This is a genomic window from Candidatus Poriferisodalis sp., from assembly GCF_965203655.1.
In the GTDB taxonomy this organism is placed as follows: domain Bacteria; phylum Actinomycetota; class Acidimicrobiia; order Acidimicrobiales; family Poriferisodalaceae; genus Poriferisodalis.
Genome location: NZ_CBDBDD010000007.1, coordinates 1 through 54831, shown reverse-complemented (window position 1 = coordinate 54831; position 54831 = coordinate 1). Strand labels below are relative to the sequence as shown.

Genomic DNA, 54831 nt, shown 5'->3' with positions numbered 1-54831 from the left:
CCAGTGCACGCCAGCCGAGTCCTGCTTCGGACTCGCCGCCGCTGTCGATCGCCTCGTCGGCATCGTCGCCGGGGCTGCCGGCGGGAGCGCCGGCGGGGTCGTCTTCGGGTTCGTCTGCCGGTCTGCCGCCGGACGCATCGCTCACAGGCGCACAGCGTGCCATGTGCCCTGCGGCAGGCACGCGCGACTCGGCCGGGAATGGGGCATATTGGGCTGATGGAGACGGGGCGCTGGGCCTACAAGCCGACAGGGATCTGGCGGCGGCTGGTCGCCGTCGTCGGGCTCGCCGTCTTTGTGGCCATCTGCACGATCACGCTGGTGGCGGTCGTGCTGATCGCTGCTGCACTGGGGGCGCTCCTGCTCGAAGCGCTCGTGGGATGAGCTGAGGCCGCGTGTCGCCACCGCCCGACGCCCCGGGCCCAGCACTTCCTGACCACACCGACGACGCGTATGCGCGACGGCTGGAAGCGGTGGTGGCAGGTCATCGGGGCGATAGCGAGGCGGCAGCGCAGTTCCTGACGGACAGCGATGCCGACGTCCGCGCAGCGGCACTCGGTGCGCTCGCACGCTGCGGCGAACTCAGCGCCGCCCAGGTTCGCTCGGCGCTGAGCGACGACGCGACCGGGGTCCGCAGGCGGGCCGCAGAACTGGCCCCGCCGGAGGTCGACCTCATACCGATGCTGAGCGACGCCGACGCCTCGGTGGTGGAGGCCACGGCTGCTGCACTCGGCGAGCGCGACCGGGACGCCGCGCCGGTGCGCGAGCTGTGCCGCGTCGCCCGCGATCATGACGACCCGTTGTGCCGTGAGAGCGCAGTTGCTGCGCTCGGCGCCATCGCCGCGGGGCTCGACACGATCGCGGCGGGCCCGGATTCGGCAGAGCGCAGCGCGGCTGGCGCCGGTCACGACGATGCCAGGGCGAGATCGCTGGAGGTGCTGCTCGCTGCCATGGAGGACCGGCCACAGATCCGGCGCCGGGCCCTGCTGGGATTGCACCAATTCGACGACGACCGTGCCGTCGACGCCGTGCGCGCCTCGCTCGATGACCGCGACCGCCAGGTGCGCGCCGTCGCCGGCGAGCTGCTCGGCGTGCCGGTCCGCTGATCGGCCCAGCAGCCTCGACGCCGCCTGATCTCGCCGGCGCGCCCAGCGGCGCAGCTACCGGCCGGGAATCGTGTGCGAGGCGTGGAGGGACTCGAAGTTCTCGAGTGCACGCCCGGCGCCCAGCACCACCGTCTCGAGCGGCGACTCGGACCGCAGCACCGGCACACGCGCCTCCGATGCGATGCGCTGGTCGAGTCCCTGCAGCAGCGACCCCCCGCCTACCATGAGCGCGCCGGTGTGAATCAGGTCCTGTGCCAGCTCCGGCGGTGCCTCGCCAAGGCACTCGAGCACGGATTCGACGATCTGCTCGACCGTGTCGGCCAGCGCAGAGCGCACTTCGGTCGGCGTGATGACGAACGTGCGAGGCAATCCCGACGAGAGGTCGCGGCCCTTCACCTCGGCGTCGAACTTGTCGTCGACCGGCCACGCGGACCCGATGCTGATCTTGAGCTCCTCGGCGGTGCGCTCGCCGATGGCAATGCCGTGGACCCGCCGCGAGTAGTTCATCAACGCGGTGTCGAAGTCGAACGAGCCCACACGCACGGCCTTGAGCGAGACCAAGCCGCCGAGCGAGACCATGGCGATCTCGGCAGTGCCGCCGCCGACATCGATGACCAGCGACCCCGCCGGCTCGTGGATCGGCAGCCCGGAGCCGATGGCTGCGGCGATCGGCTGCTCGATCAGCCGCACGTCGGAGGCACCCGCCCGGCGTGCCGCCTCGATCACCGCTCGCCGCTCGACCGGGGTGATCAGCGACGGCACGCACACAGCAACCCGGGTCCGGCCGAACCGGCCGACGCCGACACCTTGGAGGATCAGCCGGATCATCCGCTGGGTGATGTCGAAGTCGGTGATGGCGCCGTTGCGCAGCGGGCGTGCCGCGATGATGTAGCTGGGCGTCCGGCCGATCATCTGCCACGCTTCGCGGCCGACGGACAGCACATCGCCCGAGCGCTCGTTGAGCGCGATGACGGACGGCTCGTTGAACACGATGCCGCGCCCCCGCTCGTACACCAGCGTGTTCGCGGTGCCGAGGTCGATTGCCAGGTCACGAGCCAGAGCGATTCCCCCGGTCATGGCCCGGCGGGCGCGGGCGAGCCCGGCGAGGCACACGGGCATCCAGATCAGCGCTGAGCGGCGGAAGCACCGGCAGCGAATACTCGCGCTCGATCAGACGGATGCTCTTCGCTGTGCGAGAGCGTGGCGCAGGAATGGCGGAGCCTGGCAATTCTGCCGTCGAGAGGTCCCGGCTCGACTGCTTGGGCGCTCGGCGGAACAGGCCCCTCAAGCCTGGAGCGCGCGGCGAATCCTCCGGCCCGCGCGGAGCGATCGCCTTCAGCTTGCGGCGGAAGGGCTCGGTCTCGTCATCGGTCACACGGTTGTTCTGCACCCGAGCGATCGCGCCCAGCACCGCCATCCCCAGCAGCGGCACCACCACCGCAATGGCCAGGAACAGCAGCGGGCTCATGCGCGGGGCACCTCGGCAATCGGCTGCGACTGCAGGCCCCAGTCAGTCCCGCCGTCGTGGTGCTCTTGCTTCCAGATCGGCACTGTGGCCTTCAAGGTATCGATGCCGAAGCGCGCGGCTTCGAATGCTGCATCCCGATGCGGCGCCGACACCGCCACCACCACCGAGCACTCGGTGAGGGCCAGCGTGCCCACCCGGTGCAGCAGCGCCGCCTTGCACACGCTCGGCCACCGCCGGCGCATCTCGGCGGCGATCTCCGACATCCGGGGCGTCACCTCGGACTCGTACGCCTCGTATACGAGCCGGGTCACGCCGGTGCGGTAGTCGGCATGGTCGCGCACCGTGCCCGAGAACAGCACCACCGCACCCGCCGATGGATCAAGCGCCCATTCGTAGACGGCCGCAATGGGCAGCTCGTCGGGCGTCAGCTCGATCCAAGTGGTCATCATCGCAAAGCGTAGGAGCGCCGGAGCCAGGCTGTGGCAGCCCAGCCGCCGACAACCAGCGCAGCCCCCGCGCCCGCCAGCATCGCGTACTGGCGCTGACGTGCATTGAGATCGTCCCACGGCATCCCGGCGTCTGCGATCACGTACGCCTGCGCGCTGCTGTAGCGGGGCTCCCAGCCGGCGGCACGGAGCCGGTCATTGGCCACCACCCAGCTGAAGCGGGTGAAGGGCAGCAGGCCGTCGGGTGCAGCGTGACCCACCCGGCGAGCCACGTAGCGGTCGAGCCGCTCCGGTGCAGGCAGCGGCAGCCTGACCTTGGGCCGAGCCCCCAGCAGCGCCCGCAGCTCGCTGGGTGCCAGCCAGCCGTCGGGCGCCACGTTGAACACACCCGCGAGACGCTGCCGCACCGCCAGCACCACCGCAGACGCCAAGTCGTCGAGGTGCAGGAACTGCACCGGCGGGTCATCGCTGCCGGTGCGGATCGGCGCAGCCGCCAGCATCGCCTCGCCGATCGGGCCGCCGAGACCGCTCGACACCACCGGCGCCGGCCGCAGGATGGCCACCTGCCGCCCGGACTGTCCGGACCGCTCCCCCGCAGCGTCGCGCCACTCCAGCACGGTGCGCTCGGCATCGGCGTGGTGCACGGCAAACGACGACTCCAGGTTCGGCCGCACCGGCATGTCCTCCGAGATCGGCGTCGGATGGTTCGGCCACGCCCCGTACACGCTGGCGCTCGACACCAGCGTCAGGTGCGGCACATCCGCCGCGGCGAGCACCCATCGCAGCCGGTCAGAAGTGATCTCGCGGGTCAGCCGCAGGTGCACCAGCGCGTCGGCGCCCGAGACGGCCTCGCTCACGTGCGCCGCCTGGTCGGCGTCGATCATCTGGTCGATGTCGATCACGTCGAACGACTGCGCCAGCCACTGCAGCACGCGGGCGCCGATCACGCCGCCCGTGCCCGACACCGCGACCCGGCTGGAGCTAGCGCCTGAGTCCACGATCACTGTCCTCAGTCAATCGGGCCGCGGGCCACACGCCCGCACCGCAGCCGTACGATTCGGTTGTGGCTGACGACGCCGGGGCCGACGACCCGGGGGCCGACCCGTTCAAGGGCATCCCCTTCCTCGGCGACATCGCCGGGATGCTCGGCAACGAAGCATCCCTGTGGGAAGGCGCCCGCCAGACGGCCACCCAGCTCGCCACCGGCGGCACGCCTGAGCACAACGTCGACCCGGTCATCCGGCACCGCCTCAGCGAGATCAGCCGTGTCGCCGAGCTGCACACGGCCCACGTGACCCATCTCGACATCGTCCCCGCACGCACCGAGCCTGTCACGCGCTCGGGCTGGGCGGCGGCAGCCCTCGACGCGATCCGCCCGCTCATGGACCGGCTGTCCGAACGTCTCGCCAACGAATCGGTCGACGACCCCTTCGCGGGCCTGCTCCGCATGATGAGCCCGATGACCGTGGCGATGACCGCCGGCATGATGGCGGGCCACCTCGCCACGAAGGCATTCGGCAACTCCGATCTCGGCGTGCCGATGGGACGGATCCTCATCGTGCCCGCCAACATCACCGACTTCGCATCCGAATGGAGCCTCGACGTCGACGACGTCATGCTGTGGGTGGCCATCCGCGAGCACGCCATGCATTCGATGTTGGCCGTGCCCCACGTGCGTGCAGAACTCGACGGGCTGCTGCTGCGCTACGTGGAGGGGTTCCAGCGCAGCGACCGGGCATTCGAGGAGATGCTCGACCTCGACCCCGACATGATGAGCGACCCCTCCCAGCTCACCTCGCAGCTCCAGCGCATCTTCGGCAACCCCGAGCTGCTGCTGGGGGTGTCACGCGACGACAGCCAGAACGACATCGTGCAGCGGCTCGAGACGCTGCTCAGCGTCGTGAACGCCTACATCGACGACGTCGTCGCGCAGGCGGGCTCGCGGCTCATCGGCAGCTTCGGCGCGCTCAGCGAGGCGGTGCGCCGCCGCCAGCTCACACAGGGCGCCGATTTTGCGGATCGCCTGCTCGGCGTGCGGCTGAGCGCCGAGGCCCGTGACCGGGGCGAGGCGTTCATCGTCGGCGTGATCGAACGGGCGGGACGCGACGGGCTGGCGCGCCTGTTCGAGCCGGGCTCACTGCCCACGCCCAACGAAGTCGCGGCGCCGGGCCTGTGGCTGGCCCGCCTCGACCTGCCCTTGGACTAGTCGAGACCCGGGGCCCGGCCGACGCCTCGAGCCGGATCTGACGGCTGACGCTGCCCCCGGATCTGGCTGCGGCGGCGGACTCGGGTCTGGGTGATGCGGGTGCGCACCCGCGTGACGATGATCTCCGAGGGGGGACGCCGGCCCCGGGCCAGCGCCCACAGGCCGCCGGCGTAGAGCACCACCGCCACCGTGGCGGCAATGCCCAGCAGCATCACCCCGGCGCGCAACGGCAGGATGCCGCTCGGCGCAGCCACCGGCACGAGCCCGCCGATCACCCACATCAGCTGGAAGCGGGTCTCGAAGCGGGCGAACGTGCGGCCCTGGTCTGCGGGCACCTCGTCGCGCTGCACGATGGCGTCGAAGCACAGCTTGCCCAGCGCCGACATCAGCCCGATCACCAAGGCCAGCCCCAGCACCGAGCCGCGGTCGGGCGAGGTCACGACGTAGAACGACATGGCGGCGGCCAGCAGCAAGGTGCACGCGAGCAGGATCTCCTCGCGGACACGGCGCCGCAGCCACGGCGCTCCCACCGCGCCGATGAGCTGCCCGATGGCGCTGGCGGTGAACATGAAGCCGAACCACCACGGGGCAGCGTCGTCGGTGCGCAGCCAGAACGCGATCAGGAACAGCGTGAAGCCGGTCATCATCCGCACGACGCCCATGGCCGAGCCGGCCAGCAGCATCGCGCCACGACGCCTGGTGGCCGCGGCGGGTGGGGGCTGCTGGGGGGCGACGTGCGGCGGGCGTGACGGGAGCGGCTGGGGCGGCGGGCTCGGCGGCACACGCCGCGGCCGCACGGCAAAGCGGGGCAGCCGCCGTGCAGGGAACGTCATCAGCACGAAGACCACCGCCGCCAGCACCAGCACCCAGCGCGACGAGGCCAGGCTCAGCAGCACACCGGGACCGGCCGCCAGCGCACCCCCCAGCCCGCTCAGCAGCATCAGCTTGGAGTTGGCTTCCACCAGGTCGCGCTCCTCGCGCACCAGCCCCGGCACCACGGCGCTCTTGGCCACGTGGTACGTCTTGCCCGCCACCAGCGCACCGAACGCCTCGGGGAACAACCACAGCGAGTCGAGGTGCCGCACCATCAGCAGTGCCAGGATCGCCCGGGCGATGCCCGCCCCGATGATCATCCCCCGGCGGCCGCCACGGGCACGGTCCACCAACGGCCCGATCAGCGGCCCCACCACCGCGAACGGCGCCATCGTCACCAGCAGGTACAGCGCCACCCTGGGTCTCGCAGCCGCCGGATCCAGGTTGAAGAACAGCGACCCTGCCAGCGCGATCGCGATCAGCGCATCGCCGGCGGCCGACAGCAGATGCGTGCGGGCAAGCCACGTGAAGGGCTGCATCAGCGGCTACCCCGGTTCAGTTCGTCACGCTCCGCTCGTAGCGGTAGCCCAGGCCCCGGATGGTGGTGATGCGCTGCGGGTCGGACGGATCGTCCTCGATCTTGGCCCGCAACCGCTTCACATGCACGTCGATCGTCTTGGTGTCGCCGACGTAGTTGTAGCCCCACACGTTCTGCATGAGGCTGTCGCGAGTGACCACCCGGCCGGCATTGGAGAGCAGGTAGGCCAGCAGCTCGAACTCCTTCAGCGCGAGGGACACCAGCTCGCCGCGCACACGCAGCTCGTGGCGGTCGATGTCGAGCATCACATCGCCCTCGACCAGACAGGTCGCCTCGGGCTCGGAGGGCTGCGGGGAGGCGCGCCGCAGCACCGCCCGCATGCGTGCCACCAGCTCGCGCATGCGGTACGGCTTGGAGACGTAGTCGTCCGCGCCGACCTCGAGGCCCACCACGGCATCGATCTCCTCGCCGCGGGCGGTCACCATGATCAGCGGCACCCGTGTCGTCTTGCGGATCTCCCGGCACACGTCCAGCCCCGACATGCCCGGCAGCATCACGTCGAGCAGGATCAGGTCCGGTTCGGACTCGCTGATCTCTTCCAGCGCGGCGCGGCCGTCGGCGGCGGTGCGCACCTCGAAGCCCTCACGCCGCAGGCCCACCGAGAGCGCCTCGGTGAAGGACGGCTCGTCGTCAACTACCAGTACCGATGTCATATGTCTGCCTCGTCAAGTGTGCCCGTGTCGTCGGGTGCGGGGAATCTGAGCGTGAAGGTCGTGCCGACGCCCTCACGGGTGTGCAGCATCACCTCGCCGCCGTGGTTCGCCACCACGTGGCGCACGATGCTGAGGCCCAAGCCGGTGCCGCCGGTGGCCCGGGCGCGGGCCTTGTCGACCCGGTAGAAGCGCTCGAAGACCCGCTCGGTCTCGTCCGCGGGAATGCCGATGCCCTCATCGGCAACCACGATGTCCACCCACGCCGGCTCCCCTGCTTCTGACCGCTCAGGGTCGAACAGCTCCGGGCTGCCCGGCGGTGCAGGCACATCCGATGATCCCGACATCTCTGCAGGCCCGATCCGAGCGACGGCCGCGTCCGCCTCTGCGAGCACCTCCGAGGGCGGTCGGTCGTTTCCCGAGCTCGGCAGCACGCTCAGGCGCACCTCCGAGCCGGGGTCGCTGTACTTGATGGCGTTGTCGACCAGGTTCCCCACGGCCCGCAGCAGCTGGCCGCGGTCGGCGTGCAGCACGATCGCCGACCCGTTCGAGGCCTCGGGTCGCACCAGCTCCACGTCGTGGGTGCGTGCGTGCTCGGAATACTGGTGCGCCACCTCGCTCAGCAGCGGCACGACCGGCACCTCCTCCTGCCGCATCGAACCCTCCAGCTCGACCCGGCTCAGCTCCAGCAGGTCGTCGATGATGAGCCGGACCCGCTCGGCCTCAGCGCTGATGCGGCCCACCAGCCGGCCCCGCACCGCCGGGTCGTCCTCGTGCTCCAGCGTCTCGGACAGCAGCGCGATCGCGCCCACCGGCGTGCGCAGCTCATGGCTCAGGTTGGCCACGAAGTCACGCCGTACCTCGTCCACCCGGGCGCCTTCGGTGCGGTCAGCAATCACCGCCACCGCCCCCAGCGCATGGCTGTCGCTGGCCACCGGATGCGCGCTGATCTCGAGCACCCGCGGCGGCGGGCCCGTGAGCTTCACCGTGCGGAAGCGTGCGTGCCCCGCGCCTGCCTGCTCCAGCAACTCCCGCACGCCCGCGCCGACCAGGGCCATGGCATCGCGCGCCGACATCATCTCGTCGGCCAGTGCGTTGGTAGCGCACACGGTGCCGTCCTCGTCCACCAGCACGACACCGATGGCGAGCTCGTCCATGGCGAGCTGCCAGCGGGCGCGGTCCCGCTCGGCCAGGTTGGCCGTCATCGCCGCCGTGGTGGCCACCGACTCCAGGTAGGTGAGCCAGTCGTCGAGCTTGTACCCATCGACCTCGGCCTCGGCAGGCCGCGGCCGCTCGCCATCGTGCGCCACGAACTGGTGCACCACCCTGCCCAGGCGCTCAGCCGCCGAGCGGCGCGCTCGCACAGCCGTCACCACGACGATCACGAGTGCCAGCGCCAGAGCGGACGCGATCGCCACCAGCGCTGCAATCACATCTCGTCCTGCTCCCGCCGGGCCCGGGCCCGGTTAGCACCCAGGTGCTCGGGCAGCTCCCCGGTCACCAAGAACTCGACCCGCTCCGCGACGTTGACCGCGTGGTCGCCGATGCGCTCGTAGAAGCGGCCCACCACTGCGAGCTGCACGGCGTGCTGGATCTCGATCTTGCCGAGCTCGTGCGACGCGAACACCGACACGATGTACTCGTTGTGCAGGTCGTCGAGCACGTCGTCCATGTCGTTGAGCACCGACGCCAGGCCGGCGTCGCGCTCGGCGTAGGCATCCATGGCCATCGCCGTCAGCTTCACCGCCTGCTGGCGCATCCGGTCGATGAGGCCCCGCACCCGCGGCTCGAGCTCGGCGCCGTGCAGCCGCGCCACCGCCTTGGCGATGTTGGTGACCAAGTCGCCGCTGCGCTCGATCTCGGAGATCATCCGCAGGTCGGTCAGGATCGTGCGCAGGTCCACCGCCACCGGCTGCTGCAGCGCCAGCAGCCGGACGCACTTCTCCTCGGTCTCGATGCTGAGCAGGTCAAGCTCGTCGTCTGCGGCGATGATCTGGTCGGCCCCGCCGATGTCGCCCGCGAGCAGTGCGGCTGTCACCGCCGAGATGCCCTCGGCCACCATGCCGCCCATCTGCACGAGATCGGCACGAACCTCGTCCATCAGCTGATGGAACTCGGTCCGTACTTCTTCGGTCATGTCATGCAGTGTGGCGTATCTGCGCTGCCCGGTCGCTGTTCTGCGGCTCAGCCCACCCGCCCGGTGATGTAGGCCTCGGTTCGGGGATCGTCGGGATTGGTGAAGATCAGGCTGGTGGGTGCGTACTCGACCAGCTCGCCGGTGCGCTGGCCCATCTCATTCGCCTGCACCGAGAAGAACGCCGTCATGTCGCTGATGCGGGCGGCCTGCTGCATGTTGTGGGTGACGATGATGATCGTGTACTCGGTCTTCAGCTCGGCGATGAGCTCCTCGATGCGGCCGGTGGCGATCGGGTCGAGCGCCGAGCAGGGCTCATCCATCAGCACCACGTCGGGCTGCACCGCAATGGCCCGGGCGATGCACAGCCGCTGCTGCTGGCCGCCCGACAGGCCGTAGGCCGATGTTTTGAGCCGGTCGCGCACCTCGTCCCACAGCGCCGCCCGTGTCAGCGAGCGCTCCACGATGTCGTCGAGCTCGGACCGCTTGGCGCCCGCCAGCCTCGGGCCGTAGGCGATGTTGTCGTAGATCGACTTGGGGAACGGGTTGGGCTTCTGGAACACCATGCCCACCCGGCGGCGCACCTCGACCGGGTCGACCTCGTCCTGGTACAGCTCGACACCGTGGTAGTTGATCGAGCCCTCCACCCGGGCGCCCTCGATGAGGTCGTTCATGCGGTTGAAGCAGCGCAGGAACGTCGTCTTGCCGCAGCCCGAGGGACCGATGAACGCCGTCACCTCGTGCGCAGCGATGTCGAGCGAGACGTCGCGCAAGGCGAGGAAGTCGGTGTAGTACACGTGCACGTCGTCACAGCGGAACACCGTCTGGGTGTCGGCGCGGGTGTGTCCCATCGCCGCACCGCTCACGTCAATGCGCGGCCCAGGCGATGTCATGCCGTCGACGACCGCGCCCGGCTCGCTCACACCGGGCCCGCTCACACCGGATTGGGCCACGTCGGGCATTGATGCGTCGGACTCTTGGGTCATCACGGCCTCTTCGGGTGTCATGAAGGCGCCACCTGTGTCATCACCACTGCTTCTCGAATCGGTTGCGAAGATAGATAGCCAAGCCGTTCACTGCGAGCACCAGCACCAGGATGATGACGCTCGCCGCGGCGGCGTTCACCCCCCAGTCCGCTCCGGGCTGGCGGGCGAAGTTGAAGATCAGCACCGGCAGCGCCGTGTAGGGCCCGGTGAAGGTCTCGAACACGTTGGCGTCGCCGAAGCTCATGAAGCCGGTCGCAGCCCCCACCAAGATCAGCGGGGCGGCCTCGCCCAGGGCGCGCGCCAGCGCCAGCACCGTGCCGGTGAGAATCGTGGACAGTGCCGCGGGCAGAACCTGGCGTGAGAGCACCTCCCACTTGGTGGCCCCCACACCGTAGGCGGCTTCGCGCAGCGAGTCCGGCACAGCCTTGAGCGCCTCCACCGAGGTGATCACCACGATCGGCAGCACCATCGCCGCCAGCGTCATCCCGCCTGCAATCGCGGTGGTGCCACCGCTGAATCCCCGCAGCGTCTGAGCGAACACCGCCAGGCCCAGCAGCCCGTACACGATCGAGGGCACGCCGGCCAAGTTGCGGATGTTCAGCTCGACGATGCGGGCGAAGCGGTTGCCCTGTGCGTACTCGACGAGGTAGATGGCCGTGGCTACGCCGGTCGGGATCGCGAACACCCCGGTCACCAGCGCCACCTGCAGGCTGCCGAGGATGCCCTGCCACACGCCGGCCTCGCCGGCAGAGCGCTGGGAGAAGCCGTGGGTGAGGAAGTACCACAGGTTGCCCGACAGCACATCCCAGCCGTCCACGATCATCACGGCGAGCAGCACCGCCAGAAAGCCCGTGGCGAACACGGTGGCGCCGATGAGCAGCCACTTGAAGGCCGAGCCGGCCACATCGGCGCCGGGGCGCTTGCGCAGGGCGTCGGCTGCGCCGGTGGCGATGCCTGCAGGTGTCGTGAGAACGGTCATGTCAACGGAGCCATCAGTACTTGTTCTGCAGTCGGCGGACGATGAGATCGCCGAGCATGTTGAGCACCAGCGTGATGGCGAACAGCAGCGCGCCCAGGAAGTAGAGACTCTGGAACGCCAAGTTGTTGCCGGCCACCTGGTCGGTGCCGAGGCCGAGCGCCGCCATCGCGGAGGTGAAGGTGCCGCCGGATTCGGTGAGCGCCAGATTGAACAGCGAGGTGTCGCCGCCGCCCGACGCCATCGTGACCACCATCGTCTCGCCGATGGCGCGGCTGAAGCCGACGATGATGGCCGCCATCAGGCCCGACATCGCGGCGGGCAGCACCACCCGGATCGAGGTGGTGACCTTGCGGGCGCCGAGACCCGAGGAGGCTTCCCGCAGCGCCAAGGGCACTGCCCGCAGGGCGTCCTCGGAGATGGAGGCGATCAGCGGGATCACCAGCAGGCCGACCGCGATGCCCGCCGCCAGCTTGTTGAAGAAGTTGATCTCGTTGAAGAAGTTGGTGAGGATCGACGGGGTGATGAAGCTGATGGCGAACACGCCGAGCACGACGCTGGGCACGCTGGCCAGCAGCTCGAGGGTGGGCTTCATCACCTTGCGCACCTTGGGATGCGCGTATTCGGAGAGGTAGATCGCAGCGCCGAAGCCCGACGGCACTGCCACCAGCATGGCGATGACGGAGATCTGCACCGAGTTGACCAGCAAGGTGCTGAGGTCGAACAGGCCCCGGCGGGGGAACCAGCCGATCTCGGTCAGATTGTCGAAGGGCACCTGGCTGATGAACGTCCACGCCCCCGACGCGACCGTCCAGATGATGAGTGCGCTCACCAGCACGGTGGCGAGGGCCGCGAGCGCGAAGGCCCAGCGTGCCCCGGCCGACCAGGCCCGCCGGCCTGCCGATGTCCGCAAGTCGGCGACGCTCAGGTTGGAGGTGTCCGGTGGCATGGGCGGTGTCATTCTAGAAACCCGCCGATGTCCCCCTCAGGAACTTCGGTGCACCTGAGGGGGACCATCAGCGGGAGGGAGGGGTCCCGGATCTGCGGGCTGGACCTGCGTGCGGCTAGAAGGTCTTGCCGGTGGTCAGGTTGACCCAGTTGCTGCGCGACTGCTCGAGGTCGGCAGGGTCGAGGTTGACGTAGCCGGCGTCGACCACGTAGGTCTGGCCCTCGTCGCTCAGCATGAAGTCGACGAACGCCTTGATGGCGGGGTCGGAGGCCTGCGCAGCGTCGATGTAGGTGTACAGGAAGCGGGCGATCGGGAACTCGGCCGAGGCGATGGTCTGGGGCGTCGGCGCCACGCAGCCGTCGCCGCCGTCGACCTCCACCAGCTTCACTTTGTCGCGGTTCTCGTCGGCGAAGGCGAAGCCCACCCAGCCGAGGCTGGACTGGTTGCCGGCGATGCCGTCGATGATCACGTTGTCATTGGCCGAGGCGTTGTAGTCGGGACGCACGGCGAAGTTCTCGTCAGCATGGCCCTCTTCGACACGGTGCTCCCACACGCCCTCGAGGGCGATCTCGATGAAGCTGTCGAAGGTGCCCGACTCCTCGCCCGGGGCGAAGATCTCCAGAGCGCCGTGCCCGAACGGGCCGGTGCCGCCCAGCTCGGCGTTCAGGCTGTTGGCATCTGCCCACGAGCTGAATCCGGTCGACTCGATGCCGACCAAGCTGTAGAGGTCTTCGAAGCTGAGGCAGTCGACCGAGTCGTTGCTGGCGGCGGTGATCACCGAGATGCCGTCGATGCCGACGCGCAGCTCGATGAACTCGATGCCGGCGGCGCTGATGTCTTCGGCCTCGGAGTCCTTGATCTGGCGGGAGCTGTTCCAGATGGGCACTTCGCCTGCCGCTGCGGCCTTGTGACCGTCGCCCGAGCCGGGGCCTGCGACCGAGAACGCCACGTCTGGGTGCCTCTCGGAGAACGCCTCTGCCAGCAGGTTGGTGACGGGCTCGACCGTCGAGGAGCCGGTGACGTCGATGGAGCCGCTGATCGAGTCGGCCATCTCGTCGCCCGAATCGTCGGCTGCAGGGGCCTGGGTCGCGGCGGGAGCCGCTGCTGTCGTTGCAGCTGCGCTGGCGGCGCCGTCGTCAGACGAGTCGTCGTCGCTGCCGCACGCAGCGGCTACCAGAGCGAACGCAGTGAGCAATGCCACGAGCAGCTTCGTGCCGCGGCGGGATGACTGGGGGGTCTTTCGCATGTCCGCGCACGCTACGAACGGCCGGTGACAGCAGCGCGGGTTCGGGGTGAACGGTCGCCACGGATGCCGTGAACAACCGGTGAACTGCTCGACGGGGCTGCCTGACTGAACTACCCGACTGAACTACTCAGCGTCTTCTTCGTCCTCGGGCATGCCCAGATCCCAGTGCAGCTCGTAGTTCTCTCGCTCGGCGTCGCGCACGACCCGCTCGCGGTTGCGGCGGAACTGCGGATCGTGGGGCGGCAGCAGCTGCAGGCGTGCGTTGGTGCGGCGGCTGAACTCCTCGACGGCGGCCTGGTCGCCGTAGATCCCCTCGATCTCCCAGTGGGGAGCGACGGGTCCCAGGTACACGATGCGGATGCCGACCTCAGGGGGGAGCTGCTCTTCTTCGGTGGCGATGTCGGACACGGAGTTCCTCTTGTGTCGGGGCCGACGGGAAGGGTACTGAGACCGGCCGGTCCGACGGCTTCAACGACGGTCTCAACATGAAAGTTTGATGAAAGTCGGCTCAACGGGGAACCGGACGGGGTCCTGCGGCGTTGGTTCTCATGATGTTGCAGGTCAATCCGATATACCAACCGCAGATATGTCCAGGCCCGGGCTCCGAGAGCGTCGCGGCCGAGTGGGTCACACGACGCAATTGCGCCGACATCGATCCGAACGTCTTCTTCCCCAATGACGGCGCCGGCGTGATCGCTGCTCAGAAGGTGTGCGCCGAGTGCCCGGTGAAGGACCCCTGCCGCGAGTACGCGCTCGCCAACAACATCACCCACGGCGTGTGGGGCGGCACCTCAGAACGGCAGCGCCGCCGGATACTGCGAGACCGTCGTCGTGCGGCCAGGGCCGCCTGACTCAGGCGTCCTTGGACTTGGAGTCGCTCGATGAGCTGCCGCCGGCTTCCTTGTCCTCGTCGTTGACACCTTCGCGGAACTCGCGCTGTGCCTGACCCAGCGAGCGAGCCAGCTTGGGCAGCTTGGCTCCGCCGAAGAGCACCAGCACGATGATGAGAAGGATGAGCAGTTCGGGAGGCCCGAGCGCGATCGCCATCACGCTCGCGAGCGTACCAGTGCTCGCTCAGACGGAGAGCCGGCTGGACTCACCGGCTTGATGCAGCCGAGAGGCGTCAGCCGGCGGCGGCTCGTCTCGTGAGCGCCCGCTGGCGGCGGACCCGACGGCGCTCACGCTCGCTCATGCCGCCCCAGATGCCGAACTTCTCGCTGTTCTGCAGCGCGTACTCGAGGCAGTCGTCGCTCACGATGCAGCCACGGCAGACGGCCTTGGCCTCGCGTGTGCTGGCCCCGCGCTCGGGAAAGAACAGGTCGGGATCGACGCCGAGGCAGTTGGCCTGGTCCCACCAGTTCCCTTCTGATACGTCGACGTCTTCTTCAGTTGCGAATGCCATTGATCCTCCCGGGCAGTTTCTCGACAGGTGTGCAGGTGTCGAGCTTCCTGATCTGTAATTACAGGTGTGTGACTTGCCATTGAACCCCATGGGTGTGACATGCGCAAGCGGCAATTTCGGCGCCGTGCAACGTCGCCGCTGATGGAGCGCAGCGGGTTGTCAGAACGCCGGCAGAACGCTGGCAGAACTCAGCAACAAATCAGCGCTCGATGGGCATCGCGGCCGATTCGGTGAGGCCGACATCGCCGACGAGGGCCCCGACCAGCGGGACCTCGGTCGGGGAGCGGTACTGCACCGTGACGCGTACGAGGTCGCCAGCCACCTCCCGCCCGACGTCGAGGCGCGCCGGGTCGAGCGGCGTCGCCTCCGTCACGGCGCTGCGGATGCCGCTGAGCGACTGATCGACGCTGGCGATGCGCGCACCCACCCGCGCGGCATGTGACACCAGCACGGCGTCGCGGGCGACGAGTGCCGTCTGGATGATGCACATGAGCAGCAGCACCAAGAACGGCATGAGCAGCGCCAGCTCGACGGTGGCCTGGCCCTGCTGCGCCTCGGGTTGCGCCGGCTGCGTCGTGGTCAGGAGATGGCTTTCGTCAGGTAGTTGAAGACGGCGTCGAGCAGGCGGCCGATCTTGCCGGTGCTGGTGGCCCAGGCAGTGACTGCCGCGACCAGCAGGGCGATGGCCCCGGTGAGCAGCGCGTACTCGGCGGTGGTCTGGCCGGATTCGTCGGCATTTTGGGCCGGCGCGAGCCGGTGCGTGCGTCGATGGGATGTGACGGGTGTGAGGGGTGTTGCGGGTGTGACGGTCATGGGAGCTCCTGTGGGATGTGTCATTGGCGGTAGGGGGATGGGGCAATGCGTGATTCACGCGCCGAACGCAGCGACCAGCACGGGCACGATCGCGACCAGCCCGAGCGCCGGCAGCACGCACAGCACCAGGGGGAACAGCAACAGCACCGGCAGGCGGCGCACCCGGTGCTCGAGGCGGCGGCGCATGTCCTCGCGCAGCTCGCGCCCGAGACGGTCCAGCTCGGGCGCGAGCGGGATGCCGGTGCGCAGCGAGCCCGAGACTGCTTCGGCGAACGCCCGGGCACGCGGGCCGCAGGCGCTGCCGAAGTCGTCCAGGGCCTCGTCCAGCGGTCGGTCCGGCGAGGCGGCGAGGCGGTGTCTGGTCTCGTGTGCAGCGTCGCAGTGGGCCAGTGCGAGCTGCAGCGACGCCGTGATCGACAGACCCGATGCCAAGGCCACGCCCATCACCTCGACGACCGCGGACAGCTCGGCAGCCACACGCTCCGGCCGGGGGCCGGAGCGCAGCCGAGTCGGGCGCGGCCGCGGGGCGCCGACACCGCCGGGGCCGCGATCGGCGCTGAGAGCGAGCAGCCGGGTGCGGCGGCGAGCAGGCTCGGGCCGAACGACGAAACCGGCCCAGCCGGCAGCGACTGCGGCGAACGCCCCGACGACCACCGGATTCGTCAGCACGACGCTGGAGAACACGCTCATCTCAGCGCCCGCCCGACCAGGGTGCGCATCCACGCCACGCCTGCCAGCTCTGCCAGCAGCGCCCCGCCGATGCAGAACCAGCCCAGCGGCGTCGAGGTGAGCACCCGTGCGGCGGCGCCCCCTTCGGCCAGCAGCGCCAGCGCGACCGCCCACGGCAGCACCGCGACGACCCAGATGGACGCGCGCGCCTGAGCGGCTTGCACTCGAGCCTCGGCGGTCATGTCGGCCCGCGCGCGGCTGGTTGCCGCCACGCGGTCGAACAGCTGCGGCTGGGCCCCCACCCGGTCCGACGCCAGCGTGACCGCAGTCGACAGCAGCGCCGCTTCGGAGGTTTGCTCGCGCGCGGCCCAGCGCTGCACGGCACGGCTGAGGGTGACCCCGCGCTCGTGCTCTTCGGTGATCCGGCCGAGCGGCCCCGACATCGGACCGTCTGCCGCAGCGTTGCCCAGCGCCTGCAGCAGCGTGTCTCCCCCGCCCAGCCGGCGCGAGACCGCGGCGCAGAAGTCGCCCATGCGCTCCGAGCGCGCCGCGAGGGCAGCCCGCTCGTGCCGTCTGCGGCGCCTCGTCCGGTACAGGCGGCGCGCGGCGGGCGAGGTGAGCATCCCTGCCAGCGCCAGCAGCACGACGATCCGCACCACGCCCAGCCGCCCCCATCAGGAGGCCACGGCCTGCACACCGGTCGCGGTGCGACGCAGCGAGCCATCGGCGTGTACTTCGTAGATCGCCGAGACGGTCCTGCGCCCGTCGGCGCAGCGGCTCATGTGGACCAGACCGTCTAGGACCGACGCGACATGGCTTGACACGTCGCCGACTGCGCCGCCGGCCCGGGCGAGCTGTTCGAGCCGCCACAGCGCATGGGACGGATCGTCGGCGTGCAGGGTGGACACCGAGCCCCGATGCCCGGTCGTGAGCGCCTGCAGCAACGCCGCTGCCTCGGGGCCGCGCACCTCGCCGATGACCAGGCGATCGGGCCGCATCCGCAGTGCCGCAACCACCAGCTCGGCCATGGTCACTGCACCGACCCCGTCGACATTGGGCGGCTGACCCTCGAGCCGCACGGTGCCGTCGCCCAGGCGCGGCAGCTCCGCGGCTTCCTCGACGACCACCAGTCGCTCGGAGGAAGCCACCGCAGCCAGCAGGCTTGCCAGCAGCGAGGTCTTGCCGGTGCTGGTGGGACCGAACACGATCAGGTTGGCACGCTGCGCGACGAGCCCGCGCAGGCACGCTGCTTCGGGCGGCGCGGCCAGCTCGTCGAGCTGGCGCACGTGGGCAGGAAAGCGCCGCAGCGTGATGTACGGGCCGTCCACCGCAACCGGCGGCACGGCGATGTGACAGCGCGTGCGGTCGTCGAGCCGAACATCCACCATGGGCAGGCGACGGTCCACACGCCGCCCCGTCGGCCCCAGCAGGTACTCGACCAGGCGATGCACCTCGGCTGCGCTGATCCGGCCCACCACCGACAGGCCGCCGCGCCGTTCGATCGTGATCGGCCCCGGACCGTTGATCATCACCTCGGTCACCTCGTCGTCGGACCAGATGTCCGCGAGCGGGCCGATGCCGGCCAGGCGGGCCAGCACCTCCGAGACGAGCTCGGCCGCGTCGTTGCGGTCGAGCAGGGGCGCAGCGGTGTCCACCGCCGCGGCCACGTCACGCGGCTCGGGCGCAGGTGCCGGCAGGAATCGCTCGTGGATCTGCTCGACGAACGTCCGGCTCGCGGGGTGAGTGCCCACCGCCCGGCTGCGGCGGCTCACAAGAAGACGTCCAGCGACCGTGCGGGCTTCGCGCCGCGATCCAGCAGCAGTCCTGCGTCGGCCCAGCGTGAGACGGAGCGGTCGACGGCGAGGACTGCGTCGGCGTGACGGCCCAGTGCGGCCTCGATGTCGGCCAGGCCCAATGCCCGCTGCGTGTCGGTGAGCACGATGACGTCATCGACCTGCGGCACCAGTTCACGAGCCCGGTGCAGGGCCTGGTAGCAGCAGGTCATCGTGAGCAGGCGCCTCACCCGCGGACCCGACACCTGCGACAGGGCAGTGCGGCCGCGGCCCGCGTCGATGATGTTGACCCTCGGCTTGCCCGCAAGCAGCGACCACAGCGTGGCGAGCCGGGATGCGTCGATGTCGCCGCTGCCGCGTGGCAGCAGGCTGATGCCCGGCGCGACATCGACCGCCAATGCCGATGCGGACCCCAGCGAGAGCTCCGATGCTGCGGTCCATTCGGCGATGCCGGGCAGGTCGGGCGCTGTGCCGAGCACCACGCCGAAGTCGCCGGTGAGGTCGGCCAGCACGACGTCGCGGCCCGAACGCTTCGCGCTGACTGCAGCCAGCAGGGCTGTCACGGTGTTGCCGACGCCGCCTTTCGCGCCGAGATAAGCATAGATCATTGGTATCCCCGATAATCATTCAGATTGACTGAAACTTCATTACCGGCTCACCCTTGCCGATGCGAGGCAGCGCGATCAAATGGGTTTTCGGGACAGTCCGCCTATCTCGGCGCTCAGGCCCATTTCGAGTGGCGCGACGACCGGCGGTGGGCAAAGATGACCGGCGGAGGTGTCTGAGCGCCTGGTGGGCTCCCCCGCCTTCAAAGCGGGCGGGACGGGTGATCCCCGTCCGGCGGGTTCGATTCCCGTCCACCTCCGCCAATCATCTCGCCGGGCGCGTGCGGAGTTCACGACGTGTCCGCATAACATTCGCTGTGCCGATGCCGTCGGCTCACCCCTCACAGAGGACGAAGCACCATGAAGAAGCTGCTGCTCGCCGTGATCGTCGGCGCCCTGATCGTCATCGTGGTCCGCCGCCTGTCCGAGGCCTAAGCCGGCCGGCGCGGCGTTCAGGCGCTCGCGACCACTGTCGGCCCCGTCGCGTGGCTGGTTTGACCGTCGCGTGGCCCGCTAGACCGACGCGTTGCTGGCCAGACCGACAGGTGGCTCGCTAGACCGACAGCAGGTCGCGTGCGCCGGTATCAGTGCTGGGATGGCGCAGCTTGGACATCGCCCGGGCCTCGATCTGGCGGATGCGCTCGCGGGTGAGCTGGAAGTGCTCGCCCACCTCTTCGAGCGTGCGGGGCTCGCCGCGGTCGAGGCCGTAGCGGAGCTTGAGGATCTCGCGCTCGCGCTCATCCAGCGGTGACAGCAGCCGGGTGATCTCGCTCGGCAGCAGCGTGGTGGCCGCGACCTCGAACGGCGACTCCGCCGCGCGGTCCTCGACGACATCGCCCAGCTCGGCGTCGCTGTCCTCGCGCAGCGGCTCCGACAGCGACAGCGGCTCAGCAGCGAACCGCAGCGCCTCGGTGACCTTCTGCTCGGGCATGTCGACCTCGACCGCCAGCTCGCCGAGCGTGGCAGGGCGACCGTATTTCAGCTCGAGCCGGGAGCGGGCCTTCTGCAGGCGGGCCAGCGTGTCGCCGGCGTGCACGGGCAGCCGGATCGTGCGGCCGGTGTTGGCGATGCCGCGCGTGATCGCCTGGCGGATCCACCATGTCGCATAGGTCGAGAACTTGAAGCCCTTGCGCCAGTCGAACTTCTCGACCGCGTGCATCAGGCCCAAGTTGCCCTCCTGGATGAGATCCAACAGCGGCAGCCCCGACGCCTGGTACTTCTTCGCGATCGACACCACGAGCCGCAGGTTGGACTGCACGAAAGTGCGCTCGGCACGGGCGCCCTGCTGCTGCGCTCGGATGAGACGGCGGCGTTGCGCGCTGGAAATGTCGCGGGCAGATTCGAGCGAATCCTTGGCGGCGATGCCCTTCTCGATCAGCTGCGCGAGCCGGACCTCGTCGTCCTTGTTCAGCAGGGGGTACTGGCCGATGTCGGTCAGGTACAGGCGGACGAGGTCTTCCTCGTCACGTTCGACCCTCTCTTTGGCCACCGCGCCACCTCGCTGGTCGTCCCCCGCTTGCCTTTACGACCGGCGGTTGCTGTTGCTTCCCCCGGTGAGGGCGCAGCGTACCTATGACTTGCTCCGATGCCTCCGCGCGCCTGTGCTTGCGTAGGGTTTTTCTGGTGGCGGTGCTTGTGGGGCTGGCTCAGCTCAATTTGCGGCTTGGTGATTTGGATGGGAACGCTGAGATGGTCTTGGCTGCCTACGACGAGGCTGTGCGCGCGGGGGCGCAGGTGGTGGTGTTCAGTGAGCTGACGGTTAGTGGGTATCCGCCTGAGGATTTGTTGTTGAAGCCTGCTTTTGTGGAGGGGGCTGCGCAGGCGCTGTCGCGGATTGCTTCCCATACGGGGGCGGTGCCTGCGGTGGTGGGGTTTCCTGAGGACACGGGGTGGGGTGGGCCGGTTCGGTTGTGGAATTCGGCTGCTCTTTGCTGGGACGGTGCGGTTCGTGGGGTGTTTCGCAAGCATCTGCTGCCGAATTACGCCGTGTTTGATGAGCAGCGCTACTTCGTGCCTGGCAGCGACGCGGGGCCGTTGCTGACTGTCGACGGGGTGGCGGTGGGTGTTTCGATCTGTGAGGACCTTTGGGGGCCGCCTCGTACTGCTGATGCGACCGCTGATGACGGCGGGCTGCCTTCGGTCGTGGGGGGCGAGGCCGATACGAGTCCGGCGCTGGCGCAGGTTGCGATGGGCGCGCAGGTGCTGGTGAACCTGAACGGGTCGCCTTACCGGCGGGGCAAGCAGGCTGACCGGGAGGCTGTTGCCCGGACGCGGGCCGCGGCGCTGGGGGTTCCTGTTGTCTATGTCAACCAGGTGGGCGGGCAGGACGAGCTGGTCTTTGACGGCAACTCGTTTGTGACCGATGCCTCCGGGCAGGTCATCTGCCGGCTTGATGCTTTCACGCCCCAGGTTGCGGTTTGCGAGGTTCCCTTGGCGGGCGAACCCTCTGCTGGCGGCGGCGTCGTTGCAGCACTGCCCGATCCGCTGGAGGAGGTCTGGCAGGCGCTGGTGGTGGCTACTCGTGACTACGTGCGCAAGAACGGCTTCACTGACGTGGCGGTCGGGCTGTCGGGCGGCATCGACTCCAGTGCGGTTGCCGCCATCGCCGCTGATGCGCTCGGGTCGGCGCATGTGCACGGCGTGTCGATGCCTTCTCGCTACTCCAGCGACGGATCGCGCACCGATGCCGCGCAGCTCGCAAAGAACCTCGGCATCGACTTCCGCACTGTGCCGATTGAGCCCGCGCACGCTGCGCTCGCCGGGATGCTGGACGCACCCGCTGCTCCGGGCGGCTCCGCGGCCGAGGTCGCCGCGGCCGATCTGACCGATCAGAACCTCCAGAGCCGCATCCGTGGCGTGCTGCTCATGGCGCTGTCGAACCGGTTCGGCTGGCTGGTGCTCACCACCGGCAACAAGACCGAGACCTCCGTCGGCTACACGACGCTGTACGGCGACACCGCCGGCGCGTATGCCGTCATCCGGGACGTGCCCAAGCTGCTGGTGTACGAGCTGTGCCGCTGGCGCAACCGCCAGGGCGACGGCGAACGCGTCCCGCAGGCGTGCATCGACAAGCCGCCCTCAGCCGAGCTGCGGCCCGACCAGCGTGACGACCAGAGCCTGCCGCCGTACGAACTGCTGGACCCGCTGGTGGAGGCCTACGTGGAAGGCGACCTCAGCGCCGCCGAGATGCTCGACGTCGCGCAGCAGCTCAGCGCCGACCCCGACGTCGTGCACCGTGTGACACGACTCGTCGACATCGCCGAGTACAAGCGGCGTCAATCGCCGCCCGGCCCTCGCATCACCGCGAAGAGCTTCGGCAAAGACCGGCGGATGCCGATCACGAACTTTTTCCGTTAGGCCAGCGCTTCGCCAATCGTCTGGCTCAGCAGGGCCGTCACCACGTAGGGATCGGCGTTGGCGTTCGGCCGGCGATCCTCGATGTAGCCCTTGCCGTCCTGGTGGACCTGCCACGGGATGCGCACCGACGCACCACGGTCGGACACGCCGAAGCTGAACGTGTCGTAGCGCTCGGTCTCGTGCTCGCCGGTCAGGCGCAGCTCGATGCCGTGGCCGTAGCCGGCGATGTGCTGCTCGGGCTTGCCCGGCGCACCCAGCGACTCCGCTGCCTTCACCACAGCGTCGTAGTTCTCACGCATCGCCTGGGTGGACACGTTGGTGTGCATGCCCGCACCGTTCCAGTCACCCTGCATGGGCTTGGCGGCCAGGCTGATCTCGATCTCGTGATCCTCGCCGGCGCGGTACAGCAGGTAGCGGGCCAGCCAGATCTCGTCGCCCACGGTCAGCGCATCGCACGGGCCGATCTGGAACTCCCACTGGCCGGGCATCACCTCGGCGTTGGTGCCCGAGATGTTCAAGCCCGCCTCGATGCACCAGGTGGTGTGCTGCTCGACCACGTCACGGCCGTGGATGCGCAGTGCGCCCACGCCGCAGTAGTACGGCCCCTGGGGACCGGGGAAACCGTTGGGCGGGAAGCCCGAGGGCCACTTGGTGACCGGGTCGAGCATGGTGTACTCCTGCTCGAGACCGAACCAGAAGTCCTGACCGCCGTACTTGTCGAGGATCGCCCTGGTCTTGGCCCGCATGTTGGTCGGATGCGGCTCCATCGTCTCGGGCAGGAAGGTCTCGCACATCACCATGATGTCGTTGCCGCCCCGCAGCGGATCGGGGCAGTTGTAGACCGGCTTCAGCACGACATCGGAGTCGCTGCCTTCGGCCTGATTGGTGCTGGAGCCATCAAATCCCCAGATGCCAGGCTCCTCGCCGTCGGCCAGGACTCTCGTCTTGGAACGAACCTCGGCCGTGGGCTCTGTGCCGTCCGTCCAGATGTACTCGGCGCGGTAGGTCACTGCATGCTCCTTCGCTGCATTCGGTTGCGGGAATGAAGATGTGAACAGGAAGTCAGTCACTGTGCCTGCGAGCCCGCGAGCGGCTGGCCCGGTTGGCGGCTGACACCAATGTCCGTGCGCACGATACAAACGAGCCAGGGTTTCCGGGCCATTGCCCAAATGTGAACAGCGCGTGAAGCTGGCTGCGGACTCTGGATCAGCCGAGAGCGCGCCGCCGACAATGGGGCCTCAGCCAACTGCCTCAGGGCACCCGGGCCAGGGGAGGCCGCCGTGACGATCTCGAGTCGTGAACGACCGCAGGACTACGTGCTTCACCGCGTCACCGAGCGCGGCGTGCGACTCATCCGCCTGTGGTTCACCGACGTCGCCGGGCAGCTCAAGTCGTTCGCCATCTCGCCGGCCGAGCTCGAGACGGCCTTCGAGCAGGGCATGGTGTTTGACGGCTCCTCCATCGAGGGCTTCAGCCGCATCGCCGAGGCGGACATGGTGGCGCGGCCCGATCCCGAGACCTTCGAGCTGATGGCCTCGCGCAGCGGCCAGAACGGCGAGGACATCTCGGCGCGCATGTTCTGCGACATCACCGGCGCCGATGGCACTCCCTTCGATGGTGATCCCAGGGGTGTGCTGCGCCGGGTCATGGACCGGGCGCACGCCGCGGGATACACGTTCTATGTGGCGCCCGAGATGGAGTACTTCCTGTTCGAACCAGATCGGGTCGACGGGCAACCCGTGCCGCTCGACGGCGGCAGCTACTTCGATCTCACCACTGCTGACATCGCGTCGGACATTCGCCATCGCACGCTGAGCGCGCTCGAGACCATGGGAATCCCCGTCGAGTACTCGTTCCACGAGGATGCCCCCTCGCAGCACGAGATCGACCTGCGCTATGCCGACGCGCTCACCATGGCCGACAGCGTGATGACCTTCCGGCTGCTGGTGCGCGAGATCGCCTTCGAGCACGGCGTGCACGCCACCTTCATGCCCAAGCCGCTCGCCGGCGTGCAGGGCTCCGGCATGCACACCCACCTGTCGCTGTTCTCCGAAGGACGCAACGCCTTCAGCGACCCCAGCGCCGCCGACGGACTCTCCGACGTGGCACGGGGCTTCGTGGCGGGCCTGCTGACCCACGCGCGGGAGATCACCGCAGTCACCAACCAGCTCGTCAACAGCTACAAGCGGCTGATCGCCGGGTACGAGGCACCGGTGGCGATCTCGTGGGCACGCAGCAACCGCGCGGCGCTCATCCGGGTGCCGCCGACCCGCACCGAGCGGGAGGAATCCACACGGGTCGAGTACCGCGCACCGGACCCCGCCTGCAACCCCTATCTCGCCTTTGCGGTGATCCTGGCGGCGGGCCTGACCGGCATCGAGCAGGGCTACGAACTGCCGCCTGAGACTCCCCCGTCGATCACCGGCTACAGCGACCACGGAGGCCCGTCCTATGGCCATCACCTGCCCGCCTCGCTGGACGAAGCGCTCGACGAGATGGAAGGCAGCGCGCTGGTGGCCGAGACGCTGGGTCAGCACCTGTTCCGCTGGTTCCTGCGCAACAAGCGCCGCGAATGGTCGGCCTATCAGGCCCAGGTGACTCAATTCGAGTTGGACAATTACTTCGCTGCAGTTTGACTTTGGGCATGTACGCCGTCCATCCCGGAACCGTGAGCCCCGAGCTGGCACAGTTCCTGGACCTCGGCGGCTACGCCTGGAAGCCGGTGGCCGACGCTGCTGAAGTGACCGCCGATGCTCCGTCCGAGGGGTGGACGGGGGCAATCATCCGTCTCGACAGCGGCACGGGTGACGGCACCGACGCAGCATGGGCGGTGGCTCAATCGCTGCGAGAAAGTGCCAGCACGGCCGTGCTGCTGCTGGTGCGCGGCAACGCCCTCGACGAGCTGACGATGCGTGACGAGCTGTTCGACGACTTCTGCCTGGACCCGTTTCACCCGCGCGAACTCGAAGCCCGGCTGGCGCATCTGGCCGCGGGCTCGGGCGACGGATCCACCGAGATCATCACGTACGGGCCGCTGCGCATCAACCTCGACACCTACGAAGCCGTCGTGGACGAGCGCCCGCTCGACCTCACCTACATGGAGTACGAGCTGCTGCGCTTCCTGGCATCGCAGCCCGGGCGGGTGTTCACGCGCGAGGCGTTGCTGAACCAGGTGTGGGGGTACGAGTACTACGGCGGGGCGCGGACCGTGGATGTTCATATCCGGCGGCTGCGGGCGAAGCTGGGCGAGGAGAATGCCGACTTGATACAGACGGTTCGCTCGGTTGGCTATCGGCTGGGGACGTATCGCTGGCGCTAGTCGTCAGAAGTTGGTTTCTACGAGGGAGCTGCCTTCGTGGCGCTTCTCGGCGTCGTCGGTGAGGAGCTTGCCGAGGGCTGCTGCCACTGCTGCGAGCGAGATCGTGATGATGAAGGGGCTCAGCAGGAGCACGATCACTATGACGATGGCGCCGGCCATGACTCGAAGCGTAGTTGGCTGCTATTCGGGCAGGAAGGCGATGGCCTCGATCTCGACCTCGGCGCCGAGCGGCAGCGCTGCCACGCCGATGGCGCTTCTGGCAGGGCGGTGCTCGCCGAAGGCCTCGGCGTAGATCGAGTTGATCAGCGAGAAATTGCCGATGTCGGTCATGAACACGAGGCACTTGACGACGTCGTCGAATCCGCCGCCTGCCTCGGCCAGCGCCTCAGCGACGTTCGCGAGCACCTCACGTGCTTGCGCCTCGACGCCTTCGACGAGCGCTCCGTCACGCAGGCCGATCTGGCCCGAGACGAAGACGAAATCGCCCGCTCGGTACCACTTGGAATAGTGAGCGACGGGTGCGGCCATCTGGCACTTCCCTTCTGCTGCAGCGCTCAGGTGATGCTGCCGGTGTTGGACGTGATGTGATCCAGCGAGACGAAGATCGCCAGGCGACGCTCGGCGGCCATGACCCGGTCGTAGGTGTCCCAGTCTTCGTGCGTGCCGCCCGCCGAGCGGAACACGTCTCGCAGCAGCTCGGGGATGTCGGCATCGCTGACGCCCTCGGTGGGGTCGTCCAAGCCGATGAGCTGCGCTGTGCCGTGGGTAGCCACCCAGTCCCAGCGGTGCCGGAACGCGATTGCGGCTCGCGGGTCGCTGCGCAGCAGGCGTGCCTTGCGGGCGTTAGCCCTTACGACGCAGGCGACGCTGGTCTCGCCGGTCACGGGGTGATCCATGACGCCGGCGTTGATGATGGACACGTGGGGTGCTCCGCTGCCGTCTAGGCAGGCGAAGGTGCAGAGTCCGTTTTCGGCGGCTACTAGGCGGCGGAGTTTGTCAATTGCTGGTTCAGCCATCGCTGGCTGACGCTAGCGCTCGCAGTCGCTTCTTGGTCGGGCGGCATGGGACGGGGTGGGGCTTCCTTGCTTTGCTCAAGTCGTCGGGCGGCATGGGACGGGGCAGCGCACCCGTGCTTCAAACAGATGAAGCGCCTTCTGCGCTTGCTGGGCGTGGCTTGGGGGCGCTTCATAACTGCGCGCGGGCACGCCGCCCCGTCCCATGCCTCTTGCGCTGTGCTGCTTGCGTGCCGCTAGTCGGTGGGGAGGTGGGGTGGAGCTCCGCGGGTTAGCCAGGTGGCTGCTGCTACTGCTGCGAATGCGGCGTTGCCTGCGGCGACTGGTGGCCTTTGCGAGGACTCGATCGACACGTTGATGTGGGGGGTGTTGGCTGAGCGGGCTATTCCGAAGCTGCGGATCGTGAGGTCTTGGACTTCGCGTTTGGGGTCGACTGTGAGTGACTCGGAGGTGACCCAGCTCCAGGCCATGTGGGTGGCGCCTATTGCGTAGCTGCGCAATGTGATCTCGTCGAGGGGCTTGCCGGCTTCGATGTGCACTTCGATGCCGTCTGGGCTGACTGTGGCGCTTGCTTTGGCGCCTTCGGGTGACGTGACCTCGACGGTGGCCGTGGTGGCTCTTGGCGGATTGCCGGCTTGCAGGCACTGCAGGGCTGCGGCCAGCATCTGGGCTTCGGCCCAGACCGCGGCGCGCAGCTGGGTCGACGTTGGGGGGCCCGGGATGTCGACTTCCTCGATCTTGGCTTGGGGCAGTACCGAATGGAGGAGTTGGGCTGCGCCGGGGGTGCGGGCTATTCGGATGATGCCGGTGCCGTCGGTGCGCAGGCCTGCTGCTAGGGGTGGGCGCTTGGGGCCGCGGCGGACGGTGTCTTCTCTTGACCAGAGGACACGGACTGGTTGGTCGAGGTCGGCGGCGAGCTGCCGTGCCTCGTCGCGGACTGGTGATGTGGCTTTGCCGCCGAAGGCTCCGCCGTTTGCCAAGGGATCGGACGGGTTGCCGCCGGGTTCGCACCAGGCGGCGTCGGTTTCTAGGTAGGCGGGTTCGGTCCAGCAGGTGGCGAGCTGGACGGCCCATTCGGTGCCGGGCGGGGGCTCGGGGATCTCGATGGGTGGGGTGGGTTCGAGGGTGGTTCGGCGGCCTTGCACTTTGCCGGCTTGGCGGCGGGCTTCGGTCAGGCTCTCGGCTGTGTGCCAATCGCCAGTCGGGCCGGCGATGGCGGTGAGCGTGCCTGGCGGTGCGCCGTCGGCACCGAAGTCGAACCCGCCGAGGACGCTGCCGGGCACCGACCGCTGGGGGCCGCCGGTCTCGATCGACGCGCGGCGGGCTGCTGCGTCGGGATCGCGGTCCGTCGCATCCGCAGACCGGGGTGCGGCGACGGGGGCAGCGGCATCGCGCACGGGCGGAGCGGCGGCAGTGGCCGCGGGATCGCGCACTGAAGCTTGGGGCGACAGCGCGGCGGCGTGCGCCGCTGCTTCTCGGATGGTCTGCCAGCCGGTGCAGCGGCAGAGGTGCGCGGCCAGGGCTTTGTCGACCGTGGTGCGATCGGAGAGGTCGGCGCCGCGGCGTTCGTGGCCTACGAACCGGCAGACGATGCCTGGGGTGCAGAAGCCGCATTGGGTTGCGCCGCAGGCGAGGAATGCGTCAGACCATCGCTGTTGCTCTGCGGCACTCAGGCCGGCGGCAGTGGTGACGTGGCGTCCGGCCACCCGGCGGGCAGGGGTGACGCAGGCCACGCGGGGTGCGTCGTCGACCAGCACGGTGCAGCAGCCACACTGGCCCTGCGGGCTGCAGCCGTCGAGCACCGCTTCGATGCCGAGGCGGTCGCGCAGCACGCCGAGCAGGGTGTCGCCGTTGTCGGGAACCTCGACGGCGCGGCCGTCGACGGTGAACTGGAGTGTGTCGCCGGTGAGCGCCGATGCCCGGGCCGGCTCAGGCTCGGGCAGTACTGGCTTGGACTCGGGGCGGCTCAGCTGAACGAGTTGCCGCAGCCGCAGGTGCGCTGCGCGTTCGGGTTGTCGATCGCGAAGCCCGAGCCCATCAAGCCGTCGGTGAAGTCAAGCGTGGCACCTTCGAGCAACTGGGCGCTCATTGGATCGGACACCACCTTGATGTCGCCATACGCGTGCGACATGTCGTCGTTGGCGACCTCGGAGTCGAAGAACATCTCGTAGCTGAAGCCCGAGCAGCCGCCCGGCCGGACGGCGACGCGCAGCGCCAACTCGGTCTCGCCACCGGCCTCGGACAACTCCTGGGTGATGAGTTCCTGGACCTTCTCAGCGGCGGTATCGGTCAGGGTGATCACAACAGCGACTCCCGAATCAGCCCCACAGGGGCAAACGTTCTGAGACCGATGCTAGTGCCATCTGGCCCCATTGCACCGGCGAGCGCCGTGCGCAGATGCTGCCCGGCGGGCCCGGCCGCGGGGCCACCGGATGCACCGACTCGTGGGCCTGCACGCAGCGCCATTACCCTGCGCTCCGTGAGCGCGCCCACCGATGCTCCGGCGAATGACGAGGCGATGATCGCCATCCTGCGGGGCGTCATGGACCCCGAGCTGGGCGACAACATCGTCGACCTGGGCATGGTGCGCAACGCCTACCGCGAAGGCACCACCGGGCACGTGACCGTGGCATTGACCACCGCCGGCTGCCCGCTGCGCGCCACCATCAAGCGAGACTGCGAGACGCGGGTGGCCGGGCTGGCAGGCATCGAGAACGTACGGCTGCACTGGGACGAGCTGAACGCCGCCGAGAAGGCCCGGGTGATGGAACGAGCCCGGCGCACCGCGCGCGACAACGCCGCGCCGACGCAGGTGCACGCCAGCACACGGGTGCTGGCCGTGGCGTCCGGCAAGGGCGGCGTGGGCAAGTCGTCGGTGACGGTGAACCTGGCTGCAGCGCTGGCCGCACGCGGCTTCATCGTGGGCGTGCTGGACGCAGACATCTGGGGGTTCAGCATCCCCCGGATGCTCGGCATGGAAGGCCGCCTCGGCGCCCGCCCCCCGGCCGACGGCGAGGAGCGGGGCAAGATCGTGCCCGACGAACGCCCTGCCGGCGAGGGCCTGCTGAAGGTGGTCTCGACCGGGCTGCTGGTGGAAACCGAGGAAACCGCCCTGATGTGGCGGGGTCTTATGCTCGCCAAGGCCGTGGAGCAGTTCCTGCACGACGTGGACTGGGGTGAGCTGGACTACCTGCTCATCGACATGCCGCCCGGCACCGGCGATGTGCAGATGGCGCTCGCCCGCCTGCTGCCCCAAGCCGAGATGCTGGTGGTGACCACGCCTGCGCTGAGCGCACAGAAGGTGGCGGTGCGCGTGGCCGACATGGCCCGTCGCAGCCACATGCCGATCGTGGGCGTGGTGGAGAACATGGGTGCGTTCACCGCACCCGACGGACAGCGCTGGTCGTTCTTCGGCGAGGGCGGCGGCGAGCGCCTGGCGGCCGATCTGGGCGTGCCGCTGCTGGGCTCGATCCCGCTGGAGCCGGCCGTGTCTGCTGGCGGCGACTCCGGCGAGCCGGTGACTGGCAATGGGCCAGGCGGGCTGGCGGCGGGCGTGTTCGAGGCGATCACCGAGCGGCTGGTGACCGAGATCTGCCCGCCGGTGGACATGGGCACCTGCACCGCTCGCATGGACGGGCCCATCCCCGTCACGCTGAGCGCTCGCCGCGGCTGAAGCGAGTCGGGGCGATGAGGCCGCCGTCGGTGAACGATCTGGCGTTGCGGATTGCGGACGTGGGCCTGCCGCACCCGCTGCTGGTCATCGCGGCCCGGACGGCCATCGCCGCCGGCGACCCCGACTCGGCGGTCGACGAAGCGCACCGGCTTCGCCGCAGCCTGCTGGGGCCTGCGGTCAACGCGACCGGCGTCTTGCTGCACACGAATCTCGGCCGCGCTCCGCTCGGGAATCAACACAGTCGATCGCTGTCCAGTTCGGAGGCTGATAGCAGCCCGGTGCGGTTCAGCAACCTGGAGTTCGACTTGGCATCGGGTCGGCGCGGCTCGCGTACGACGCACGCGTCACTGCTGCTGGCAACGCTGACGGGGGCCGAGGCGGCGCTCGTGGTCAACAACTGCGCTGCCGCAGTGACGCTCGTGCTGGCGGCCCTGGCCCGTGACCGCGGCGTGACCGTGTCGCGCGGCGAGCTCGTGGAGATCGGCGGCGGCTTCCGGGTGCCCGAGGTGATGGAGCAGTCAGGCGCACGGCTCGTGGAGGTGGGCACCACCAACCGCACCCGTGCCGCCGACTACCAAGCCGCCGCCGAGCGGGACGACGTGGCACTGCTGCTGAAGGTGCACCCGTCCAACTACCGCATCACCGGCTTCACCGAGGAAGCCGACGTGGCGGACCTCGCGGAGATCGGGCCGCCGGTGGTGTCCGACCTGGGCTCGGGCCTGCTGGATGAACGCTGCGATTGGCTGGGGCAGCGCCCCGACTGGCTGGCCGGTGAGCCGGGTGCCCGCCAGACACTGGCAGCGGGCGCGGCGCTGGTGACGTTCTCGGGCGACAAGCTCATGGGCGGGCCTCAGGCCGGGATCATCTGCGGCCGGGCCGACCTGATCGCAGCCTGCGCGGCGCACCCGCTGATGCGGGCCTTCCGGCCCGGATCGCTGGTGCTGGACGCGCTGCAATCGGTGGCACTGGCCTACCTGCGCCGCGATGCTGACGCGATCCCGTTCTGGCGCATGGCCCGGGTGCCGGTCGAGGAGCTGGCCCAGCGAGCCGAGGCGCTCGGCGTGGGCCGACCGTCGCAAACGACGGCACTGGCCGGTGCCGGGTCGCTGCCCGGCCAGGAGATCCCGTCAGCCGGCATCGAGCTCGACGGCGACTACGCGGCTGCGCTGCGAGCGTTCGATCCGCCGGTGATCGCTCGTGTCAACGAGCAGACCACCGTGCTCGACCTGCGCACGGTTGACCCCGCCGACGACACCGTCGTGGCGGCTGCCGTCCGCCACGCGCTCAGCCAGCAGTAGAGCCCTACGGCTTCTGACCCGCAGGCTGCATCGACGCGCGCCTGCGTGAGATCAGACATTCACAGAAGTTGCTGGCGTTCTGTCTGCCAGCATGACGAGAGCCGCACCCCGAAGAGTGCGGCTCTCGTGGGGCTACCGCTGGTGCGGCGAGCCGACCTGAAACCTGGCCTCGGACGGTTCGATTCCGTCTAGCTCCACCAGCGACCTTACGGCCGCACCGGCAGGATACACAAGTCGATTTTGCTGCCGAGGTGACGGTCGGGCGGTTCGACACCCAGAGGCTGAGCCGGATGGCGAAGCCGTGGCCCGAGCGGCCCGTGAGCGCAGCGAACAAGAGCGGGAAGTAATGGCGGCGCGACGAACAGGCGCCGGTCCGCGCACGCTCGTCGTCCGGGCGGGGCAAGCTGGCGGCGTGCACATCGTCGGCACCGCAGGTCACGTGGACCACGGCAAGTCGACGCTGGTGCGCGCCCTCACCGGCACCGACCCTGACCGGCTGGCCGAGGAGAAGGAGCGCGGGCTCACCATCGACCTCGGCTTCGCGTTCTGCACGCTGCCGTCGGGCCGGCAGGTCAGCTTCGTGGACGTGCCCGGGCACATCCGCTTCGTGAAGAACATGCTGGCCGGCGTGGGAGCGGTGGACGCCTCCCTGTTCGTGGTGGCAGCGCCGGAAGGCTGGAAACCGCAGTCGGCCGAGCACCTGGCGATCCTGGAACTGCTCGGCATCTCCCACGGCGTCGTGGTGCTCAGCCAGATCGGCTTGGTCGACGACGAACTCGCCGAACTGGCCCGTCTCGACATCGCCGACCACGTCGAGGGCACGTTCCTGGCTGACGCACCGGTGGTCGCAACAGATGCCATCGACGGCACCGGGCTGGACGAGCTGCGCGGCGCGCTCGACGACCTGTGCGCTGCCACGCCCACCGCAGCCGACCGCGACCGGCCCCGCCTGTGGATCGACCGGTCATTCGCCGCGACCGGGGCGGGGCGGATCGTGACCGGCACGCTCGCGGGCGGCAGCATCTCGGCCGGCGACGCGCTGCGCACGGCGCCCGGCGGCCGGGCGGCGCGGGTGCGGGCGATCCAGACCCAGAGCACGGCCGTTGAGCGCATCGGTCCGGGACATCGTGTCGCGCTCAATCTCACCGGCGTCGACGCCGACGACCTGGGACGCGGCATCGCGCTCGTGCGATCCGACCAGTGGCATCACACCCGCAGCGTGGATGTGGAGCTGACCGTGCTCGACAGCCTCGGCAGCGATGTGACCCGGCGGGGCGCCTACGCCCTGTACCTCGGGTCGGGCGAATGGCCGGTGCGTCTGCGCGTGCTCGGTCCTGAGCGCATCGCCCCCGGCGAGACCGGATACGCCCGGCTGCACCTGCCGGTCGCGCTGCCGCTCGTGCTGGGAGACCGCTTCGTGCTGCGGGACTTCGGCCGGGGCCAAACCATCGGCGGCGGCACCGTGCTCGACCCCGATCCGCAGCTGCGAGCCTCGGTCGCCAAGCCAGACGCCCGTCCCGAACGCATGCTCGCCGAGCGCGGCTGGGCGAAGACGACACAGCTCGAGCGCCTCACCGGGCAGCGCTTCGAGCCCGTCTTGGGCGACTGGGTTGCACCGCCCGAACTCGTGGACGCCTTGCTCGACGAGCTGCGAGAACAGGTCGCAGGCGCCGGACCGCTGGGGTTGGACATGGCCGGGCTGGACGAACGCCAGCGACTGGCGATCGAGACGCTGGACGGGATCGCGGTCGATGCCGGTCGTGCCCGGCAGGCCGATGCTGCTGATGTCCTGGCCGACCATCCCGTCATCGCAGCGCTCGCAGCGTCTCCGTTCTCGCCGCCTGAGCCGAGCGGTGTCACCCAGCAAGAACTGCTGGCGCTGGCCCGCCGGGGAGACTTGATTCACGCAGACGGCATCTGGTTCGCCGCTGCGGCAGTCGAGGGCGCAGCGGAGCAGATTGCGGCACTGCTGGCCGGTCAGCCTGACGGCGTCACCGTGGCAGAGATCCGCGAAGCACTCGGCACGACCCGCAAGTACGCGCTGCCGCTGGTGGGCTACCTGGACCGGACGGGCGTGACGCGCCGGCGGGGGGACCTGCGCATCGCCGGGCCGCGAATGCCCCAGGCATCTGAATAAACGATTGTTGAGCGGGAGAGCGCCGCGTGCAGCCGTGAACTGGTCGGTGTGCCGCGCCCGTCGGGACGCGGGGTGTTGCTAGATGCCGTTGGTGCGCAGGAGCAGCATGTTGCGGCGCTCGATCTCGTTGCGACCGCCCCAGATGCCGTGGGCCTCACCGACGTCCAGCGCATGTTCCAGACAGTCGGTCACCACCGAGCACTGGCCGCAGATGGACTTGGCCCGAGCCTCGCGCTCAGCCTTTTCATCGCGCCGCTCGGTGCGGGGTGGCGGGAAGAAAACCGCCGCCTGAGGTCCTCGACAAGCTGCCTTGTCCTGCCACTCATCGACCAGCAAAGCGCTCATATGTCCCCCTTGTCGGGGGGGACACTAGAGGACAGAAAAGCGCTTGACAAGAGTTAAACGAAATCTCATTCGGTTTCGGAAACCGTCGATTCACCCCGTTTTCGGCGCATCTCTCGATAGTCCACTGCGGCTCCCTCGAGCGGCTCCACCTCGAGCACGACCCCGCTCAACCCGCTGACACGCAGCGGTTCCCCCGCCTCCAGCGGAGTCAGCCGGTTGACCCGGGCACGCCACCGGGCGCCGTGCACCTCGACCGTGCCATCGGGATCGATATCAGTCACCGCCGTTCCGTCGGCTCCGATCATCCACTCGCGGCCGACGGTGGCGGTGCCGTAGCGGGTCCGCACCAGCGCCGGCATGCCTGACAGCACAAACACTCCCACCCCGACAAGACCGACGAGCAGCGGGATCCAGCTCATCGAGTGCTGGCCGAACAGCCCCAACGAGCCGACCAGCGCCAAGACGCCCCCGACGGCCGTCCAGAAGCGCGGCACGCCCGCCTGGATGTCGATGGCAAACGCCACAAACGCCACGACGACCAGCACCAGCGCCCACGGGCGGATGTCGAGCGTCCCGAGGCCAAACGCCGCCAGGAGCCCGCACACCGCCCCGACCGCCGCCGCGACGCCGATGCCGCCCGTGTAGAAGTCGAGCAGCAGCATCGACAGCGCTGCGAGCAGCAGCAGGTAGGTGATCGCCGGGCTCGCAGCCGTGTGGAACAGGCCGTCGATCAGCGGCAAGCTCACAAACGACACGACGACGTCGGGAGCCGGAGCGCGCCGCACCACACCGTCGTCGCCGGTGACCTCCTGCGTGATCGGCGGCAGGTAACCGTCGTCAGACAGGGCGAAGATGAACTCGCCGATCGTGGGCGCCGTGCTGTGTGTCAAACCCGCGCCCATCGCGACATCCGCACTGAAGTAGCGGACGCTCGGACCCGAGTGCAGGCCGTCGTCGTCGTGACGATGCACCTTTTCCGAAGTGAACGGAGAACCATGAGCATGAGTGAGACCCTGCACCGCGGTGAAGTCGCCAATGCGGCCGCCCGGCGCGATCGCCGCGAAGTCGGCCGTGGTGACGAGGTGAGCTGCGCCGCCGAGCGCTTGCGCACCGCTCGGGCCGACCCAGACCCCCACCGGCACGTGCGCGAGCCGCACGTTGTCGAGCAGATTCACGAGCGCTTCGTCGTCGAGCGTGGTGCCTGCGCTGTCCATGTGCAGCACCACACCGATGGCGTGCCGTCCCTCGGCGATGGTGATCTGCCGCCGGATGTACGACGACATGATCGGATCGATGAGCCCGTTGACCTCCACCACCACGATCAGGCGGGGAGAGCCGTCGCCGGCGGGCGCGGGAGTCTCGGTCTCGCCGTCGTGGGCGCCCGGTTCGTCGTGAGCCGACGCAGGCCCCGCAACGAGGCCTCCAAAGGCCACCAGCAGCAGCACTCCTGCTGCGAGACGCGCAAGCGGCCGGCGGCGAGTCCGTCGTACGTGCACCCAATCTCCCTGAGAAGTGATCGGCCCGAACTCTAGGAGCGTCCCCGAGCGGTGCGGTTCCGGCCCGATGCGAGTGCCGGCACGACGTCAGTGGCAGATGGGCTGGCTCGCGCCATTACCCTGCGGCCCGTGACCGAGGTGTTGCTGGCCACAGACGCCGACTGGGTGGTCGAAGAGGTGGCGGCTGCGCTCGCCAGCGGCGATGTCACGTTCCGGGTCGTTCGCTCCGGGCACGACGTCCGGCCGGCGGTGCAATCCAGCACCCCGGACCTGGTGATCCTGGACTTCCAGATCGGCAACATGGGCGGGATGGCCACCTGCTTGGACCTGCGGCTGGAATCCGGCATGGGCCGGCTGCCGCGGGTGCCCGTGCTGATGCTGGTCGACCGGGAGGCAGACGAGTTCCTGGCCCGGCGCTCAGAGGCCGATGCCTGGCTGGTCAAGCCGCTGAACCCGCTGCTGCTTCGTCGCACGGCGCACGAGCTGCTGCACCGCGACACGGCGACAACCAACTAGCCCAGCGACGAGCGAGGGGCGAAACCCTTCGTACTTTTCTGTTGTTGCGAGCGTGGGGCGAAGCCCTTCGAGCATTTCTATTGTCGCGAGCACGGCGAAGCTTCGTGCTCGCAAAATACAGTCGGGCAGGCGGGATTTGAACCCACGACCTCTTCGTCCCGAACGAAGCGCGCTACCAACCTGCGCCACTGCCCGTTTGCGATCGGGTGGCTGATCGCTCCGGCTGAAGCTACCGGTCCCGCGCCGCGCTGCGCTACTGACGTCTAGTGCGAGCTCGAAGGGCTTCGCCCCTCGCTCGCAACAACAGAGAGCGCAGGCTCCGCCTGCGCTCTCGACAACGGGTGGCGCAGAGTCTCGGTGCGTACGCGCTCTGGGTAGCGGGCGGCGGATACTTGCGTTATGGCTGAGGTACCTCCCGGGTCGGCTACCGCGCAGCGCGTGGGGTTTGTTGGGCTTGGCAATGTGGGCGGCAAGCTGGCGGGGTCTTTGTTGCGCAACGGGGTCGAGCTTGTGGTGCGCGATCTGGACCCTGAGGCGATGGCGCCGTTTCTGGATGCGGGGGCTTCGACGGCTGCCTCGGGCGCGGAGCTGGCCGAACGCTGTGACGTGGTGATCACTTGCCTGCCCTCCCCTGCTGCTTCTGCGGTTGTGCTCGAAGCCGACCACGGCGTGCTGGCCGGTTTCGCCGCGAGCAAGGCGCCGGCCCCGAAGATCTGGGCCGAGATGAGCACCACCGATCATCACGAGGTGCGCCGGCTCGGCGCCCAGGTGGAGGCTGCCGGCGGGGCCGCCATCGACTGCCCGGTATCGGGCGGCTGCCACAGGGCTGCCACCGGCAACATCGCCATCTTCGCCGGGGGCGACCGCTCGACCTTCGACGCCATGCTGCCGCTGCTCACCACGATGGGACGGCGGATCCTGCACACCGGCCCGCTCGGCTCCGCGTCGATCCTCAAGGTCGTGACCAACTACCTAGCCACCGCGAACCTCGTCTCGCTGTGCGAGGCGCTGGTCACCTCCGACGCCGCCGGCATGGACCTGGCAACCGCGTACGAGGCCATCCGCATCAGCTCGGGCAACTCGTTCGTGCACGAGACCGAGAGCCAGGTCATCCTGAACGGCTCGCGCGACATCAACTTCACCATGGACCTCGTCTGCAAGGACATCGGCCTGTTCGCGGACATCGCCGCGGAGCACGGCATCCCGCTCGAGCTGTCGCCCGTACTGGTGGACGTCTTCGCCGACGGCGCCGCTCGCTACGGCGAGCGGGAATGGTCGCCGAACATCATCCGGCGCCTCGAGGACGCCACCGGCCGGACGATCACAGCACCGGGCTTCCCGGCCGAGATCGTCGACGACGAACCCGAAGTGCCGGGCGCCGAAGTGGTGGTGCGCGGCAGCTAGCCGGCCGAGAGAACCTCGGCACTGTGTCTCAGGTCGCCGAGAGCACCTCGGCGATCTGAACAGCGTTGAGCGCTGCGCCCTTGCGGAGGTTGTCGCCCACCACGAACAGCGCCAAGCCGTGCTCGACCGTGAGGTCGCGGCGGATGCGGCCCACATAGGACGGGTCGCGTCCTGCCGCTTCGAGCGGCGTCGGCACGTCGGCCAGCTCGACGCCTGGCGCTTCCGCCAGCAGCTCGGTGGCCCGCTCGGGGGAGATCGGCCGCTCGAAGCGCAGGTTCAGCGCCAGCGAATGCCCCGTGAACACCGGCACGCGCACGCACGTGCCCGAGACCTCCAAGCCGGGAATGCCGAGGATCTTGCGGCTCTCGAAGCGGAGCTTCTGCTCCTCGTCGGTCTCGCCGGTGCCGTCGTCGACGAAGCCGCCCGCCTGTGCCAGCACGTTGTGCGCGATCGGACCTGGAAACTTGTCGGGCGCGGGATGGCTGACAGCTTCGCCGTCGTAGGTGAGCGCAGCAGCACCCTCCCTCGTTGCCGACAGCGCCTGGTCCAGCTCGTCCACACCTGCCAGGCCAGCGCCGGACACCGCCTGGTAGGTGGCCGCCACCATCGAGACCAAGCCGGCCTCGGCGTGCAGTGGCGCCAGCACGGGCATCGCCGCCATCGTCGTGCAGTTGGGATTGGCGATGATCCCCTTCGGCGCGTTGAACACCTCCTTGGCATTCACTTCGGGCACCACGAGCGGAACATCGGGGTCCATGCGCCAGGCAGACGAATTGTCGATGACCGTCGGGCCTTGCGAGGCGACACGCTCGGAGATGGCCCGCGAGGTGGTCTTGCCTGCGGAGAAGAGGGCGATATCGAGACCGGCGAAGTCGGCTTCGGCGGCATCCTCGACGGTGATTTCGGATCCGTTCCAGCCGATCTTGCGGCCGGCTGAGCGGGCCGATGCGAACAAGCGCAGCTCGTCGATGGGGAGAGCCCGCTCGGCCAAAATGGCTCGCATGACGCCGCCTACTTGGCCGGTGGCTCCTACGATTCCTACTCGCATGGGGTTGAGGCTACCTAGCGGCCCTGAGCGGGCTTCTGTGGTTTTCAGTCCAAGCCGAAGGCTGTGTGCAGGGCGACGGTGGCTCGGTCTACGTCGGCTTCGGCTACTACGCAGGAGATGCGGATCGGCGAGGTGGAGATCATCTCGATGTTGATGTTCTGAGCCGCCAGCGTTTCGAACATGGTGGCGGCCACACCGGGATGGCTTGCCATGCCGGCGCCGACCAGCGACACCCTCGCGATGTCAACGTCGGTGTTGGCCGACGAGAAGCCCACGGTGTGCACCATCCCCTCGCAGATGGCCCGCACCTCGTCCGCGCTCTCGGCGGGCACCGTGAACGAGATATCGGTGCGGTCGTGATCACCCACGTTCTGCACGATCATGTCGACGACCACCGCAGCGTCCGCCAGGGTGCGGAACACCTTGGCGGCGATCCCCGGCTCGTCCCGCACACCCACCAGCGTCACCTTGGCCTGCGATGCGTCCGGCACGACGCCGGTCACGATCGGCTGCTCCATCTCTCTCGCATCCATGCCTGACTCCGGGTCGACGACCCACGTTCCTGGTTCCCACGTGAATGCCGAGCGCACGTGCAGGGGAACGCCGTACGTGCGGGCAACCTCGACCGAGCGGGCGGCCGGCTTGGGGCAGCCCATAGCGGTCATCTCGAGCAGCTCGTCAAAGCCGATGCACGCCAGCTTGCGGGCACGGGTGCACACCCGGGGATCCGTCGTGAAGACCCCCGAGACATCGGTGTAGAGCTCGCAGGCGTCGGCGCCGAGGCCGTGTGCGAGGGCCACCGCGGTGGTATCCGAACCGCCACGGCCCAAGAACGTCACGTCGTTGTCGGTGGACACACCCTGCGCACCGGCGACCACGGCGACACGTCCAGCCTCCAGCGACTCGATCACACGCTTCGGGGTCACCGAGAGGATCTTGGCGTTCCGGTGGTTGGTGTCGGTCAGGAAACCTGCCTGGCTGCCGGTGAACGAGTCGGCCGTGACGCCCACATCGTGCAGGGCCATGCACATCAATGCAATCGCCTTGCGCTCACCAGCCGTGATGAGCATGTCCATCTCGCGGCCCGACGGCTCATCGGTGATCTGATCGGCGAGTCCGATGAGCTCGTCCGTCTCCGAGCCCATGGCGCTGACGACGAGGACGATCTCATCGCCGCGGCTGCGGCAGTGCTTGACGTGATCGGCGACCTCGCGCATGCGCGCGGCACTGGCGACCGATGTTCCGCCGAACTTCTGCACGACCAAGGGCACGTCGGGCGATGGTACCGGGGTGCCGCGACGCCTCGTTCGGGATTTTCCGGCCATGACAACACGGTCAGTCGATTCCCGCTGCCGATGCGCCCAACCAGGCCGAGGGGTGAGCCTCGGTAGTGTGACCGTCGGCAGGATTCACCACCAGCCCCCTCAGCTACACGGAGAGCGCCGCTCATGGGCAGCGAGAAGAGACAGCGCCAGCGCGAGAACCGGATGCGGGCGATTGCCGAAGCCGAACGCGTCAAGAAGCGCTCCACCACGGGGCGCAAGGTGTTCCGGGTGGTGCTCGTCGTGGCTGCAGTGCTGATTGCGCTGTGGCTGTGGAGCACGTTCAGCGGCGGTGACGACGAAGGCAGCGACGACGCCACCGTGGCCACCGAGGCACCCCCGGTCACCGCGTTCGAGACCGACGAGCCGAGCGATGAGACGCCTCCGGCTACCGACGCCGCGGCCGAACCTGCGGCCGACGACAGCCCCGTTGACACCGCTGCGCCGGATCCGACCGCCTGTCCCGCTGCTGATGGCAGCGACGGCCCGCGCAATCAATTCGACCAGCCGCCCCCGATCTGCATCGATGCCGACACGATGTACGCGGCCGTGTTCGACACGAACATGGGCGCCTTCACGATGGTGCTCGACCCCACGCTCGACCTCGACAGCGTCAACAACTTCGTGGTGCTGGCCCGCTGGGGGGCCTTCGACGGCACGCTCTTCCACCGGATCATCTCCGACTTCGTGATCCAGGGCGGCGATGTGCAGATCGACTTCGGCAGGGGCGGCCCCGGCTACCAGTTCACCGGCGCATTCCCGCCCGAAGAGTGGTACCGGGTCGGCTCCGTTGCCATGGCCAACCGGGGGAACCCCGCGACCAACGGCTCGCAGTTCTTCGTGATCACCGGCCCCGACGGTGCCGGGCTGCCGCCGCTGTACTCGCCGCTCGGCCAAGTCGTCGAGGGCATGGACATCGTCATGGAGATCGAAGGCGTCGAGACCGGAGCGGGCGACGTGCCGGTCCAGGATGTCGTGGTGAAGAGCGTGACGGTCACCGAGGCCTCCCTGGCGCAGGTCAACGCGTACAGCGATGCGCGCGGCTGAGCAGCGCCCTGCGGCGCATCCAACGGTCCGCCCGCAACAGGCGTAGGCTCGCGCCGATGCAGCGCCAGTCAGAAGACGGCCCGACGGAGCCGCCTGCGTCGGGATGGTCCTTCCCGCCGGCATCGACGGCGGACGAGAACGGACTGGTGGGCGCCGGCGCCGATCTCGAAGCTGGCACGCTGCTCGGCGCCTACCGGACGGGGCTGTTCCCGATGCCGCTGGGCGAGAGCATCGGCTGGTGGTCGCCGGACCCGCGCGGCATCCTGCCGCTCAGCTACCTCCGCGTCAGCCGTTCGCTGCGGCGGGCGTGCCGACGTTTCGACATCCGCATCGACACCTCCTTCGAACAGGTGCTGGAGTCGTGCGCAGATCCCGCCCGGCCCCATGGCTGGATCAGCGACGACATGCACAGCGCCTACCTGTCCCTGCACGAACTGGGATGGGCCCACAGCGTGGAGGCCTGGCTCGACGACGAACTCGTCGGCGGTCTCTACGGTGTGGCGGTAGGCGCCTTCTTCGCCGGCGAGTCGATGTTCCACACCGAGAGCGACGCCTCCAAGGTGGCGCTGGTCGCCCTCGTCGATGCGCTCAAAGTGACCGGCGGAGCACTGCTGGACGTGCAGTGGACGACCCCGCACCTGGCCGGGTTGGGTGCCGTGGAGGTCGAGCGGGCGGCATACCTGGAACTGCTGGCCGAGGCCATCACGCGGCCGCTGCCCGAAATCTGGCTGCGCCCGATGGTCTTCCGCATGCTCGAGGGCTGACGCCCATGACAGCATCCGATGCGCCACAGCGCACGCGGCCATGGCTGATGCGCACGTACTCGGGGCACTCCACGGCCCGGGCATCCAACGAGCTGTACCGGTCGATGCTGGCCAAAGGCCAGACAGGGCTGTCGGTGGCCTTCGACCTGCCGACACAGACCGGTTACGACCCCGGTCATCCGATGGCGCGCGGCGAAGTCGGCAAGGTCGGCGTGCCCGTAGTGCACCTGGGCCACATGGCCCAGCTCATGGAGGGCATCCCGCCCGATGCCATGAACACCTCCATGACCATCAATGCCACCGCGCCGTGGCTGCTGAGCCTGTACATCGCCAACGCGCAGAACACCGGGGTGGCGGCCGAGGCGCTGCGGGGCACCACCCAGAACGACATCGTGAAGGAGTACCTGAGCCGGGGCACGTTCATCTTCCCGCCCGAAGCCAGCCGTCGGCTCACCGTCGATGTCGTGGCGTACTGCGCGGCCCATGTCCCGCAGTGGAATCCGATCAACGTGTGCAGCTACCACCTGCAGGAAGCCGGCGCCACGCCCACCCAGGAGATCGCCTACGCGCTGGCCACCGCGATCGACGTGCTCGACGCGGTGCGCGACAGCGGCAAGGTGCCCGCCGAGCGCTTCGACGCCACGGTGGGCAGCATCTCGTTCTTCGTGAACGGCGGCATCCGCTTCATCGAAGAGGTCTGCAAGGTGCGGGCCTTCACCCAGATGTGGGACCAGATCTGCGCTGAGCGCTACGGCGTGGCCGACCCCAAGCTGCGGCGGTTCCGCTACGGCGTGCAGGTGAACTCGCTCGGGCTCACCGAGGCGCAGCCCGAGAACAACGTGGCCCGGATCACGCTGGAAGCCTTGGGCGTGACGCTGTCGCAGCGGGCGCGGACCCGCTCGTTGCAGTTGCCTGCCTGGAATGAGGCACTGGGGCTGCCGCGGCCCTGGGACCAGCAGTGGTCGCTGCGCATCCAACAAGTGCTGGCGCACGAGACCGACCTGCTGGAGTACGGCGACATCTTCGACGGTTCGGTCGTGGTCGAGGGTCGCACCGCCGAGCTGGTCGACGCTGCGCAGGCTGAGCTGGACGACGTGCTCGCCATGGGGGGCGCGTTCGCCGCGATCACCGAGCTGAAGCGGCGACTGGTGGCGAGCCACACCGAGCGGGTGCGCCAGATCGAGGCCAGCGAGCTGACCGTGGTGGGGGTGAACGAGTTCACCGAGACGGCTCCGTCGCCGCTGGAGGGCGACGAGTCGATCCTGCGGGTGGATCCCGAGACCGAAGCCGAGCTGGTTGCCGACCTCGAACGCTGGCGGGGCGCCCGCGACTCGAACCGGGTCGTCGCAGCCCTGGACGACCTGCGGGTGGCCGCTTCAGGCGATGTGAACATCATGGGGCCGAGCATCGAGGCCGCCCATGCCGGGGTGACGACCGGCGAGTGGGCGCAGGCATTGCGCGAGGTGTTCGGCGAGTTCCGTGCACCGACCGGCTTGGGCGGCGTCGGCGGGGCGTCGAGAGGGACGGCACTGGCGACCGTGGCCCAGCGGTGCGCGGCGATGGAGGGCGGACCGCCCCGGGTGCTGGTTGCCAAGCCAGGCCTGGACGGCCATTCCAACGGTGCCGAGCAGGTGGCGGTCGCGGCTCGCGATGCCGGCATGGAAGTCGTGTACGAAGGCATCCGGCTGACGCCGCGTCACATCGCCGCTACCGCACGCGACGAGGACGTCGACGTGATCGGCCTGTCGATCCTGTCGGGCAGTCACCTGGAGCTGGTGCCCGAGGTGCTGGCGTGCCTCGACGCCGAGGGCGTGAGCGCACCGGTGGTCGTCGGCGGCATCATCCCGCCCGCGGACCATCAGGCACTGCGCGACGCGGGGGTGGCCGCGGTCTACACCCCGAAGGACTTCGAGCTGGCCGCGATCATGGCCGACATCGCCGGCCTGGCCGAGCAGTCGCGCACCGGCACCGGCTGAACAGCGCGCCACGCTGATGTCTTGCACGCAACGCCGACGACAACACCCGCCGGAGACCTGAGGATCCTGTGACCGGCACCGCCTCACGCATCAGGCGCCGCCGTCGGTGGAAGCTGCTCGTTCCGGCGTTCTTCGTCCTCTATCTCGCCATGATCCCGCTCAACGGAGTCATCGAGGATGACCACTCTGAGGTCTTCCCCTTTTTCAGGTGGAAGCTGTTCGCGAACATCCCCGACTGGCAGACAACCGAGTTCGGGCTGGTCATCGACGCGATCGACGGTGAGCCAGCCGAAGACGGCTTCTACCTGATCCCGAGCACCGACATCAGGGACTGGAAGGTGCTGAGCAGCACTGCTTGGGCGTGCCGCCGGGGCGATCCCTGCGACGGCACGGTCTCCGACGTGCTGGTACCGATCGTGCGGCGAACGCTCGGAGATCGCAGCATCGACTTCAGCATCATCGAAGCCGAAGTCGACCTGGGTGATGTTCGGGACGGTGTCGACGATCTCGCGGACGGAACCGCTCTCAGGACCGACTTCTACCGGCCGGTCAGCGTCATCGGCCGCTGGAACACCGACACCGGCCGGATCGAGCCGTCCGCGGAATCGGAGTAGACGGCCGTGCGCGCCACGGCGCCGATGCGTCGGATCCGCAAGTCAGTACTGCAGGTCGGTGAAGCCGAGCGACGCTCGGAGGCTGAGTTGAGGGCGGCAGCCACCGGTGTGATCATGCTCGGCCGCTTCTACTACCTCTTCCTCGCCTTCAACATCGGCACCTCAGGACTGCAGTTCGCCCATGCCTACATGGGGCAGCCGCCCACGGCGCCGCTGTGGCCCATCGACGCCGTGGGTTGGCTGACCGGATCAGGGTGGTTCGAACACGACCGCGTCGTCACGGTGATTGGGCTGCTGTTTGCCATCGGGGCTGCGGGCTTCCCCCGGCTGTTGCTGTGGCGTCTTGGCAGCTTCGCCTACCTGCTGGTGCACGTGGCGCTCGCCAATTCCTACGGTGCCATCAATCACGGCTCGCACATCATGCTCTTCGTCGGCTTCGCGCTGCTGTTCCTGCCGGGCCGCGACGAGGGACGCCTCATGGCACGCAAGAGCGTGCTCCGCTGTCTCGCGGTCTTGTGGTTTGCGCAGGGCCTGATTCTGCTGTCGTACACGCTGTCGGGCTTCTGGAAGCTCTGGCATAGCCGCCTCGAGGTGTTCTCGACTGACGCGATGTCGAGAATCCTGCTGGATCGGGCGCTGCTCGAAGCAGACAACATCCCGCTCTTGCTGCCGTTCGTGGCGCAGCACAACTGGTTGGCGCAGTCGATGTGGTGGCTCACGCTCTACATCGAAGTCTTCGCGCTGCTGGTGGTGTTCCGGCCCCACCTGCACCGGCCGTTCGGCGCGGCGCTGATGCTGTTCCACATCACCAGCGATTGGCTCATGAACATCTCGTTCTCGCTCAACATCGTCATGCTGGGACTGTTCCTGCTGCTGTCGCCGTTGGCCCCTGATCGGTTCTCGCTGCCGGCAACCGTGCGTTCGCTGCCGCTCGTGGGCATACCGTTCCGTCTCATGCAGCGGCGGAATGCTCTTTGACATCTACTGACGACTCGACTGCTGCGATGAAGGAAACAGACAGTGGACGCTTGCGTACCGGCAAGCATCTGCACCGAGCGACAAGGGCGCGACTGCGCAAATTTCGCAGGTCTGTGTTGAATCTGCGCACGACCGAGCGACGGTCGCCGTCTGACTTGATATCAGCCACGACCAGAGTCATGTGGCTCGCAAGAGTCTTCTATCTCTATGTTGCATGGCTCATTGCCGTTTCCTCGCTGAGATTTACTCAGGCATACACGGGCACAGCTCCGCATGCTCCGCTCTGGCCGATTCGCATATTTGAGTGGTTGCTGAACCCGGCGTGGTTCACACATGCGACGGCGTTTACGGCTGCAGGAGTCTTGTTTGCGCTGTGGTCCGCCATATCTCATCGAACTGCCCTGCCCAGATTGGGGACATTTCTCTATGTCCTGCTGCAGGTGGCACTCAGCAACTCATACGGAGCCATCAATCACGGCCTGCATGTTCTGTTGTTCACCAGTTTCGCTCTCATCTTTTTGCCCACAGGCAGCGAGCGACGGCAGTCGACGTATCGCAGGGCTACTCGAATTCTGACCGTATTCTGGTTTGCACAAGCTCTCGTCCTGTTGCCATACACGCTGTCCGGGATTCAGAAGCTCTACTTCAGCGGTCTCGATGCACTGTCTCCCAGCGCCCTGACGCGCACTGCGCTCAATCGGGCACTAGATCAGCTTGGCGACATACCTCCGGCCCTGCCGTTTGTCGTGCGATGGGAACTCTTGAGCTACGTGATGTGGCTGGGGCTACTCTACGTTCAAGTAACGGCCTTGCTGGTTGTATTCCGCCCCCGGTTGCATCGTCTGTATGGGATCTCGTTGATCCTCTTCCATCTATTGAGCGGTTGGACACTCAGGATTTTCAACGAATACAGTATTTTCCTGTTGGGTCTCTTCTTCTTGCTGTCTCCTCTTGCTCCTGACCGGTTCTCGTTGTCGGGGACCGTGCGCTCGCTGCCGCTCGTGGGCATACCGTTCCGTCTCATGCAGCGGCGGCAGCGGTCGCAACGGCCTCAGGAGACGGATCGGGTCTGGTTGGTGTACGACGGCGAGTGCCCGATGTGCAACAACTACGCCCAGTACTTGCGGCTGCAGGAAACTGTGGGCGAATTCGTGCTGGTCGATGCGCGCCAGGGCGGCCCGATCGTCGACGAGGTCCGGCGGCTGCCGCACGATCTGAATGACGGGATGGTGGTGAGGATCGGCGACCGGCACTTCGTCGGTCATGAAGCGCTCAACGTGCTCGCGCTGCTGTCCACCGACCATGGTGCTTTCAACAAGTTCAACCGGCTGGCGTTCAGCTCGCCGCTGATCTCGCGCTTCACGTACCCGCTGATGAAGGCCGGGCGTTGGGTGTTGCTCAAGCTGAAGGGCGTGGCGCCGATTTCGTCCGACGGCTGATCAGGGGTCGGGCCAGGGGTCGGCGTCGTCACCGATGTCGGCGAGGCAGTTGTTGTCGGCGCCTTCATTGCGGCCGGTCCAGCGGACTTGACCGGGTGTGGCGCTCAGGCGGGCGATCACGTTCTGCTGCATGAGGCCGTCGACCTCTACGAACACTTCGCGGGATGTGGCGTGCGGGTCGTCTGCCAGCTGGCTCATGTCCAGCACCGGGGCTGCGGCTGCCTGGGCGTTGTCGAATGCCTCGACTGCCTCAGCCAGCGTGCGCTGTGACACCCAGTCGGCCATTGCCTCGTCCAACTCGGCGCGATGGGCCATGCGGCCCTCGAAGGAGGTGAAGCGCTCGTCGTCGCCGATGCCGATCATCTCCATGACCCGTGCAGCGACCGAGTCGGTGGAGCTGCTGACAGCCAGCCATCTGCCGTCGGACGCCTGGTAGGTGCCGCGGGGGACGCTGTAGGGAATGCCTGATCCGAGGCGGGGCTGCAGGTAGCCCTCGGTATGCCATGCGGTCATGAGCGGACCCATCGCCTGAGACATGGATTCGAGCAGGTTCACGTCGACGACTTGGCCGACGCCGCTGCGCAGGGCCACCATCGCCGCGAACGCTCCGGCCAGTCCGGCGATCTCGTCGGTGAGCGCCACCGGCGGCAGCAGCGGCGCGCCGTCGGCCTCGCCATTCATCGAAGCGAAGCCGCTCATCGCCTCGGCGAGCGTCGCGAAGCCCGGCCGGTCGCGGTACGGGCCGTCCTGGCCGAAGCCGGTCAGCCGCACCACCACCAGCTTCGGGTTGGCTTCGATCAGCTCGTCGGGCACCAGGCCGAGCGCTTCGAGCTTGCCGGGCCGGAAGTTCTCCACCAGCACATCGGCGACGGCCAGCAGCCGGCGCAGCAGCGAGAGGTCGTCGGGCGCCTTGAGGTCGAGCGTGACGCAGCGCTTATTGCGGTTGACGAGCCGCCACCACAGGGTCTCGCCCCGTGCGTCGCGCCATCCCATGTTGCGGACGGTGTCGCCGCCCGGGCGCTCCACCTTGATGACATCAGCGCCGAAGTCGGCCAGGTAACGGGCACAGTGCGGCCCCGCGAAGACCGACGACAGATCGACGACCCTCAAGCCGTCGAGCGGCATGGCCGCAGCGGGGTTCGGGCCTGCGAGCACGGCTAGCGGTAGCGGACCGCCGGCCAGGAGACGGGGGCGTGCCATGGACGGCCGCTGAAACGCCACTTGCTGGGCGGAGAGGCGTGCGCAGCGGCGGGGACCGGGCGCGGCCACAGCAGCTCGAGCGCGGCCACGATCGCGGCTGTCTCTTCGGGCGTGGCCGCAGGCGTCGTGCGAATCTGCGCCGAGTCGAAGCGCGGGTGATCCGTCACTGCCTCAACCTGTGACTCCGTCACAGTGGCACGTTGCCGTGCTTGCGGCGGGGCAGCTCTTCTCGTTTGGCGCCGATCAGCTCGAACGCGGCGATGACCTTCTGGCGGGTCTCTGCGGGGTCGATGACCGCGTCCACGATGCCCCGCTCGGCAGCGATGTAGGGATTCGCGTACTTGCGGCTGTACTCGTCGACCAAATCGGCCTTGCGGGTGTCTGGGTCGGCCGCCTGCTGCAGCTCGCGCCGGTACAGGATCTCCACCGCGCCCTGCGGGCCCATCACGGCCAGCTCGGCCGTGGGCCACGCGAAGCTGACATCGCAGCCGACCGACTTCGAGTCCATGACCACATAGGCGCCGCCGTAGGCCTTGCGGGTGATGACCTGCACCCGCGGCACGGTGGCCTCGCAGTAGGCGTAGAGCAGCTTGGCACCGTGGCGGATGATGCCGCCGTGCTCCTGGTCGACTCCGGGCAGGAAGCCGGGCACGTCCACGAAGGTGAGCAGCGGGATGTTGAAAGCGTCGCAGAAGCGCACGAACCGGGCGGCCTTCTCGGACGACTCGATGTCGAGCACGCCGGCCATCACCATGGGCTGGTTGCCGACCACGCCCACCGAGCGGCCACCGAGCCGGGCGAAGCCGCACACGATCGAACCGGCCCACGCGGCGTGGTACTCGAAGAACTCGCCGTCGTCGACGACCTCGGAGATCACCTGCTTCATGTCGTAGGGCACGTTGGGACTCTGCGGCATGAGGTCGCGCAGCGAGGTGCACGAGCGGTCGGGCTCGTCGGTGGGCTCGACATCGGGCGGCGCGTCCAGATTGTTGGACGGCAGGAACGACAGCAGGTAGCGCACGTCGTCGAGCACGGCCTTCTCGTCGGCTGCTACGAACGTCGCCACGCCCGACTTGGTGCTGTGGGAGCCGGCACCGCCGAGCTCCTCGAGCGTGACGTCTTCGCCGGTGACGGTCTTCACCACGTCGGGCCCGGTGATGAACATGTGGCTGGAGTCGCGCACCATGAAGATGAAGTCGGTCATGGCGGGCGAGTAGACGGCGCCGCCGGCGCACGGCCCCATGATCACACTGATCTGCGGGATGACACCCGAGGCCAGCACGTTGCGGCGGAAGATGCCGCCGTAGCCCGCCAGCGAGACCACGCCTTCCTGGATGCGGGCGCCGGCGCCGTCGTTGAGGCCGATGATCGGCGCGCCGACCGACTCGGCGAGGTCCATGACCTTGTGGGTCTTCTCGGCGAACACCTCGCCGAGGGCACCGCCGAACACGGTGAAGTCCTGGCTGGCCACGAACACCTTGCGACCGTCGATATTGCCCCAGCCGGTGATGATGCCGTCGGTGTAGGGGCGCTCGTCGAGGCCCACGTCGTGCGCCCGGTGGCGAGCCAGCATGTCGAGCTCGTGGAAGGAGCCCTCGTCGAAGAGATACTCGATGCGCTCGCGGGCGAGCATCTTGCCCTTGTCGTGCTGGCGCTGGACGGCCCGCTCCGGACCGGCGTTCAGCGCCTCGTCCCGGCGCCGGGCCAGCTCCTCCAAGCGTTGGTCCATGGTCGGCTCAGACATTCATCAGAGCCTAGGAGAAAGGCTTCCGCCGATCCCAGAGAAGCCCGGCTCATTCGCAGGGGACTGCGATCTCTCAGGCAGCGCATATCTGGCGCATCCACTAATCGCTCAGCCAAACCAAGCGCTTCACCCTTGAGGGCTGCGATGCGATACGCATGGAGTCGAGATTGGCGACCGAGAGTCATGAAATAGGGTCATCACCGAGTTCGGGCGCGACATTGCTCGGCCAGACCAGGGAGGATGCGGTGACAGGTGAGTCTCGCGGGGCGGCAAGTTTCAGGCGGGAGACGTGGCGCACAGCTCAGACGCTGGCAGTCGTGGCATCGGCACTGTGCGCCGCAGGCCTGATCCCAGCACTCCTCGGCACGATTTTCGCTGCGACTGACACGCGCGCCTACGGCACGACCGAATGGGATGCGGTGGTGCTCCTGCTCGGGCTCGGCGTGGTCGCGGTGCTGTTTGTCGGCATGTTGATGTGTGTCATCGCGGCAGCCGCCTGCAGGGCTGCTGCGGAGAATGCACGCTGATCGCTCTTCGCGTGCCGACGCATAGCCGAGCATGCATCGTCGACGGACGTCGGTGAGGGGGCGGGCCTAAGCTGCGGGCATGGAACTGGGGCCCGTGCATCACGTATCGATCAACTGCGCCGATGTGGATGCAGCGGCGCCGTTCTACACCGAGATCTTGGGCATGAAGCAGCTCGACCGGCCCGACCTCGGCTTCAACGGACGCTGGCTGCAGACACCTGGCGGCGGTGAGGTGCACCTCATCGAAGTGGCCGACTGGGTGCCGCCGAAGGGCCAGCACTGGGCGTTCAAGGTGGACGACATCGATGCCACGGTGGCTGAGCTGCGCGACGCCGGCGTGAAGGTCAAGGACCCAGTGGCGCTGCCGGGTATGACCGCCCGCCAGACGTTCTTCTTCGACCCGGCCGGCAACATGATCGAGCTGAACCAGCCCGCCTGAGCCCAGCCTCGCTTCAACTCCGGTGAGCCTCGACTACATGTCCGCGCGGTAGGCCGCGAGGTTCATCACCCGGTCGAACAGGTTCTCGGCGCCGATCCGTTCGCAGAGTTCTTCGAAACCCCGATGCGGGCCGCGCCAGGCCATCTCGTCGACGCTGTCTGACACTGGCGCATCGGTACGCACCGTGGCGATGCGGCGGAACAGCAGGGCGAGATCACGCTCGCCGGCGAGCGTTGCAGCGAGACCGGCCGCGCCCCGGACCTTCGGCGCCCAGTCGTCGTGCGAGTCGGGGATGTTCTCGATGTGGCCGTAGTGCGACAGCATCACCGATGTGGACTTGGCGCCCCAGCCCCGGAGGCCCGGAAATCCGTCCGCGTTGTCGCCGACCAAGCCCAGGTAGTCGGGTATCGACTCAGGCCTGACGCCGAACTTCGCCTCGACGCCCGCCACGTCGATCACCTCGTCGGCCCGGCGGTCCCACTGGACGACCTTGCCGCCGACGCACTGGCCCAAGTCCTTGTCGGGCGTGCAGATGAGCACCTGCCGGACACGCTCGTCGTCGGCAGCCATCGCGGCGCCCGCCGCCATGGCGTCGTCGGCTTCGAACTCGATCATCGGCCACACGGCTACGCCCAGCAGCCGCAGCGCTTCCTCAGTGGGATGGAACTGCGACAGCAGGTCGGGCTCGATCCCCGAGCCGTCCTTGTACCCGGTCCACAGGTCGTTGCGGAACGACTCCACGACATGGTCGGTCGCGACAGCTACGTGCGTAGCGCCTCCCTCGAGCAACATCACGATGTTGCCGAGCACACCCCGCAGCGCCCCGACCTCGCTGCCGTCGGCCGCCTTGCGGCTGGGCACCGCGAAGAAGTGGCGGAACAGCTCGTAGGTGCCGTCGATCAGGTGAACATCGACCTGGCCGGCGGCGGACGGCGCTCCCGCTGATCCTTCCATGGCCGCGACCCTAGGAGGCCGCTCAGCCTCCGCAGGGCACTGCCGCGGCAGCCCGCTCTAGAGTTGGCGCGGCCGATCCGCCGGGAGACACCTCCGGCGGGGCACCGCACACCACGGCGACCGCCGCGTACGACAACCCATGATCCCGAGGGGACGACATGAAGGTTCCGTTTACTGTTTCCGACTTCCTGTACCGGGCCGAGAACGTGTACCCGGACCGGGTGGCGCTGGCCGACGAACCCGAAGCGCCTGGCGGCGGGCTCGGGGAGATCACCTACGCCCAGTTCGGCGACCTCGTACGGGCCCAGGCAGCCAAGCTGGACCAGCTCGGCATCTCCCACGGCGAGCGGGTGGCGATGGTGTCGCAGAACGCCGGCCGGCTGATGACGTCGTTCTATGGCGTGTCGGGCTACGGCCGCATCTTCGTGCCGATCAACTTCCGGCTCAGCCACGACGAGATCAGCTACATCATCGATCACTGCGGCGCCACGATGCTGCTGGTGGACCCCTCCATGGAGGACACCTGCAAGGACATCGACGTGGAGCACTTCGTGGTAATGGGCACCGACGCCGACGACCAGATGTATGCGCCGGGCACCGAGCCGGCGCCGTGGACGCCCGACGAGGACGTCACCGCCACCATCAACTACACCTCGGGCACCACCGCCCGCCCCAAGGGCGTGCAGCAGACCCACCGGGCGCTGTGGCTGAACGCCACCACCTTCGGCTGGCACTCGGGCGTGAGCGACCGTGACGTGTACCTGCACACGCTGCCGATGTTCCACTGCAACGGCTGGGGCATGCCCTATGCCGTCACCGGCATGGGCGGCAAGCACGTGGTGCAGCGCGAGGTGCGCGGCCCCGAGATCCTGAAGCGCATCGACCAGCACGGCGTGACGCTGATGTGCGGCGCGCCTGCGGTGGTGGCCGCCGTGCTGGATGCAGCGGCCGAGTGGGAAGGACCCATTCCTGGCAGCGGACGGGTGCGGATGGTGGTGGCGGGCGCCCCGCCGCCCACGCGCACCATCGCCCGGATGGAGACCGAGCTGGGCTGGGAGTTCATCCAGATCTACGGCCTCACCGAGACGGCGCCGCTGCTGACCATGAACCGCTGCCGGCCCGAATGGGACGACTTCGAGCCCGACGAGAAGGCTCGCAAGCTGAGCCGGGCCGGCGCACCGGCCATCGGCGTGAAGATCGACGTGGACAACCAGGGCGAGATCCTGGCCCGGGCGAACGTGGTGCTCGAGGGCTACTGGTGCCAGCCCGAGGCGACCTCGGAGGCGATCGTGGACGGCTGGTTCCACACCGGCGACGGCGGCTCGATGGACGACGAGCACCACGTGACCATCTCGGACCGCAAGAAGGACGTGATCATCTCCGGCGGCGAGAACGTGTCGTCCATCGAGGTGGAAGACGTGCTGTTCAGCCATCCCGCGGTGACCGAGGTGGCAGTGATCGGCGTGCCCGACGAGAAGTGGGGCGAGACCATCAAGGCCCTCGTGGTCGTCGACACCGCAGCCGATGCCGTGACCGATCGTGATCTCATCGACTTCTGCCGGGACCGGATGGCGCACTTCAAGTGCCCCACCAGCGTCGAGTTCCGCGAGGAGCTGGCCCGCACGGCCACGGGCAAGCTGCAGAAGTTCAAGCTCCGTGCCCCGTACTGGGAGGGCATGGAGAAGCAGATCAACTAGCGCGCCACCGCTGCGACAGCTAGAGAGGTTCGACGCCGCCTTCTGAGCGGCGGCGCTCTACGAAGTCAGTGAGCTCGGCGCGGATGGCGTCGTCCATCGGCGGTTCTTCGTAGTCGGCGAGCAGCTGCTTCCAGATGCGGTTGGCCCGCTGGGTGGCGTCGAGCGCGCCGTCCTCGTACCACGTCTCGAAGTTGCGCCAGTCCGACAGCATCGGCTCGTAGAACGCCGTGTTGTAGCGCTCGAGCGTGTGGGCGGCACCGAAGAAGTGGTTCGCCGGGCCCACCTCGGCGATGGCATCGACCGCCAGGGAGGCATCGTCGATGACGGCGGGCTGCAGCATCGCCCGGATCATCTGGATCATCTCGGCGTCGATGATCACCTTCTCATACGAGGCGCACAGCCCGCCCTCGATCCAGCCGAGGCCGTGCAGCACGTAGTTGATGCCCCCGACGATGCACGCCCACAGCGACATCTGCGACTCGTAGGCGGCTTGGACGTCGGGGGCGTTGGAGGCGTTCGCGTTCGAGGCCCGCAGCGGCAAGCCATAACGGCGCGCCAGCTGGCCGCTGATGATGGTGGCCTTCGCATACTCGGGCGTGCCGAACGCCGGCGCTCCCGATCGCATGTCGACGTTGGACGTGAAGCTGCCGTAGACGACCGGGACGCCGGGGTTCACGAGCTGCGACAGGGTGATGCCCGCGAGCGCCTCGGCGTTCTGCAGGGTGAGCGCGCCGGCGATCGTGACGGGCGCCATCGCTCCCGCCAGCGTGAACGGCGTGTACACCACCGGCTGGCCGTGGCGGGCGAGCTCGATGGCGCCCTCGAGCATCGGCTTGTCGTACACGAGCGGCGAATTTGCATTCACCACGGTGTGGATGGACGGCTCGCGCAGCAATGTCTGATGGTCGATGCCGCGGGCGATGCGGGCGATCTCGATGGCGTCGCTGACACGTGCGCGTCCCAGCGAGTAGCAGAACCCGGGCTTGGTCGACAGGGTGTACATCGCCGACACCGCGTCCAGGTGGCGGGTGCGCACCTCGAGGTCGATCGGCTCGACGGAGTGACCGGTGCACGCGTCTGCGGCGTCGAGCGACTGCTGCAGGCGCAGCATGTTGCAGTAGTCCACGTAGTTGCCGGTGACCCGGCCACGATCGAGATCGGACACGTTCGGTGGGCTGCCCACCATGCCGAAGACCACCCAGTCGGCCCCGAACTTGGACACTGTTGGCGGGGTCGCGCGCGTGCAGGGTGAACTGCGACGGTGCGAGCGCCACCTGCTCGACGACCATCTCGGGATCAAACCGCACCCGCACGCCGTCGTCGGATGTCGCACCTGCCGCGCACAGGATCTGCACTGCTTCGGGCAGCAGGAAGTTCATGCCCGTCTCGGACAGCACCCGCAGGGACGCCTCGTGGATGCGCTCCACCTCGTCGGCGCTGATGAGCTCGAGCGGCGTGAACGTGTTGCGTGCCTGCTGCTGAGGCGCCGCTGCAGCGGGGGCTGCGGCCTGGCGTCTACGACCTCGACGCGTCATCGTCGCTACGTCGCTGTCGAACCGTACCTGTCACGATTGGGATCACCAATCGAACCGTACGGACCTGTACGGATCACGTCAACAAGAGGCTGAGCCTGCAGGCGAAGCCGTGGCCCGAGCGGAGCGAACAAG

At 68.4% G+C, this 54831-nt stretch carries 58 protein-coding genes, 3 tRNA genes and 1 pseudogene (1 of these 62 only partly in view); 23 read left to right on the top strand and 39 right to left on the bottom strand.

The annotated features are described in order from the left end of the window. Nucleotides 1-145, bottom strand: the 5' portion of a protein-coding gene (locus ACOGW9_RS08525) for a S16 family serine protease (protein ID WP_419910262.1). 1229 nt of this gene lie to the left of the window's left edge; only the first 145 of its 1374 coding nucleotides appear in the window; the start codon lies at nucleotides 143-145; its stop codon lies beyond the left edge, outside the window. Nucleotides 146-216: 71 nt separating this feature from the next. Here ACOGW9_RS08525 and ACOGW9_RS08520 point away from each other — a divergent pair, with 71 nt between their 5' ends. Then, nucleotides 217-381, top strand: coding sequence for a hypothetical protein (locus tag ACOGW9_RS08520; RefSeq protein ID WP_419910259.1), 165 nt, complete (start codon nucleotides 217-219; stop codon nucleotides 379-381). An 11-nt stretch (nucleotides 382-392) separates the two neighbouring features. Continuing rightward, a complete protein-coding gene (locus tag ACOGW9_RS08515; protein WP_419910257.1) occupies nucleotides 393-1103 on the top strand; it encodes a hypothetical protein in 711 nt (236 codons plus the stop codon). A 54-nt stretch (nucleotides 1104-1157) separates the two neighbouring features. On the opposite strand, the gene ACOGW9_RS08510 is transcribed toward ACOGW9_RS08515, so the two are convergent. From ACOGW9_RS08510 to ACOGW9_RS08495, 4 genes are read right to left on the bottom strand one after another with little or no spacing between them, the layout of a single operon-like run. Continuing rightward, entirely contained in the window at nucleotides 1158-2180 is a 1023-nt protein-coding gene (locus tag ACOGW9_RS08510; protein WP_419910255.1) for a rod shape-determining protein, read from the bottom strand. Next, on the bottom strand, nucleotides 2152-2571 hold the full coding sequence (locus tag ACOGW9_RS08505; protein WP_419910253.1) for a hypothetical protein: 420 nt from the start codon (nucleotides 2569-2571) through the stop codon (nucleotides 2152-2154). Before ACOGW9_RS08505 ends, ACOGW9_RS08510 begins: the two co-directional genes overlap by 29 nt. Continuing rightward, the gene (locus tag ACOGW9_RS08500; RefSeq protein ID WP_419910251.1) at nucleotides 2568-3017 is read right to left on the bottom strand and encodes a molybdenum cofactor biosynthesis protein MoaE; all 450 of its coding nucleotides are present in this window, start codon (nucleotides 3015-3017) and stop codon (nucleotides 2568-2570) included. The genes ACOGW9_RS08505 and ACOGW9_RS08500 overlap by 4 nt, the downstream gene beginning before the upstream one ends. Then, a complete protein-coding gene (locus ACOGW9_RS08495; protein WP_419910249.1) occupies nucleotides 3017-4015 on the bottom strand; it encodes an NAD-dependent epimerase/dehydratase family protein in 999 nt (332 codons plus the stop codon). Before ACOGW9_RS08495 ends, ACOGW9_RS08500 begins: the two co-directional genes overlap by 1 nt. Before the next feature lie 65 nt (nucleotides 4016-4080). Here ACOGW9_RS08495 and ACOGW9_RS08490 point away from each other — a divergent pair, with 65 nt between their 5' ends. After that, on the top strand, nucleotides 4081-5223 hold the full coding sequence (locus ACOGW9_RS08490) for a zinc-dependent metalloprotease (protein WP_419910247.1): 1143 nt from the start codon (nucleotides 4081-4083) through the stop codon (nucleotides 5221-5223). On the opposite strand, the gene ACOGW9_RS08485 is transcribed toward ACOGW9_RS08490, so the two are convergent. From ACOGW9_RS08485 to ACOGW9_RS08445, 9 genes are all read right to left on the bottom strand, one after another. Then, complete coding sequence (locus tag ACOGW9_RS08485; RefSeq protein WP_419910245.1) at nucleotides 5220-6575, bottom strand: MFS transporter; 1356 nt, start codon at nucleotides 6573-6575, stop codon at nucleotides 5220-5222. The genes ACOGW9_RS08490 and ACOGW9_RS08485 overlap by 4 nt on opposite strands. 16 nt (nucleotides 6576-6591) lie before the next feature. Continuing rightward, complete coding sequence (locus ACOGW9_RS08480; RefSeq protein WP_419910243.1) at nucleotides 6592-7287, bottom strand: response regulator; 696 nt, start codon at nucleotides 7285-7287, stop codon at nucleotides 6592-6594. Then, nucleotides 7284-8717: a sensor histidine kinase gene (locus ACOGW9_RS08475; RefSeq protein WP_419910241.1), complete on the bottom strand. Its 1434-nt coding sequence runs from the start codon at nucleotides 8715-8717 to the stop codon at nucleotides 7284-7286. The genes ACOGW9_RS08480 and ACOGW9_RS08475 overlap by 4 nt, the downstream gene beginning before the upstream one ends. Then, nucleotides 8714-9421: a phosphate signaling complex protein PhoU gene (gene phoU, locus ACOGW9_RS08470; RefSeq protein WP_419910239.1), complete on the bottom strand. Its 708-nt coding sequence runs from the start codon at nucleotides 9419-9421 to the stop codon at nucleotides 8714-8716. Before phoU ends, ACOGW9_RS08475 begins: the two co-directional genes overlap by 4 nt. Nucleotides 9422-9468: 47 nt before the next feature. Next, nucleotides 9469-10311 carry a phosphate ABC transporter ATP-binding protein PstB gene (gene pstB, locus ACOGW9_RS08465; protein ID WP_419910310.1) on the bottom strand — a complete coding sequence of 281 codons (843 nt, stop codon included), beginning with the start codon at nucleotides 10309-10311 and terminating at the stop codon, nucleotides 9469-9471. A 133-nt stretch (nucleotides 10312-10444) separates the two neighbouring features. Continuing rightward, nucleotides 10445-11383 (bottom strand): phosphate ABC transporter permease PstA, encoded by a 939-nt coding sequence (gene pstA / locus ACOGW9_RS08460; protein ID WP_419910237.1) that lies wholly within the window; start codon nucleotides 11381-11383, stop codon nucleotides 10445-10447. A gap of 13 nt (nucleotides 11384-11396) precedes the next feature. Then, nucleotides 11397-12329, bottom strand: coding sequence for a phosphate ABC transporter permease subunit PstC (gene pstC, locus ACOGW9_RS08455; protein ID WP_419910235.1), 933 nt, complete (start codon nucleotides 12327-12329; stop codon nucleotides 11397-11399). 115 nt (nucleotides 12330-12444) lie between these two features. Beyond that, entirely contained in the window at nucleotides 12445-13575 is a 1131-nt protein-coding gene (locus ACOGW9_RS08450; protein WP_419910233.1) for a substrate-binding domain-containing protein, read from the bottom strand. Nucleotides 13576-13698: 123 nt separating this feature from the next. Continuing rightward, nucleotides 13699-13983 (bottom strand): hypothetical protein, encoded by a 285-nt coding sequence (locus tag ACOGW9_RS08445; RefSeq protein WP_419910231.1) that lies wholly within the window; start codon nucleotides 13981-13983, stop codon nucleotides 13699-13701. A gap of 143 nt (nucleotides 13984-14126) precedes the next feature. Between ACOGW9_RS08445 and ACOGW9_RS08440 the strand changes: the two genes are divergently transcribed. After that, complete coding sequence (locus ACOGW9_RS08440; protein ID WP_419910229.1) at nucleotides 14127-14426, top strand: WhiB family transcriptional regulator; 300 nt, start codon at nucleotides 14127-14129, stop codon at nucleotides 14424-14426. A gap of 1 nt (nucleotide 14427) precedes the next feature. Here the strand turns inward: ACOGW9_RS08440 and ACOGW9_RS08435 are convergent, their stop codons facing one another. From ACOGW9_RS08435 to ACOGW9_RS08400, 8 genes are all read right to left on the bottom strand, one after another. After that, a complete protein-coding gene (locus tag ACOGW9_RS08435) occupies nucleotides 14428-14622 on the bottom strand; it encodes a Sec-independent protein translocase subunit TatA/TatB (protein ID WP_419910308.1) in 195 nt (64 codons plus the stop codon). 76 nt (nucleotides 14623-14698) lie between these two features. Next, on the bottom strand, nucleotides 14699-14977 hold the full coding sequence (locus ACOGW9_RS08430; RefSeq protein WP_419910227.1) for a WhiB family transcriptional regulator: 279 nt from the start codon (nucleotides 14975-14977) through the stop codon (nucleotides 14699-14701). Nucleotides 14978-15176: 199 nt separating this feature from the next. Then, on the bottom strand, nucleotides 15177-15560 hold the full coding sequence (locus ACOGW9_RS08425; protein WP_419910306.1) for a TadE/TadG family type IV pilus assembly protein: 384 nt from the start codon (nucleotides 15558-15560) through the stop codon (nucleotides 15177-15179). Further along, entirely contained in the window at nucleotides 15557-15790 is a 234-nt protein-coding gene (locus ACOGW9_RS08420; protein WP_419910312.1) for a Flp family type IVb pilin, read from the bottom strand. Before ACOGW9_RS08420 ends, ACOGW9_RS08425 begins: the two co-directional genes overlap by 4 nt. Before the next feature lie 54 nt (nucleotides 15791-15844). Continuing rightward, nucleotides 15845-16480 carry a type II secretion system F family protein gene (locus ACOGW9_RS08415; protein WP_419910225.1) on the bottom strand — a complete coding sequence of 212 codons (636 nt, stop codon included), beginning with the start codon at nucleotides 16478-16480 and terminating at the stop codon, nucleotides 15845-15847. Beyond that, nucleotides 16477-17115, bottom strand: a complete 639-nt coding sequence (locus ACOGW9_RS08410) for a type II secretion system F family protein (RefSeq protein ID WP_419910223.1) — start codon at nucleotides 17113-17115, stop codon at nucleotides 16477-16479. The genes ACOGW9_RS08415 and ACOGW9_RS08410 overlap by 4 nt, the downstream gene beginning before the upstream one ends. A gap of 18 nt (nucleotides 17116-17133) precedes the next feature. Then, the gene (locus ACOGW9_RS08405) at nucleotides 17134-18231 is read right to left on the bottom strand and encodes a CpaF family protein (protein WP_419910221.1); all 1098 of its coding nucleotides are present in this window, start codon (nucleotides 18229-18231) and stop codon (nucleotides 17134-17136) included. Beyond that, entirely contained in the window at nucleotides 18228-18860 is a 633-nt protein-coding gene (locus tag ACOGW9_RS08400) for a hypothetical protein (RefSeq protein ID WP_419910219.1), read from the bottom strand. Before ACOGW9_RS08400 ends, ACOGW9_RS08405 begins: the two co-directional genes overlap by 4 nt. 165 nt (nucleotides 18861-19025) lie before the next feature. On the opposite strand from ACOGW9_RS08400, the gene ACOGW9_RS08395 reads away from it, so the two are divergent. Next, nucleotides 19026-19121, top strand: a tRNA-Sec gene (locus ACOGW9_RS08395). A gap of 289 nt (nucleotides 19122-19410) precedes the next feature. Here ACOGW9_RS08395 and ACOGW9_RS08390 read toward each other — a convergent pair. Beyond that, nucleotides 19411-20346 carry a sigma-70 family RNA polymerase sigma factor gene (locus ACOGW9_RS08390; RefSeq protein WP_419910217.1) on the bottom strand — a complete coding sequence of 312 codons (936 nt, stop codon included), beginning with the start codon at nucleotides 20344-20346 and terminating at the stop codon, nucleotides 19411-19413. Nucleotides 20347-20480: 134 nt separating this feature from the next. On the opposite strand from ACOGW9_RS08390, the gene ACOGW9_RS08385 reads away from it, so the two are divergent. After that, nucleotides 20481-22214 (top strand): NAD+ synthase, encoded by a 1734-nt coding sequence (locus ACOGW9_RS08385; protein WP_419910215.1) that lies wholly within the window; start codon nucleotides 20481-20483, stop codon nucleotides 22212-22214. On the opposite strand, the gene glnII is transcribed toward ACOGW9_RS08385, so the two are convergent. Beyond that, on the bottom strand, nucleotides 22211-23224 hold the full coding sequence (gene glnII / locus ACOGW9_RS08380) for a glutamine synthetase GlnII (RefSeq protein ID WP_419910213.1): 1014 nt from the start codon (nucleotides 23222-23224) through the stop codon (nucleotides 22211-22213). The two genes, ACOGW9_RS08385 and glnII, sit on opposite strands and share 4 nt — an antisense overlap. Nucleotides 23225-23500: 276 nt before the next feature. Here glnII and ACOGW9_RS08375 point away from each other — a divergent pair, with 276 nt between their 5' ends. Continuing rightward, nucleotides 23501-24850: a glutamine synthetase family protein gene (locus ACOGW9_RS08375; protein ID WP_419910304.1), complete on the top strand. Its 1350-nt coding sequence runs from the start codon at nucleotides 23501-23503 to the stop codon at nucleotides 24848-24850. 8 nt (nucleotides 24851-24858) lie between these two features. Beyond that, nucleotides 24859-25533, top strand: coding sequence for a winged helix-turn-helix transcriptional regulator (locus ACOGW9_RS08370; RefSeq protein ID WP_419910211.1), 675 nt, complete (start codon nucleotides 24859-24861; stop codon nucleotides 25531-25533). A 3-nt stretch (nucleotides 25534-25536) separates the two neighbouring features. Here the strand turns inward: ACOGW9_RS08370 and ACOGW9_RS08365 are convergent, their stop codons facing one another. The 5 genes from ACOGW9_RS08365 to erpA all read right to left on the bottom strand — a co-directional run bounded on the left by ACOGW9_RS08365 (nucleotide 25537) and on the right by erpA (nucleotide 28848). Further along, on the bottom strand, nucleotides 25537-25692 hold the full coding sequence (locus ACOGW9_RS08365; RefSeq protein ID WP_419910209.1) for a hypothetical protein: 156 nt from the start codon (nucleotides 25690-25692) through the stop codon (nucleotides 25537-25539). A gap of 21 nt (nucleotides 25693-25713) precedes the next feature. Next, nucleotides 25714-26061, bottom strand: coding sequence for a RidA family protein (locus ACOGW9_RS08360; protein WP_419910207.1), 348 nt, complete (start codon nucleotides 26059-26061; stop codon nucleotides 25714-25716). A gap of 26 nt (nucleotides 26062-26087) precedes the next feature. Further along, nucleotides 26088-26549, bottom strand: a complete 462-nt coding sequence (locus ACOGW9_RS08355) for a pyridoxamine 5'-phosphate oxidase family protein (RefSeq protein ID WP_419910205.1) — start codon at nucleotides 26547-26549, stop codon at nucleotides 26088-26090. 233 nt (nucleotides 26550-26782) lie between these two features. Further along, nucleotides 26783-28378, bottom strand: coding sequence for a 2Fe-2S iron-sulfur cluster-binding protein (locus ACOGW9_RS08350; protein ID WP_419910203.1), 1596 nt, complete (start codon nucleotides 28376-28378; stop codon nucleotides 26783-26785). A gap of 134 nt (nucleotides 28379-28512) precedes the next feature. Beyond that, complete coding sequence (gene erpA, locus ACOGW9_RS08345) at nucleotides 28513-28848, bottom strand: iron-sulfur cluster insertion protein ErpA (protein ID WP_419910201.1); 336 nt, start codon at nucleotides 28846-28848, stop codon at nucleotides 28513-28515. Between the two features lie 177 nt (nucleotides 28849-29025). On the opposite strand from erpA, the gene ACOGW9_RS08340 reads away from it, so the two are divergent. The 4 genes from ACOGW9_RS08340 to selB all read left to right on the top strand — a co-directional run bounded on the left by ACOGW9_RS08340 (nucleotide 29026) and on the right by selB (nucleotide 33654). Then, the gene (locus ACOGW9_RS08340) at nucleotides 29026-30219 is read left to right on the top strand and encodes an Mrp/NBP35 family ATP-binding protein (RefSeq protein WP_419910199.1); all 1194 of its coding nucleotides are present in this window, start codon (nucleotides 29026-29028) and stop codon (nucleotides 30217-30219) included. Between the two features lie 29 nt (nucleotides 30220-30248). After that, the gene (selA, locus tag ACOGW9_RS08335) at nucleotides 30249-31517 is read left to right on the top strand and encodes an L-seryl-tRNA(Sec) selenium transferase (RefSeq protein WP_419910197.1); all 1269 of its coding nucleotides are present in this window, start codon (nucleotides 30249-30251) and stop codon (nucleotides 31515-31517) included. A 128-nt stretch (nucleotides 31518-31645) separates the two neighbouring features. Beyond that, nucleotides 31646-31717, top strand: a tRNA-OTHER gene (locus ACOGW9_RS08330). Between the two features lie 146 nt (nucleotides 31718-31863). Then, nucleotides 31864-33654: a selenocysteine-specific translation elongation factor gene (gene selB / locus ACOGW9_RS08325; RefSeq protein WP_419910195.1), complete on the top strand. Its 1791-nt coding sequence runs from the start codon at nucleotides 31864-31866 to the stop codon at nucleotides 33652-33654. A gap of 78 nt (nucleotides 33655-33732) precedes the next feature. Here selB and ACOGW9_RS08320 read toward each other — a convergent pair whose 3' ends face one another. Then, nucleotides 33733-33999, bottom strand: a complete 267-nt coding sequence (locus ACOGW9_RS08320) for a WhiB family transcriptional regulator (RefSeq protein ID WP_419910193.1) — start codon at nucleotides 33997-33999, stop codon at nucleotides 33733-33735. Nucleotides 34000-34064: 65 nt separating this feature from the next. Continuing rightward, the gene (locus ACOGW9_RS08315; RefSeq protein ID WP_419910192.1) at nucleotides 34065-35495 is read right to left on the bottom strand and encodes an NfeD family protein; all 1431 of its coding nucleotides are present in this window, start codon (nucleotides 35493-35495) and stop codon (nucleotides 34065-34067) included. Nucleotides 35496-35624: 129 nt separating this feature from the next. Here ACOGW9_RS08315 and ACOGW9_RS08310 point away from each other — a divergent pair, with 129 nt between their 5' ends. Beyond that, on the top strand, nucleotides 35625-36011 hold the full coding sequence (locus ACOGW9_RS08310; protein WP_419910190.1) for a response regulator: 387 nt from the start codon (nucleotides 35625-35627) through the stop codon (nucleotides 36009-36011). Nucleotides 36012-36132: 121 nt separating this feature from the next. Here ACOGW9_RS08310 and ACOGW9_RS08305 read toward each other — a convergent pair. Further along, nucleotides 36133-36206, bottom strand: a tRNA-Pro gene (locus ACOGW9_RS08305). Between the two features lie 204 nt (nucleotides 36207-36410). On the opposite strand from ACOGW9_RS08305, the gene ACOGW9_RS08300 reads away from it, so the two are divergent. Continuing rightward, on the top strand, nucleotides 36411-37415 hold the full coding sequence (locus ACOGW9_RS08300) for an NAD(P)-dependent oxidoreductase (RefSeq protein ID WP_419910188.1): 1005 nt from the start codon (nucleotides 36411-36413) through the stop codon (nucleotides 37413-37415). Between the two features lie 28 nt (nucleotides 37416-37443). On the opposite strand, the gene ACOGW9_RS08295 is transcribed toward ACOGW9_RS08300, so the two are convergent. Together ACOGW9_RS08295 and ACOGW9_RS08290 are read right to left on the bottom strand one after the other, a co-directional pair. After that, nucleotides 37444-38463 (bottom strand): aspartate-semialdehyde dehydrogenase, encoded by a 1020-nt coding sequence (locus tag ACOGW9_RS08295; RefSeq protein WP_419910186.1) that lies wholly within the window; start codon nucleotides 38461-38463, stop codon nucleotides 37444-37446. 44 nt (nucleotides 38464-38507) lie between these two features. Further along, complete coding sequence (locus ACOGW9_RS08290; protein ID WP_419910184.1) at nucleotides 38508-39734, bottom strand: aspartate kinase; 1227 nt, start codon at nucleotides 39732-39734, stop codon at nucleotides 38508-38510. Nucleotides 39735-39911: 177 nt separating this feature from the next. On the opposite strand from ACOGW9_RS08290, the gene ACOGW9_RS08285 reads away from it, so the two are divergent. From ACOGW9_RS08285 to ACOGW9_RS08260, 6 genes are all read left to right on the top strand, one after another. Further along, the gene (locus ACOGW9_RS08285; protein WP_419910182.1) at nucleotides 39912-40832 is read left to right on the top strand and encodes a peptidylprolyl isomerase; all 921 of its coding nucleotides are present in this window, start codon (nucleotides 39912-39914) and stop codon (nucleotides 40830-40832) included. 56 nt (nucleotides 40833-40888) lie between these two features. After that, nucleotides 40889-41596 carry a leucyl/phenylalanyl-tRNA--protein transferase gene (aat, locus tag ACOGW9_RS08280; RefSeq protein WP_419910180.1) on the top strand — a complete coding sequence of 236 codons (708 nt, stop codon included), beginning with the start codon at nucleotides 40889-40891 and terminating at the stop codon, nucleotides 41594-41596. Nucleotides 41597-41601: 5 nt separating this feature from the next. After that, nucleotides 41602-43572, top strand: coding sequence for a methylmalonyl-CoA mutase family protein (locus ACOGW9_RS08275; RefSeq protein WP_419910178.1), 1971 nt, complete (start codon nucleotides 41602-41604; stop codon nucleotides 43570-43572). 68 nt (nucleotides 43573-43640) lie between these two features. Continuing rightward, complete coding sequence (locus tag ACOGW9_RS08270; RefSeq protein WP_419910176.1) at nucleotides 43641-44186, top strand: hypothetical protein; 546 nt, start codon at nucleotides 43641-43643, stop codon at nucleotides 44184-44186. Nucleotides 44187-44192: 6 nt separating this feature from the next. Next, nucleotides 44193-45164 (top strand): hypothetical protein, encoded by a 972-nt coding sequence (locus tag ACOGW9_RS08265; protein WP_419910174.1) that lies wholly within the window; start codon nucleotides 44193-44195, stop codon nucleotides 45162-45164. A gap of 440 nt (nucleotides 45165-45604) precedes the next feature. After that, nucleotides 45605-46603 carry a DCC1-like thiol-disulfide oxidoreductase family protein gene (locus ACOGW9_RS08260; protein WP_419910172.1) on the top strand — a complete coding sequence of 333 codons (999 nt, stop codon included), beginning with the start codon at nucleotides 45605-45607 and terminating at the stop codon, nucleotides 46601-46603. Here ACOGW9_RS08260 and ACOGW9_RS08255 read toward each other — a convergent pair whose 3' ends face one another. From ACOGW9_RS08255 to ACOGW9_RS08245, 3 genes are read right to left on the bottom strand one after another with little or no spacing between them, the layout of a single operon-like run. After that, the gene (locus tag ACOGW9_RS08255; protein ID WP_419910170.1) at nucleotides 46604-47803 is read right to left on the bottom strand and encodes a CaiB/BaiF CoA transferase family protein; all 1200 of its coding nucleotides are present in this window, start codon (nucleotides 47801-47803) and stop codon (nucleotides 46604-46606) included. Beyond that, entirely contained in the window at nucleotides 47761-47970 is a 210-nt protein-coding gene (locus tag ACOGW9_RS08250; protein WP_419910168.1) for an acyl-CoA carboxylase subunit epsilon, read from the bottom strand. The genes ACOGW9_RS08255 and ACOGW9_RS08250 overlap by 43 nt, the downstream gene beginning before the upstream one ends. A gap of 20 nt (nucleotides 47971-47990) precedes the next feature. Continuing rightward, on the bottom strand, nucleotides 47991-49532 hold the full coding sequence (locus tag ACOGW9_RS08245) for an acyl-CoA carboxylase subunit beta (protein ID WP_419910302.1): 1542 nt from the start codon (nucleotides 49530-49532) through the stop codon (nucleotides 47991-47993). Between the two features lie 332 nt (nucleotides 49533-49864). Between ACOGW9_RS08245 and ACOGW9_RS08240 the strand changes: the two genes are divergently transcribed. Together ACOGW9_RS08240 and ACOGW9_RS08235 are read left to right on the top strand one after the other, a co-directional pair. Further along, nucleotides 49865-50074, top strand: a complete 210-nt coding sequence (locus ACOGW9_RS08240; RefSeq protein WP_419910166.1) for a hypothetical protein — start codon at nucleotides 49865-49867, stop codon at nucleotides 50072-50074. Nucleotides 50075-50153: 79 nt separating this feature from the next. Then, entirely contained in the window at nucleotides 50154-50513 is a 360-nt protein-coding gene (locus ACOGW9_RS08235; protein WP_419855087.1) for a VOC family protein, read from the top strand. A 33-nt stretch (nucleotides 50514-50546) separates the two neighbouring features. Here ACOGW9_RS08235 and ACOGW9_RS08230 read toward each other — a convergent pair whose 3' ends face one another. Continuing rightward, nucleotides 50547-51467, bottom strand: a complete 921-nt coding sequence (locus ACOGW9_RS08230) for a 5'-3' exonuclease (RefSeq protein ID WP_419855086.1) — start codon at nucleotides 51465-51467, stop codon at nucleotides 50547-50549. Nucleotides 51468-51625: 158 nt separating this feature from the next. On the opposite strand from ACOGW9_RS08230, the gene ACOGW9_RS08225 reads away from it, so the two are divergent. Continuing rightward, entirely contained in the window at nucleotides 51626-53164 is a 1539-nt protein-coding gene (locus tag ACOGW9_RS08225; protein WP_419855085.1) for an AMP-binding protein, read from the top strand. A gap of 19 nt (nucleotides 53165-53183) precedes the next feature. Here ACOGW9_RS08225 and ACOGW9_RS08220 read toward each other — a convergent pair. Next, nucleotides 53184-54699 (bottom strand): annotated as a pseudogene (locus tag ACOGW9_RS08220) (trimethylamine methyltransferase family protein). Nucleotides 54700-54831 lie beyond the last annotated feature (132 nt).

What these genes read in the sequence shown, in the direction of transcription:
- ACOGW9_RS08520 (WP_419910259.1), top strand. Translation starts at nt 217, where the DNA reads ATGGAGACGGGGCGCTGGGCCTACAAGCCGACAGGGATCTGGCGGCGG.
- ACOGW9_RS08510 (WP_419910255.1), bottom strand. Translation starts at nt 2,180, where the DNA reads ATGACCGGGGGAATCGCTCTGGCTCGTGACCTGGCAATCGACCTCGGC.
- ACOGW9_RS08505 (WP_419910253.1), bottom strand. Translation starts at nt 2,571, where the DNA reads ATGAGCCCGCTGCTGTTCCTGGCCATTGCGGTGGTGGTGCCGCTGCTG.
- ACOGW9_RS08500 (WP_419910251.1), bottom strand. Translation starts at nt 3,017, where the DNA reads ATGACCACTTGGATCGAGCTGACGCCCGACGAGCTGCCCATTGCGGCC.
- ACOGW9_RS08485 (WP_419910245.1), bottom strand. Translation starts at nt 6,575, where the DNA reads ATGCAGCCCTTCACGTGGCTTGCCCGCACGCATCTGCTGTCGGCCGCC.
- ACOGW9_RS08480 (WP_419910243.1), bottom strand. Translation starts at nt 7,287, where the DNA reads ATGACATCGGTACTGGTAGTTGACGACGAGCCGTCCTTCACCGAGGCG.
- phoU (WP_419910239.1), bottom strand. Translation starts at nt 9,421, where the DNA reads ATGACCGAAGAAGTACGGACCGAGTTCCATCAGCTGATGGACGAGGTT.
- pstB (WP_419910310.1), bottom strand. Translation starts at nt 10,311, where the DNA reads ATGACATCGCCTGGGCCGCGCATTGACGTGAGCGGTGCGGCGATGGGA.
- pstA (WP_419910237.1), bottom strand. Translation starts at nt 11,383, where the DNA reads ATGACCGTTCTCACGACACCTGCAGGCATCGCCACCGGCGCAGCCGAC.
- pstC (WP_419910235.1), bottom strand. Translation starts at nt 12,329, where the DNA reads ATGCCACCGGACACCTCCAACCTGAGCGTCGCCGACTTGCGGACATCG.
- ACOGW9_RS08450 (WP_419910233.1), bottom strand. Translation starts at nt 13,575, where the DNA reads ATGCGAAAGACCCCCCAGTCATCCCGCCGCGGCACGAAGCTGCTCGTG.
- ACOGW9_RS08440 (WP_419910229.1), top strand. Translation starts at nt 14,127, where the DNA reads ATGTTGCAGGTCAATCCGATATACCAACCGCAGATATGTCCAGGCCCG.
- ACOGW9_RS08435 (WP_419910308.1), bottom strand. Translation starts at nt 14,622, where the DNA reads ATGGCGATCGCGCTCGGGCCTCCCGAACTGCTCATCCTTCTCATCATC.
- ACOGW9_RS08430 (WP_419910227.1), bottom strand. Translation starts at nt 14,977, where the DNA reads ATGGCATTCGCAACTGAAGAAGACGTCGACGTATCAGAAGGGAACTGG.
- ACOGW9_RS08420 (WP_419910312.1), bottom strand. Translation starts at nt 15,790, where the DNA reads ATGACCGTCACACCCGCAACACCCCTCACACCCGTCACATCCCATCGA.
- ACOGW9_RS08415 (WP_419910225.1), bottom strand. Translation starts at nt 16,480, where the DNA reads ATGAGCGTGTTCTCCAGCGTCGTGCTGACGAATCCGGTGGTCGTCGGG.
- ACOGW9_RS08400 (WP_419910219.1), bottom strand. Translation starts at nt 18,860, where the DNA reads ATGATCTATGCTTATCTCGGCGCGAAAGGCGGCGTCGGCAACACCGTG.
- ACOGW9_RS08370 (WP_419910211.1), top strand. Translation starts at nt 24,859, where the DNA reads ATGTACGCCGTCCATCCCGGAACCGTGAGCCCCGAGCTGGCACAGTTC.
- ACOGW9_RS08365 (WP_419910209.1), bottom strand. Translation starts at nt 25,692, where the DNA reads ATGGCCGGCGCCATCGTCATAGTGATCGTGCTCCTGCTGAGCCCCTTC.
- ACOGW9_RS08360 (WP_419910207.1), bottom strand. Translation starts at nt 26,061, where the DNA reads ATGGCCGCACCCGTCGCTCACTATTCCAAGTGGTACCGAGCGGGCGAT.
- ACOGW9_RS08355 (WP_419910205.1), bottom strand. Translation starts at nt 26,549, where the DNA reads ATGGCTGAACCAGCAATTGACAAACTCCGCCGCCTAGTAGCCGCCGAA.
- selB (WP_419910195.1), top strand. Translation starts at nt 31,864, where the DNA reads ATGGCGGCGCGACGAACAGGCGCCGGTCCGCGCACGCTCGTCGTCCGG.
- ACOGW9_RS08320 (WP_419910193.1), bottom strand. Translation starts at nt 33,999, where the DNA reads ATGAGCGCTTTGCTGGTCGATGAGTGGCAGGACAAGGCAGCTTGTCGA.
- ACOGW9_RS08300 (WP_419910188.1), top strand. Translation starts at nt 36,411, where the DNA reads ATGGCTGAGGTACCTCCCGGGTCGGCTACCGCGCAGCGCGTGGGGTTT.
- ACOGW9_RS08295 (WP_419910186.1), bottom strand. Translation starts at nt 38,463, where the DNA reads ATGCGAGTAGGAATCGTAGGAGCCACCGGCCAAGTAGGCGGCGTCATG.
- ACOGW9_RS08285 (WP_419910182.1), top strand. Translation starts at nt 39,912, where the DNA reads ATGGGCAGCGAGAAGAGACAGCGCCAGCGCGAGAACCGGATGCGGGCG.
- aat (WP_419910180.1), top strand. Translation starts at nt 40,889, where the DNA reads ATGCAGCGCCAGTCAGAAGACGGCCCGACGGAGCCGCCTGCGTCGGGA.
- ACOGW9_RS08275 (WP_419910178.1), top strand. Translation starts at nt 41,602, where the DNA reads ATGACAGCATCCGATGCGCCACAGCGCACGCGGCCATGGCTGATGCGC.
- ACOGW9_RS08255 (WP_419910170.1), bottom strand. Translation starts at nt 47,803, where the DNA reads ATGGCACGCCCCCGTCTCCTGGCCGGCGGTCCGCTACCGCTAGCCGTG.
- ACOGW9_RS08245 (WP_419910302.1), bottom strand. Translation starts at nt 49,532, where the DNA reads ATGGACCAACGCTTGGAGGAGCTGGCCCGGCGCCGGGACGAGGCGCTG.
- ACOGW9_RS08235 (WP_419855087.1), top strand. Translation starts at nt 50,154, where the DNA reads ATGGAACTGGGGCCCGTGCATCACGTATCGATCAACTGCGCCGATGTG.
- ACOGW9_RS08230 (WP_419855086.1), bottom strand. Translation starts at nt 51,467, where the DNA reads ATGGAAGGATCAGCGGGAGCGCCGTCCGCCGCCGGCCAGGTCGATGTT.
- ACOGW9_RS08225 (WP_419855085.1), top strand. Translation starts at nt 51,626, where the DNA reads ATGAAGGTTCCGTTTACTGTTTCCGACTTCCTGTACCGGGCCGAGAAC.